Source organism: Petrimonas mucosa, from assembly GCF_900095795.1.
GTDB classification, from domain to species: Bacteria; Bacteroidota; Bacteroidia; order Bacteroidales; family Dysgonomonadaceae; genus Petrimonas; species Petrimonas mucosa.
In genome coordinates this window covers 1,309,385-1,367,055 of sequence record NZ_LT608328.1, presented here as the reverse complement: position 1 = coordinate 1,367,055, position 57,671 = coordinate 1,309,385, and the positions used below count along the sequence as shown (strand labels likewise).

Below are 57,671 nucleotides of genomic sequence, written 5' to 3'. Positions count from 1 at the left end.
CATCTTCTTCTCCGTCTACACGAAGGGGAGAATCCCGAAGTCCTGCGGCAGCGGCTCATTGAAGTGCTCCGCAATATTCCATACAACGAAGTGGTGGAGGTGGAACAGGAACTCATCAGCAGTAATGCGCTTACTGAAGAAGAGCTCCTCGATTTCTGCGATTTACATACAGCCGTGCTCGATGGCTCGATCGATCTGGGCGGTGCGCGACCGGTACCGGCGGGCCATCCGGTGGATACCTTCAAGAAAGAGAACCGGGCATTGAAAGACGAGCTGCTCAAGATCGCTGCATTGTTCAACGATGTTAACAATATCAACGACAGACAGCTGCCAGGATATATACTCCAGCTCCGCACGCTCTTCAACCATCTATCAGATGTGGACAAGCACTATAAACGGAAAGAGTATCTGCTTTTCCCCTTTCTGGAAAAACATCTTATCACGGGGCCTCCCAAGGTGATGTGGGGCAAGCATGACGAAACCAGGGAACTGTTGAAAAAAGCCTTTGCAGCGTTGGGTTCACCACTCACATCCGTTGAAGAGATGAGATCGACAATCGAGCACGTACTGGCACCCGCCGTTGAAATGGTGGAGGGGATGATCATGAAGGAGGAGGAGATCCTTTTGCCGATGGCCATGGATACGCTGACCGACGAGGAGTGGTATAAGATATACCAGGAGACTCCCGAATTCGGATACTGTCTCTTTGATCCTGAAGATGAGTGGCAGCCGGCAGGTGTAAGCGCAAAGAAGCCGGAATACATTACCGCCGACGCGATACGACTCACCTCCGGCGCGTTTGATCTTGCCGAACTGGAGGCCCTCTTCCTGCATCTTCCCATCGACATTACCTTTGTAGACAAGAACGACAGGGTGCGCTTCTTTTCACATAGCCCCAACAGGGTTTTCGAACGGAACCGCTCCGTTATCGGACGCGACGTACGGATGTGCCACCCTCCCGGAAGCGTGCACGTGGTGGAACAGATACTTGCCGATTTCAAAAGCGGGAAAGAGAACAGGGCCATTTTCTGGATGTCGAACTTCAAGGGTCGGTTCATCCATATCGAATATTCGGCTGTCAGGGGAAAAGAGGGTGAGTACCTCGGCGTGGTGGAGGTAACCCAGGATATCACACAGCTGCGCAGGCTGGAAGGTGATAAACGTCTGCTATCCTATGAACAGCACTGAATCAGGGATTGCTCCGTAGCCAGGTTGGAAAGTCCTCTGCAAAAGTGGGGCTGGGACTTGACCATCTCCTGTCCGACAACCGGATCGTTGTCACCTCGAATGGTCTTGCCACAGCCTCATGAGCCGCGCGTTGAACCGTTATCACCTCCAGGGGAGTCAAGGTTGCCGGTGCATATCCATTTCCGATAACCGTTCTCCCGGTCAGGAACTCGAACCAGGTAGATGCGGCAGTATAGCGCCCCAGGTCAAGTTTCAGGTGGTATCCGTCACGACAAAAACGGTCGCCGATAAAACTGGAGCGTCCGTTTTGTATCGCCGTACCCGAAGGGATGATATAGCGGATTCCAGCCTTGGCTGCAGCTTTAGTGGATGCCTTGATGATAGAACGGTACATCAGCTTCTGGTCGCGGTTATATCGTGGAAAATCGGCATGGTCCGAATCCCAGGCATAGGCCCAGGTCTGATGGAAGACAAGCTTCACCCCGGGATTTGTAGTGTGTTCCCTTACATAGGCTGTCAACTGGTCGAGGTAGGGGAAATAGGTGTCCAGAAAACCGGAATTGGGGCTGTTCTGCTGAAAGGTGACATAATCCCACCTCTCGTCGGTTATTCCCTTCATCAGGGTGGCCTGCTTGGTCACTCTCAGCTTGCCCGTGGCATTGATCTTACGGTACTCGTAATCGGGCTTGTCGTCCTGTGCGTTTTGCCAATGCCTCTGCAGTGAACAGCCACCGATGTAGAGGTTGCCGATAATGAAGGTGACCCCTTCCTGCCGTCCCAATTCATACAGATGGTTTTCAACCGCATCCGCGGAGAAACTGTTCCCGATTGCCAGCACCCTGATCGTATCCTGCGAACGGGCATCAATTACTGTGAGTATGCCCAGTATCAAAAAAATCAATAGACTCTTCTTCATATAATTATAATTTCGGCTCCCACCCTTTTTCATATTCTCTTTTCCACAATTTGGCGGCTATCCTGTCCTTCACTATCCGGCCACTGTCCGGATCGACGTTTATCCTCCTGCCTACCCTGTGGGCTATATTTGCCAACTGCACCAGCTGGGTACTCTTGCATGCTTCCGTAAGCGGCGAGTTCAACTTCTCCCCTTTGCGGATGGCATTGAAGAAGTTCTGGAAATGGTAGGCATCGAGGCTTTGTGTTGGATTGACGAGGTTTCCCGCTTCAAAGACCAGATTGCTGTCGACCTTCTTGACCAACTTGTTATCGATGTCGTAAACCTGATATTCGTTACCGCCGCCTATTGTCAGGCTCCCCCTGCTCCCGTAGAGGGTTACTCCGCTGCCGTGACCGTGAATCAGGGAGCTGATACAGCTTTGGCTCTCCCAGGTCATCACCCGGCCATCCCCGAATGAGAATGTTACCAGCTGGGTATCCGGTGTTTCCCAATCGTCCCGGTAATGGTACCGACTACCGGAAGAGTCTACCGATACGGGATAGTCCAGTTTCATCCCCCAGCGAAGGAGGTCGACGAAGTGCATGCCGTTGTTGAGTGCCTCTCCGGTACCCCAATGCCAGCGCCAATGCCAGTTGTAGTGGACGATATTGTCCCTGTAAGCCACTCGGGGAGCCGGCCCCTGCCAGAGGTCCCAATTTAACCAGTCGGGTGGTGCCGTAACGTTTCCTCTCCCTATCGAGGGGCGCTTGTTGTAGTACCAGCTCTTGCCATAATAGACTTCACCGATGATTCCCTCTTCGATCTCTTTCATGGCATGGACAACATTGGGCCAAGAACGGCGCTGGTTTCCTACCTGGACCACTCTCCCGTATCTCTTCTCCGCATCAATAAGCAACTGATTTTCCGCGGGATTATGACTTGTCGGCTTCTCGAGATAAACATGCTTTCCGGCCTTCATCGCCATCAGCGCCGCCGGAGCATGCCAATGATCGGGAGTGGCGATAAAGACGGCATCAAAATCGTTCGACTCTAACATTTTCCGGAGATCCTCGTGACCCCTCGGCCTGTTACCGGCCGTGTCAAGGACACTCTTGATCGCCTTCTCTACGGCACGACTGTCCACATCACATATATCGGTCACCACACACCCTCTCTCCTTCTCATTGGCAAATCCCTTTGCCAATGCATCACCTCTTGCATTAACTCCAATACCGGCAATCCGGATGCGCTCATTTGCCCCGGGAATATTCCGGTAGCTCGACGCGCTGAAACCCGGCAGGACACCACCGATCTTTCCTGTGGAGACAACTGCGGTTCCAATCGCCACTCTCTTGATAAATTCTCTTCTCGTGTTCATTCTTGCTACTTGCCATTAGATTCGGATATTTTTTTAGAGGCATGAACCGTGAGCCGGTTCACTTCATCTCCTGCAGCAATTGTTTTGCTTCTGCCATGCCTTTACGGTACACATCCTCCATCAGGATAATCTTACCCTCGTTGCGTTTGCTCGCATTGGAGGCTTCCATGAAGGTAAAGATCTCGAGTGTCTCCTCCTCGGAGACCGGTGGAACACCGGTTCTGAAGAAATTCAGGATCTCCGATAGCAGTACTTCATACCCTTGGTAGGTTCCGACCGGTTCAATGCTTTTGTCGGTGAAGGCAGTCCCCCCGTAGTTACTCTTCCCTTCACGGATTCCCCTGAAGGTTCCGATTCTTCCGTCACTCCACAATCCTACCACCACATCGGTCCCTTCGGCCGACATGCGGTTCACCGAAACACATCCGGTGCCCATGACAGTGAACAGGGTCTCCACGCCATGGATGCCATACCACCCGAAATCGGGATGTGTGATCTCGCGAGTTGCCGGTGAATAGCAATCTGCCCCCATCACCTTCCCGTACTCTCCATTACGCAGTTTTTGATTTTGAGGAACATAACGCAATGCCGACGAGGAAAAAATCGGCACATTGTAATCCCTCGCCAACTGGTAGATAGCCATGGATTGTGCCAGTGTTGCTGCCAGCGGTTTATCGATAAACATGGGCTTTCCAGCCTTGAAAACCTGACTGGCCTGTTCCAGATGGAGGTTTCCGTCGTTTGTCTCCAGCAGGACATAGTCAACTCTCTTCAGAAGTTCAGCAATTGAAGGCACAATTTCCACGCCTAACGCCTTCACCTCTTCAGTGTAATCGGGAATACGTTCAAAACTCGATCTGATCGTTCTTGAACCGTAGGGATAGGCGGCAACAATTCTAAAATCCTTGTACTCATCCTTCTTTTCCTCCCCGTTCAACAACTTGACAAACGCGGTGGAATGTGAGGTGTCGAGGCCGATGATACCGATCTTCATCTGGGCCCGGGTCTGGGAGAAGACCAGGGTCAAAACAGTTAACAAAATAAGTTTAAGTCGCATAATTATCTGTTTTATGGTAATGATTGAATGCTATTCCACTGCAGCAGGGTTGCCCATATCGAGGAGAGAGGAACTCTCCCTGTCGAGGTAGAGCACCACCCCTTTTTTCCGCCTCAAGATTGAAGCGGGACACTCTTCGCCGATCTCGCCATTCAGGGTACGATAGACAGCTTTGGCCTTGTTTTTTGCAGGCACCATGCAAAAGAGTCGGTCTGCCTTCAGCAAAGCCGGAATGGTCACGGTGATGGCGTGGGTGGGTACCTTGTCGAGTCCGGTAAAAAGGTTCTCGTTCACCTGCTGTTGCCTGCAAGCCAGCTCCAGCTCCACCACCTTCACCATCTCCGGATCATCAAAATCTGCCACCGGCGGATCGTTGAAGGCGATATGCCCGTTCTCCCCTATTCCCAGGCAGACAATATCGGTGGGGTACTGCTCCAGCAGTGCGGCATACCTCTTGCATTCGGCGGAAATATCCTCCGCCAGACCATTGATGTAATGGACACTTTTGAATTGGACTTTTCCAAAGATCCGTTCCCGGAGGAAATTACCGAATCCTTGCGGAGCATCCGCCTCCAAACCGATATACTCATCCATGTGAAAGGCATTGATCCGCTCCCACGGAATCAGCGGGTCGGCTCTCAACTCCTTCAGAAAATCGCTTTGCGACGGGGCGGCGGCAAAGATCACATTGATCTCATCCTTCTCCCCGAGAAGTTTCCGGATGGTTACCGAGACATCTAGAGCAGCCTTTCGTCCCATCTCCTCTCTTATTCTGAAGATCTTTACCTCCAGCATCTCCCGCGTGAATGCAATCACGCCCGCATCAGTTTCCGTATATGACATCTCCTTCTATGATTGTATGTGAAACATCAATATTATCGTCAAAAATTACCAGATCGGCATCCTTTCCTTTCTCTATGGACCCTTTCCGATGATCAACATGCATGATGCGGGCCGGTGTCAGGGTCATCATTCTTACCGCATCCACCAACGGCACTTCCGCCACTTCAACCATGGTCCGCACAAGGCGATCGGTTGTGGCAACACTCCCCGCAAATGCAGTACGGTCGGGCAACTTGGCCACACCATCTTCGATAATCACCCGCTGTCCCTTTTCCAGGCTTCCCAGGATCGACTCACCGTCGGGCATCCCGGCTCCCCGCATCGAATCGGTGCACAACGCCGTTCTCTCGGGACCCTTGAACCGGTAGACAAACTGCAATAGCGGCTTGGGCAGATGTACCCCGTCGGCAATGATCTCTACCGTCATATCTTCAATCAGATAGGCGGCCTCCAGCACCCCAGCGTAACGGAACGCATTCCTGCGGGTTACGGACGACATGGCCGAATAGAGGTGGGTAACATGGCTGAAACCGGCATGAAAGGCATCCAATACCTCCTCGTAAATGGCATCACTGTGCGCAATTGAGGGAAGTATGCCCGCCGAAGCCAGCAACTCTCCAAACTCCAGTGCACCCGGCAGTTCGGGCGCCAGGCTCCACCGCACGATATCAGCCGACTCGGCCAATATCCGGTTATACTCTTCCGGTTCCGGATCTCTCAGGTACTTGGGATCTTGCGCACCCCGCTGGTTGTAGGCAAAATAGGGCCCCTCCAGGTGTAGTCCCAAGAATCTGGCTCCTTTCCGATTCTGATTTACCGCCGCCTTATAAACCGCAAACGTGTTCACCAGTTCATCGAAGGTGCTGGTCAGCGTAGTAGGCAACAGGGCTGTGGTTCCATGCCGGGCATGCGTCTCGGCAGCTCCCAGGTAGGCCGCCACTGTTCCGTCCATAAAGTCGTGACCACCTCCGCCATGGGTATGGATATCGATGAATCCGGGAGCGACGTAGTTTCCCTTTGCATCGATCAGGCGGTCATCCCCGGCCAGCGAAAAGAGTCTCTCTTCCATAATCTCACTGATCACCCCTTGCTCACAAACCAGAATCAATCCTGATTCGATGCTCCCGGGGAAAATCAACCGCCCATTCCTGATGATGACTCTCTGCATACAATTCTGCTAAATCCCTTGGATCGGGTCCCGGTATCCCCTACCGGGAGAAACTGACCGGACATCGGCCGAATCACTTGAAGCCCGATCCTCGAAAATATTTTTTAAAGTTATCCAAATATTCCTTAAATAACAAATAATCCCCTCAAAAAAAGTGAGGCAAACCGCTGCAGTTAAAACACCATCCCTGCAGAACCGCCTTCTCCCGTCAGGTTGATATCCACCGGTTGGTTGGTTCTCCATGCTCCACGTCTGAAGTCGGGTATCTCAAGTGGCCTTGCACGGTTCGACACCGATTTTTCACTTAACGGTATAATCACACTCCACGCAGCAGCATCATACAGATCGGCAGCCCGTTTCGCAGGCAGTCGACGAGGCGCCATGTCATCAGGAAGTCCATTCCGCCATGTCCGCCTACTTTCTGGGCCATATTCCCAATCCGCACCACTATTTCGGGCGTCTATTGCTCGTTCACCCTCTTCATCTCTTCATCGTTTAGCCATTCGCTCCCTACGGAGACTCTGGCTGGTAGCGGATATTTTTGAGCTGCACCTTTAGTCCCGCTGATCAACGGCCACATGTTTGCCGCACTTAATGGCATATTCGGGATCTTCACACACTCTTTTCCAGGCATCCCCACTTCCGGTATAAACCCGGGGCCCGGGCAATCCTCTCTCCTTAAACAGCTGTGTTGTCTCATCGATCCGGAACCGTACAATATCACATATCGCCTTAATCTCAACACCCTCCAGAAATGTCATCTAGTAGAGGTTTGAATAACCGCGATTTCCTATACCTACAAATCCCATACGCAGGGTATCCAACTTTGGCGCGCGATAGCCACACATGTTAAAATATTGATTTGATTATTAGATATTGGCTACGGTGAATCGCCCAAGTAGTGGCATCATTTTTTCGTTCGGCCCCAATACTCAATCTTGTGGCCCATAAGAGCGAACCAGACCAGGTAAAGGAAACAGGGTATCAAGCTCCAGTAGCCTATTCTCAGGCCGTAAGCATCGGCGAGCGCTCCATATATAAGCGGTAAAACGGCGTTTCCACTCAATCCCATGATCAGCAGCGATGATCCTGTCTTGGTAAACCGGCCAAGACCGCGGATGGAGAGGGGCCATATTCCGGCATATATCAGGGCATTGGGAAAGCCGATCAGGGCAAGAAACCAGATGGAGGCGTTCGCCTCATGCCCGAAGAGCGTCAGGTTCCAATCGGCAAAGATGACCCCGAGCGACAGAAGGAGTCCCAACGAGGTGCAGCAGACCAGGGCTGTCCGCTGCGAAATCACCCTGGGTATAAGCATGATACCCAATACATAACCGATAATGGTAGCAGTCAGCGTATATGAGGGGAATACCTTGGCGTCGAGCAGTCCGATTCCCATTGAACCGGCATAGTTGATTATCGTATCGATGGCCACCACCTGTGTCCCCACATGCAGAAAGATGGCGATGGCCCCCAGAACAAGGTAGGGAAAATCGATCAACCGCTTCCGGCTTCTCTGCTCCTCTTCCACCTTCACAACCGCCGTTTCATGATCGGTATCGAGTTCGGGAAGTATGGAGTATCTGATCCCTACGCCAGCCAGGAGAAGCAGGAAGCCAAGGATGGTATAGGGCAGTATCACCCGCCGGATCAATTCGTCGAGCATCGCGCTGCGGACCGCATCGCTCATGTTGCCGAGTTCAATCGCATCAAACAGCTGATGGTCGGTCGCCTTGAAGATGATCGCGGCAAAGATCAACGGCGACACAATTCCTGCAAACTTGTTGCAAATGCCCATGATGCTCATCCGCTGTGCTGCACTCTCGATGGGACCGATAATCGTCACGTATGGGTTGGCTGCCGTCTGCAGGATTGCCAGCCCCGTACCGATAGAGAAGAGACCGATCAGAAAGATGGCAAACTGCCGGGTAAGGGCGGCAGGGACAAATATGAATGCACCCAGCGCCATCAAGAGGAAACCGTACATGATTCCCCGCTTGAAACCCACCCGTTTCAGCAACAGACCCGAAGGTATCGCCATCACGAAATAGGCAATGTAAAAGGCAAAGGCCACAAAGTAGGATTGAAAATGGGTCAGCTCGCAAGCGATCTTGAAATAAGGTATCAGTATGGCATTTACCCAGGAGACAAATCCAAATATAAAAAACATGAAGGCCAGGATAGCAACCGATATTACCTGCCTCTTCCTCTCCTGTAGATACCCAACGGTTTCGGTGTTATTCATCGATATAACTCTATTAAAATCAAACACTGGGCCATCTAATTGCCCCGGCAAACAAAAAATATTTTAAAGTTACTCAAATATTGCTTAAACAAGCAACATTTTTCTTCAAAAAAAGTCAGGAAAATCGCGGCGACAAAACTCTTCCGGTAGTTGGCCGGGAGATCTCCCATCATTTCCCAGTTGCCGGCCACGCCAGCCAGTAGAAAAGGGGAAATAAAAAAAGCAACTGCGTAGATCACTACAGTTGCCTGAAAATCAGTCGGGATGACTGGATTCGAACCAGCGACCACTCGCCCCCCAGACGAGTACTCTAAACCGGACTGAGCTACATCCCGAAAAAGTGATTGCAAAGGTAGTTGATTATTTTTAATCTGCAAAATTTATCTTAACGAAAGATTTTATATTCGGTTAACTTTGTCTGTTAGATTTTTATTAGTTAATTTGCATTTTTAAAATCAATAAAATAGAGTAAATGACCTTCACAGCACAACAGATTGCCGACTTTTTGAAAGGTGAGATTGTCGGAAACCCCGATGTTGAAGTCGATAATTTTGCAAAGATAGAAGAGGGAAAACCACGGACCATTGCTTTTCTTTCCAATCCCAAATATACACATTATATCTACGAGACCAAAGCCGACATTGTATTGGTGAACAGGGATTTCACTCCCGACAAGCCTGTCTCTGCCACCCTGATCAAGGTTCCCGATGCCTATGCCGCACTGGCTGCCCTGCTCGAACTGGCAAACAGTCTTGCTCCCGTCAAGAAGGGGATCGAGGAGATGTCGTTTGTTTCGCCATCGGCCAAGCTGGGTGAGAACGTATATGTAGGCGCATTTGCCTATATCGGAGAGCAAGTGGAGATAGGGCGGGATGCCAAGATCTATCCGCAAGCCTACATCGGAGATAATGTAAAAATCGGTAATAACGTTACCATATATGCCGGAGTAAAGATATATCACGGTTGCGTAATCGGCGACAACTGCATCCTCCATGCAGGAGCAGTAATTGGCGCCGACGGTTTCGGATTCAGCAAGCAGGAGGGGATCTATCACAAAATCCCCCAGATCGGGAACGTAGTACTGGAGGAGGAGGTCGAAGTAGGCGCCAATACCACTATCGACAGAGCTGTAATGGGATCGACCATTATCCGGAAAGGGGTGAAACTCGACAACCTGATTCAGATCGCCCACAATTGCGAGATTGGCAGGAATACGGTGATGGCTGCCCAGGTGGGCATTGCCGGATCGGCTAAACTGGGAGAGGGTTGCGTTCTTGGCGGTCAGGTTGGAATAGGCGGACACATCACCATAGGGAGCCATTCACAGATTGGGGCCCAATCCGGAATCATCAGCAACACCCCCGAAGGTTCGGAAGTGATGGGATCTCCTGCCTATCCGGTAAAAAACTTTTTCAAGTCGAGCATCATCATCCCCAAACTTCCAGATATGTACCGTCAATTAAACGCACTGGAGAAAGAGATCCGTGAACTGAAAAAGCAGCTTTCCTGATAACGGGCAATATACTTTTTTTAAAAAAAACGTAACGGGAAAAAGCGCAAATTCCCACTTTTCGAAGCAAAGTTGTATCTTTGCCGGATTATCGCGCAATTAAATATAAACACATTTTAAAATAACGAGGTGAAACAAAAAACGTTACAATCCAGTTTTACGTTGAGAGGCCAAGGGCTTCATACAGGTTACGACATTGAGATTACGTTCAAAGCTGCACCGGTTGATACCGGTTACCGGATTAAACGGGTTGACCTGGAAGGGGAACCCATCATCGAAGCGGTGGCCGAAAATGTTGTCCATACCCAGCGCGGTACGGTTCTGGGAGTGGGCAATGTTACTGTCAGCACTGTTGAACATGCTTTTGCCGCGCTTTATGCCTTGGGAATCGACAACTGCCTAGTAGAAGTGAATGCACCTGAATTTCCCATTCTTGACGGAAGTGCCATAGAATATATCCGTGCAATCGATAAGGCAGGCATCGTTGAACAGGAAAAGGAGAAGGACTTTTTTGTCGTACGGAAGAAAATTGAGGTCTCCGATCCGGAAACCGGTTCAAAGATCACGCTGCTTCCGGATAATGAGTTCAGCATCAACTCCAATATCGAATTCGAATCGCAATATATCCCCAACCAATATGCCAGCCTGGAATCGCTGGATGATTTTGCTACGGAAATAGCACCGGCACGCACGTTTGTCTTTGTACGGGAGATACAGAAACTGCGGCAAGCAGGATTAATCAAGGGGGGCAACCTGGATAACGCCATTGTTATCTATGAAAGGAAACTTCCTCAGAATGAACTGGACGAAATAGCAGACGAGCTCAATGTTCCTCGCATGGATGCCAACCAGCTGGGATACCTGAATCACCGGGAACTGGCATTTCCGAACGAACCTGCCCGTCACAAGCTGCTGGACATCATCGGAGACATGTCGCTGATAGGCAAGCCGATAAAAGGAAGACTTATCGCCACACGTCCGGGGCACAAGATCAACAATCAACTGGCAAGGCTTATTCGGAAGGAGATCAAGAGCAAAAACCAGGTACCGTTTTACGATCCCAACCTCGAACCGCTGATGGACATCAACCGGATCAAGCAGCTTTTGCCGCATCGCTATCCATTCCTGATGGTAGACAAGATCATCGAGCAAACCGACACCTATATTGTGGGGGTCAAAAACATCACCAACGATGAGCCCTATTTTGTGGGCCATTTCCCCGATGAACCGGTTATGCCGGGGGTGCTGCAGGTTGAAGCCATGGCCCAGACAGGAGGTTTGCTGGTCCTTTCCGGACTTGACAAACCTGAAAGATATTCAACATATTTCCTTAAAATTGACAATGTAAAATTCCGAAGTAAAGTAGTTCCTGGTGATACCATCCTCTTCAGGGTAGAACTCACCACAGAGGTCCGCAGGGGCATTGCTACCATGCGTGGAGTTGCTTTCGTAGGCGACAAAATCGTCTCGGAGGCAGATTTTACAGCTCAAATAATCAAAAACAAATAATACTCAACAAGTTATGAGTACCATATCGTCATTGGCATTTGTTCACCCCGAGGCCAAGATAGGGGAGAATGTCGTTATTGAACCCTTTGCATACGTAGACAGAAACGTTGAGATTGGTGATGGAACCGTTGTAATGCCCTATGCAACCATTCTTTTTGGTGCACGAATCGGTAAAAATTGCACCATCTTCCCACATGCAACCATTTCCGCCATTCCGCAGGACCTGAAGTTCAAGGGTGAAGAGACAGTGGCCATCATCGGCGACAGGACCACTGTCCGTGAATGCGTAACCGTAAACCGGGGTACCGCATCGCGCGGAAAGACTGTCGTTGGAAAAGATTGTCTCCTGATGGCTTACAGCCATGTTGCACACGATTGTATATTGAATGATTTCGTCATTCTGGGCAATACCACACAATTGGCAGGAGAAGTGGAGATTGACGATTATGCGATCCTCAGCGGTGGAACGCTCGTGCACCAGTTCTCGCGTATCGGTGCCCACACCATGATACAGGGAGGATCCAAAGTTCCGAAAGATATTCCGCCCTATACGATGGTAGGCCGCGAACCGCTCACCTATGTCGGCCTGAATTTCGTCGGATTACGCCGAAGGGGTTTTACAAGCGAGGTGATCAACTCCATCCAGGATGTCTACCGCTATCTCTATATGGCGGGCTACAACACCACGCAGGCATTGGAAAGAATTGAGAATGAACTCCCGGTAACAAAAGAACGGAACTATATCATTGATTTTGTAAAAAGTTCTTCCCGTGGCATTATCCGCGGAAACATGGAAGGATAAGCGTCGATGAGCAAGATCTTTTTCCCTCCCGAATGGTATCAGCAAAGTGGCGTGATGGTCACCTGGCCACATGCCGGTACGGACTGGTTCGACATCCTGGATGAAGTCACGGCTTGTTATCTCTCCTTTTCGAAGGAGATCCTGAAAAGGGAAAAACTGCTGGTCGTCTGCCCGGAGGAGGATGAGATTATCAGCCATTTCACCCCCGAGGAGCGTGAGCGTCTCATCACCGTCGAGCTGAAAAGCAACGACACCTGGGCGCGTGATCACGGTGCCATCTCGGTTTTCGTCGACGGCAGACCGACACTCTACGATTTCGGGTTCAATGGCTGGGGGTTGAAGTTTGCCGCCAACCACGACAATCAGATCACACATCAACTCTTCCAGCAGGAGGAGTTCAGACCCGAAGTGGAGTACCGGTCGAAAAAGAGGTTCATCCTGGAGGGAGGATCAATCGAATCGGACGGCAAGGGAACGCTCCTGACCACATCGCAATGTCTGATGGCTCCCAACCGCAATCAGCCGATGAGACAGGATGAGATCGAAGGGTACCTGAAATCGGCATTCGGGGCAGAACGGGTCTTGTGGATCAATCACGGCTATCTGGCAGGTGACGATACCGACAGCCATGTAGACACGCTTGCGCGATTTTGCGACGAGCGGACAATTGCCTACGTAAGCTGTGACGATGAGGACGACGAACATTTCGATGCACTCAAACGGATGGAGAATGAGTTGAAATCATTCAGGACAACCGAAGGAGCTCCCTACCGGTTAATACCGCTTCCCATGGCGGATGCCGTCTATCATAACGGTTACAGGTTACCGGCCACTTACGCCAACTTCCTGATCATCAACGGGGCGGTATTGATGCCCACCTATGCTTCGGAGAAGGATGAAACGGCAAGGGTGCAGCTGCAGAGGGCATTTCCAGGCAGGGAGATCATCGGCATCGACTGCAGGGCGCTGATCAAACAGCACGGGTCGCTTCATTGCGTGACGATGCAATTGCCTGAGGGTTTTCTTTAAATTCAGACAGCATATGAAAATCGGTATCATACAACAAGCCAATTCGGCAAACAGGGAGGAGAACATTGCCCGCTTACAGTCGAAGATAGGCTCTCTTGCATCCGAGGGGGCCGAACTGATCGTACTGCAGGAGTTGCACAACGGATTGTACTTCTGCCAGACCGAGGATACGGCCATCTTCGACCAGGCGGAACCGATCCCCGGCCCCTCCACCGAGTCGTTTGGCAAACTGGCCAGGGAGCTGGGGGTGGTGATCCTCTTGTCGCTCTTTGAAAAACGGGCCCCAGGACTCTATCACAATACCGCAGTGGTGATCGAAAAGGATGGCACGATTGCCGGCAAATACCGGAAGATGCATATTCCCGACGATCCTGCCTATTATGAGAAATTCTACTTCACGCCCGGCGACCTCGGATTTAATCCCATCGAGACCTCGGTGGGGAAACTGGGAGTACTGGTTTGCTGGGATCAGTGGTATCCGGAAGCTGCCCGGATGATGGCGCTGGGCGGAGCAGAGGTGCTGATCTATCCCACGGCCATCGGGTATGAGTCTTCCGACAGCGAGAGCGAGAAGCAGCGACAGCGGGAGGCCTGGATCACGGTACAGCGGGGACATGCAGTGGCCAACGGTATTCCGGTCATCGCGGTAAACCGAACCGGATATGAACCGGATCCGTCGGGTCAAACCAATGGGATCACCTTCTGGGGAAACAGTTTTGTCTGCGGACCGCAAGGGGAGTTTCTCTACCAGGCTGCTGAAGAGGAGACCACCCAGATTGTGGAGATCGACAAGCTGCGCACCGAGAATGTCCGTCGCTGGTGGCCATTTCTGCGGGATCGCCGTATCGATGCCTACGGCGAGTTGACATTACGGTTCAGGGATTGACAAATCGAGTAGGTAGGGGGATTACTCCCCCGCCCTCTCACACCACCGTGCATGCTTTCGCACACGGCGGTTTCTTTTAATTGTTTAACCTGTCGTAATTTAATGTGAGGTTGTAAAGACCTGCTGCATCAAACCATTTGTTGTTGAGAGCCTGGTGGGCTTGTGGGCATCCTGACTTGCGCCAGTGTCCTTTACCGGAGAGGGCTAATATCCAGCTTTGCCAGCTTTCAACGCCCTGTCTTTCAAGAAAACGTTGCAAGGTAATGACCCTCTTGCACTGCTTTAATCTATAGCACCGAAGTTTCCTGCGTATCCATGAATCAAGATTCTTTAATACTCTTTTACATCGGGCGTAGCGAAAGTAGTTAAGCCAACCGCGCATCACGGGTACGAGTTCTGCAATTACTTGTTCGAACTTCACTCCCCTGTTTCGCTTGGTTATACTGCGTACTTTCTCCTTGAAGCGTTCAATGCTCTTCTCTGCTATGGTCAGGTTCCCATCCTTTTGGATGGTGTAGCCTAAGAATTTGGTTTGATTTACCTCGCAAACCTGACTTTTGTCTTTGTTGACAAGTAGTTTCAGTTTGCTTTCAATAAAGCCTGTTATCGATTCCATTACTCTCTCGCCTGCCGTTTGGCTGCGTACGTAGATGTTGCAATCGTCCGCATATCGAACAAATTTGTGTCCCCTGCGTTCTAACTCCTTGTCCAGTTCGTCTAAAACTATGTTGGATAAGAGTGGGGACAGGGGGCTCCCCTGGGGGGTGCCTTCGGTACGTTGACTTACAACGCCATCAACCAGTATTCCACTTTGAAGGTATTTGCGTATCAGTCTCAATAGCGTTTTATCGCCAATGGTCTCTGACAGCCGATACATTAACCGGTCATGATTGACGACATCGAAGAACGTTTTCAAGTCCATGTCTACAACGATATTTCTTCCTTCCTCCACATATTCGCTCCCTTTCTTTAACGCTTGATGGGCGCTCCGGTTGGGACGAAATCCGTAGCTGTTTTCGGAAAATTTCTGCTCGTAAATTGGACTTAGTACCTGTGCTATCGCCTGCTGGATGATCCTGTCGGTTACCGTGGGGATACCCAGTTTGCGTTTACCTCCGCCCGGCTTGGGTATTTCGACCTGCTTGACCCCTTGGGGTTGGTAAGTGCCGTTGTATAGTTTGTCCAGTAGACTTTTTCCATCTCCTGCGTACCATACGGCAAATCCTCCTACCGCCATTTGATCGATTCCCGCTACTCCTTTGTTCTGCCTTACCTGTTTGTAGGCTTGTTTGATATTGCTGTGACACAATATCGCTCCCATTAAATCCGGGGCTAAGGCTCGTCCCTGTTCGCCTGCTTCTTTTACTTGCAACGCCTTTGCTGACTGAGCTCCACGTACGGCTTCACTCTTGTCATAAGGGCGATCAACCTCCTGACCCGTTTCAGAAAACAGATCGTACTGGTAAGTTTTTGCTTGCTGTTGCGCCATAAAACAAATTTTGAACTGACTGCTCCTTAAATTAAAAGATTCAGACCTTCTTCCGTGCTGTTCCTGCTCCGGAATACTATGTCCTCTGCTGACTTCTTGTAAGACATGAACTTGCATCACTGCCCGTCCTGCACTGTTGGTGCATCCTACAAGATCTCTCGGGATAAGATATTAAACTTTCTCTGCGTTCTGCCTGATTTACTCCACTTGAGTTACGGTTGAATTTTGGGCGTTCCCAATCCATTGCTCGGTTGCCCTCTCTTGTGAGCCTTATATCAGGTTTCTGTGCGTCAGAACTTCAGATTTGCTGATGGCTTCTTTCAGATTTGCAGTTACCCGCAACACCCTTGCCAGTCGCTAATGTTTCCTATCAACTCGGCACATACAGGAACTTGCATCCTGTCAGCTTAATACCATGCCCGACATACAAAAACGGCTCCGCGATGATATTCCGCGAGAGCCGTCTATCTGATAACCTAAACAATGTATATCAACTCAATTTTCTCTCCAGATTGCGTTTTACCGCTGCCAGAAAATCCTGCGTATTGAGATACTTTCCTTTCACATCGTCACCGTAAACCAACAGGGCCAAGTCTTTGGTCATCTCCCCGTTCTCTACGGTCTCCACACATACCTGTTCCAGTTTGTGGCAAAAATCGACAAGCGGCTGGTTGTTGTCCAGTTTGCCGCGATGTTCGAGACCGCGCGTCCAGGCATAGATGGATGCGATAGGATTGGTGCTGGTCTCCTTGCCTTGCTGGTGTTGCCTGTAGTGACGGGTTACTGTCCCGTGTGCAGCTTCAGCCTCCACCGTGCGACCGTCCGGCGTAACCAGGACCGACGACATCATGCCCAGTGAACCGAAACCCTGTGCTACCGTATCCGACTGCACGTCACCGTCGTAATTCTTGCATGCCCACACAAAACCGCCTTTCCACTTCATGGCCGATGCCACCATGTCGTCAATCAACCGGTGCTCGTAGGTGATTCCCGCCTCCTGAAACGACTCCTTGAACTCACTCTCGTACACCTCCTGGAAGATATCCTTGAAACGTCCGTCGTAAGCCTTCAGAATGGTATTCTTGGTGGACATGTAGAGCGGATACTTTTTGGCCAGTGCCATCTGGAACGACGAACGGGCAAAACCGTAAATCGATTCATCGGTATTGTACATCGCCATGGCCACCCCGTCTCCATCGAAGTTGTAAACCTCCCACTCCTGAACCTCGCCGCTCTCTGCGGTAAAGGTCAGCTTCAGCTTGCCCTTTCCCTTGATCACCTTGTCGGTAGCACGGTACTGGTCGCCGAAAGCATGACGGCCGATAATGATCGGTTCTGTCCAGCCCGGAACATATCGGGGCACGTTGGAGCAGATGATGGGTTCACGGAAAACAGTTCCTCCAACAATATTGCGGATGGTACCATTGGGTGATTTCCACATCTTTTTCAATCCAAACTCCTTTACCCGTGCCTCATCAGGGGTTATGGTCGCACACTTTACGCCCACATTATATCGCTTGATCGCCTCCGCTGCATCTATCGTGACCTGGTCGCCGGTGGCGTCCCGATTCTGGATACTCAGGTCGTAATACTTGATATCCAGATCGAGGTATGGCAGAATCAACTGCTCCTTGATAAACGACCAGATAATCCGTGTCATCTCATCCCCGTCGAGTTCCACGATGGGGTTCGCTACTTTTATCTTCGTCATGCTACTTTCTATCTTTCATCGGTACAAACTCCTGCAATGGACGCACGTTCTTGTATGCCGGACGGATGATCCGCTTGCTGGAGAAATTGAGCTCTTCAATACGGTGCGCTGTCCAGCCCACAATTCGGGCCATGGCGAAAATCGGAGTGAAGACCTCTTCGGGCAGCCCGATCGCGTCATAAACAAAGCCGGAATAGTAATCGACATTGATACAGGTACGCTGCTTGGCACCCGCTTTCTTGTAATTCAGGAACACCTCCACTCCACGCTCCTCGATCAGCTCCATGAAGCGGAACTCATCTTCACGACCTTTCTCCTTGGCCAGTTCGCGCGCCATCTCCTTGAGCAATCCGGCTCGCGGGTCGCTGATGGTGTATACTGCGTGCCCGATACCGTAAATAAGTCCCGTCCTGTCGTATGCCTCCTTGTTGAGCACCTTGGTCAGGTATGCATCGATCTCTTCAACATCATTCCAGTCCTTGATATTTTTCTTCATATCGGCAAGCATACCGTTCACCTTCACGTTTGCCCCTCCGTGAAGCGGGCCTTTCAGTGAACCGATTCCGGCTGCAATGGCCGAATAGGTATCGGTCTCGGTCGAGCTGGTCACCCTCACCGAGAAGGTGGAGTTGTTACCGCCGCCATGGTCGGCGTGCAGGATAAGCGCAAGGTCCAGAATCCTCACATCGAGTTCGGTATATTTGCCGGGACCTTTCATCATATAGAGGAAGTTTTCCGCAACCGAAAAATCTTCATGCGGATGCCGGATATGCAGTGAACGTCCCTGCTGATCGTGACGCAGTACCTGATAGGCCAACGCAATGATGGACGGGAATTTAGCTATCAGGTTGATAGATTGATGGATCAGGTTGTCCGGCGTGATATCATCGGGATCCTGGTCGTATGTATAAAGTTCCAGCACGCTACGTGCCAGGATGTTCATGATGTTCTTCCCTTTCAGTGACAGGATGTTCATCGTTGCGGTATGATTGAGCGGCATGGTCTGGGCCAGCAGGGACGAGAAGGCCTGCAGGTTCTCTTTCGTCGGCAATTTTCCCGATAAGAGGAGGAAGGCGGTCTCTTCAAATCCGAGACGGTTGTCGGCCTGGATGCCGTGTACCAGCTCCTCCACGTCGATGCCCCGGTAATAGAGCTTGCCGGGTATCGGCTTCAGGGTTCCATCCTCCTGGCGTTCATAACCTACCACATCGCCTACGCGGGTAAGTCCGGCAAGCACACCGGAGTGATCTTCGTTGCGAAGCCCGCGCTTCACGCCCATTTTGGTGAAAAGGTCCTTGTCGATGTTGCTTGTTACCGCTATCGAGTCTGATAACACTTTAATGACTTGCTTGTTATCCATTATATTGTATCTATGTTTTAATTATTTTACTGCGTTTTGATTGATTCCGACACGTATATTGTAACATCATTACCTCTCTTTTTGTTTGAACGACGCATGGTTTAAAGTGAATTTATTATCATCGATGCAAACTCCGAGGTGGACAGCGCCTTGCCGTTCTCCATGAAACGGGCAAGGTCGGTTGTCGCGTACCCTCTTTCAAAGAGAGTTTCAAGCGACTTTGTAATAAGATTCCCAGCTTCGTCCCAACCGATATATTCCAGCATCATCACCCCGGAAAGCAGCATCGAACAGGGGTTGGCCCTGTTCTTGCCGGCAATGTCGGGTGCCGTGCCGTGTGTTGCTTCAAAGATGGCGTGTCCCGTCAGGTAGTTGATGTTTGCACCGGGGGCGATCCCGATACCACCCACCATAGCCGCCAGCTGGTCGGAAATATAATCTCCGTTCAGGTTCAGCGTGGCCACAACGGAATACTCCTCGGGCTTCAGCAGGGTATTCTGCAGGAAGGCATCGGCTATCACGTCCTTGATGATGACCTTTCCGCTCTCCATCGCCTCGTTGTAGGCGGCAACCGCCTCCTTCAGACCTTGTTCCGCCTTAATCTTGTTGAAGATATTCTCGGTGAAGACCTGGTCGCCATACTCCCGTTCGGCCAACGCGTATCCCCACTTCTTGAATCCCCCCTCGGTAAACTTCATGATATTCCCCTTGTGCACCAGGGTAACCGACGGCAGCCTGTTCCGGATGGCATATTCAATGGCCGATCTGACCAGGCGCTCGGTTCCTTCTACCGATACCGGTTTCACACCGATGGAAGTGGTTTCGGGAAATCGGATCTTGGCGACCCCCATCTCCTCCTTCAGGAACTTCAGTACTTTTTCCACCTCGGGCGTTCCGGCGTTCCATTCGATCCCGGCGTAGATATCCTCCGTGTTCTCCCTGAAGATGGTAACATGCACTTTCTCGGGATGGAGCAACGGGGTGGTCACCCCCTTGAACCAGCGTACCGGTCGCAGGCAGACGTAAAGATCAAGCTCCTGCCGCAATGCCACGTTGAGGGAACGTATGCCTTCGCCGACGGGCGTGGTGAGGGGTCCCTTAATGCCCACACGGTACTCCCGGAAAGCCTCCATGGTCTCTGCCGGAAGCCAGGTCCCCAACGCATTGTAGGCCTTCTCTCCGGCAAGAACCTCTTTCCATTCGATCCTTCGTTTTCCGTTGTACGATTTCGCAACCGCCTTGTCGATAATCAGCCGGACAGAAGCGGTGATCTCCTTTCCGATCCCATCGCCCTCGATAAAGGGGATGATGGGATTATCGGGCACGATCAATCCGCTGCTTCCGTCTCCTGAAGAGGAGTGAGACGAAAAGGTTATCTTCTCTGGAGTATGCATAAAAATTGAGGTTACCGTCTTGGAGTTACTTCATTCCGTTCAATGCGCTACCAGCCTTGAACCAGCCGATCTGCTGTTCGTTGTAGGTATGGGCAGCTTCAAATTCATCTGTAGTACCGTCGATATGGTGAAGAACCACCTTCAGGTTCTTTCCGGGAGCAAAGCCGGTCAGCCCCTTGATACTGATCCTGTCCCTCTCCTGTACTTTGTTGTAATCCTCCTTGTTGACAAATGTCAGTGCGAGCATCCCCTGTTTTTTCAGGTTGGTTTCATGAATCCGGGCAAATGACTTCACCAGGATCACCTTGACATTCAGGTGGCGGGGCTCCATGGCTGCATGCTCACGACTGCTCCCCTCCCCGTAATTCTCTTCGGCCACCACAACAGAGCCGAGACCTTCGGCCTTGAACTTGCGGGCCAATGCGGGAACCTCCATATACTGCAATGTCAGGGGGTCGAGCGTTTTATTGGTTTCACCGTTGAAAGCATTCACCGCACCAATCAGCATGTTGTCGGAGATATTGTCCAGATGTCCGCGGAAACGGAGCCAGGGACCGGCCATCGAGATATGGTCGGTGGTACATTTACCCTTTACTTTGATCAGCAGCGGAAGCTCTTCGAAATCGCGTCCATCCCACGGTTTGAACGGCTCCAGCTTTTGTAGGCGGTTCGACTGGGGATCGATTTTCACCTCAACCTGGCTGCCATCTTCCGACGGTGGCAGGTAGCCGGCATCCTTTACCTCGAAGCCTCTTGGCGGCATCTCGAAGCCAACCGGTTCGGCCAGCTTTACCTTTTCCCCTTTGTCATTGGTCAGCGCATCTGTCAACGGATTGAATGTCAGATCTCCAGCAATGGTGAGTGCCGCAACCAGTTCAGGCGAGGTGACAAAAGCGTGGGTGTTGGGATTGCCGTCGTTACGTTTGGCAAAGTTCCGGTTGAATGAGGTGACGATAGAGTTTGTCCGCTCCGATTTCTCTTCCGTTCGTTTCCATTGTCCGATACAGGGACCGCACGCATTCGCCATGATCACGGCTCCCGCATCCTCGAACTCCCTCAGGATTCCGTCGCGTTCGGCGGTATACCTGACCTGTTCCGAGCCTGGATTGATGATGAATTGTGCATTGACGCTCAACCCGGCCTCTCTGGCCTTTTTCACCACATGTGCAGCCCGGGTAAGGTCTTCGTATGAGGAGTTGGTGCAGGAGCCGATCAATCCCACCTCCATTTTCCGGGGATACCCCTTCTCTTTCACCTCCTTGGCAAACGCGGAGATGGGGAAAGCGGCATCTGGAGTGAAGGGACCGTTGATGTGCGGTTCCAGTTCCGACAGATTGATCTCGATCACCTGATCGTAATATGTTTCGGGGTTTTCGGCCGTTTCGGGATCTGCCTGCAGGCAGGCGATGATCTTCCGGGCTGCATCGGCCACCTCTTTCCGTCCTGTTCCCTCGAGGTAGGTCGCCGATTTCTCATCAAACGGGAAGATGGAGGTTGTTGCCCCCACCTCGGCCCCCATATTGCAGATGGTTCCCTTGCCAGTTGCCGACAAAGTGGAGGTCCCTTCGCCGAAATATTCGATCACGGCATTGGTTCCACCCTTGACGGTCAGAATACCGGCTAACTTTAGGATCACATCCTTTGGTGAGGCCCATCCCGACAATCTTCCGGTCAGTTTCACGCCGATCAGTTTCGGCATCTTCAGTTCCCATGGCAGTCCCGCCATCACGTCCACGGCGTCGGCACCGCCTACTCCGATCGCGATCATTCCAAGACCACCCGCATTGGGCGTGTGTGAGTCGGTCCCCACCATCATCCCGCCGGGAAAAGCATAGTTTTCCAGTACAACCTGGTGAATGATTCCGGCACCCGGTTTCCAGAAACCGATGCCATATTTGTTGGAAACATCGCGCAGGAAATTGAACACCTCCTCGTTGGTCACCTTTGCCGTCTGCAGGTCGGTATTTGCATCCCGGTAAGCCTGAATCAGGTGATCGCAATGCACGGTCGACGGCACTGCCACCTTTTTCCGGCCCGAGTTCATCAACTGCAACAGGGCCATCTGGGCAGTGGCATCCTGCATGGCCACCCTGTCGGGAGCAAAGTTCACGTAATCTTCGGCTCGCCTGTAATTCTCCACCGCTACTCCAGGCGAAAGGTGAGCAAACAGAATCTTTTCAGTCAAAGTTAAGGGGCGACCAAGTTTCTTTTTGGCCTCTTCTACTTTTCCGGGAAGCTGACTGTAAACCTCGCGGATCATGTCGATATCAAAAATCATAGAAATTATCAGGTATATTATGTGATTTATAATGCGATGACTGCTTTTCAACAATTTAGGATGCGAAATGTTCGGTAAATCCGGCAAAAAAGTCGCGCCAAAACAAAGTTTACGAAACAGGATCGAATATTTCACAGAATTTTGTATTTTCGTGCCATTCATCACATCATTAATCATAAGAAATAGAAAAGATGCAATCAAATCAAGATGACAAACAGTCGGTTAACTTGCCCGAGAATGCCTATTCCGAATTAAGGGAGGGTGAAGAGTATAGACCGGTATTGCCTGCTGACCGGACAATCAGGGAGATTACCCCATGGTCTGTGGGAATGGGATTACTAATGGCCATAATCTTTTCGGCTGCGGCAGCCTATTCCGGGCTGAAGATCGGACAGGTTTTCGAGGCAGCTATTCCTATCTCGATTATAGCCGTTGGGGCATCGGCCGCTTTTCGCCGGAAGAATGCCCTGGGGCAAAACGTGATTATCCAGTCGATCGGCGCCTCGTCGGGCGTGATCGTTGCCGGAGCGGTCTTCACCATTCCGGGACTCTATATTCTCCAGGCAAAATATCCGGAGATCCAGGTCGATTTCTGGCAGATCTTCTTCTCGTCGCTTCTTGGCGGGTTCCTGGGCATACTCTTCCTGATCCCCTTCAGAAAATATTTCGTGAAGGAGATGCACGGCAAGCTGCCTTTCCCAGAAGCCACCGCCACCACCGAGATCCTGATGACGGGAGAGAAGGGTGGCAACCAAGCCAAACTTCTGGTTACCAGCGGCTTGATCGGAGGAGTGTTCGATTTCTGCTTTTCCGCCTTCCGCCTCTGGAGTGAAGAGATCTCTACCCGCATCATCCCGGCAGGTGCCATGCTGGCCGATAAATTCAAGATGGTGCTGAAATTCAACGTCAGTGCACTGATCTTCAGCTTCGGTTACCTGGTTGGGTTACGCTATGCCCTGATCATCACGGTAGGATCACTACTCTCATGGCTCGTACTCATTCCACTGGTCAACGAGATCGGGGCGCTGGCGGCAGTCAACGGCGGGATGAACCCGTTCGCGGCAATGTCTGCAGAAGAGATCTTTGCAACCTATGTGCGTCCGATCGGTATCGGAGCCATCGCCATGGCGGGGATCATCGGTATCATTAAATCTTCCGGCGTGATTGGCAACGCCTTCAAGCTGGCCGTGGGTGGCGGCAAAGGCAAGACAGTTGCCGCGGAGGTCCGTGAAGAGCGTACACAGCGCGACCTGAAGATGTCGTTCGTCATGCTCTTCCTGTTCTTGACCCTGGTAGCGGTATTCATCTTCCTGCTCACGGGTGTCAAGGTCACGCTGGTTCAGGCTATCGTGGCACTGCTCACCGTAACCCTCATCTCGTTCCTCTTTACCACCGTGGCAGCCAATGCCATCGCCATTGTAGGCACCAATCCCGTTTCGGGCATGACGCTGATGACCCTGATCCTCTCGTCGGTCATCCTGGTAGCCGTCGGATTGAAAGGGTGGCAGGGAATGGTCAGCGGCCTGATCATCGGCGGGATCGTCTGTACCGCACTCTCCATGGCCGGCGGTTTCGTGACCGACCTGAAGATAGGTTACTGGATCGGAACCACCCCAGCCAAGCAGGAGACATTCAAGTTCCTGGGCACGCTGGTTTCCGCCGCCACTGTTGGCGCTGTCATCTTCATCCTGAACGAGGCGTACGGCTTCGTCGCCACCGAGACCCACACCAATCCGATGGTTGCACCACAGGCTAATGCGATGGCGGCCATCATCGAACCCCTGATGTCGGGGTCGGGTGTTAGCTGGATGCTGCTGGGGATCGGTGCAGTCATCTCCATCCTCGTCAACTGGCTCAACATCTCACCGCTCGCCTTCGCACTCGGCATGTTTATCCCGCTGCCACTGAACACGCCACTGGTGGTGGGAGGTCTGCTCAACCACTGGATCAACAAGCGGTCGAAAGATCCGGAACTCAACAATGCCCGCCACCAACGTGCCATACTGATCGCCTCGGGCTTTATTGCCGGTGCCGCACTGTTTGGCGTGATCGGCGCACTGGTGATCTTTATCACGGGCAACGGGAACGCGCTCAACCTGGGTGTCTGGGAAGATCCGGAAGGTACCGGTGCACAGGTTACCGCACTTGTCGCCTTCATCGCCCTGATCGGCTACTTCATCTGGGAATCGATGCGGGCAAAAAAGTAATCTGAACTCAAGAAAAAACAATAATAAGATGAAGAGATTCATTTATTGTGTAGCCACAGCCTTGCTGGCTGTGGCCTGCACACAAAACAGACAGGAGAATGCAAGCGACGGAGCCGACCTCACCCGATATGTGAACCCCTTTATCGGTACCGCCTTCACCGGCCACACCTTTCCAGGGGCTACCTACCCCCTGGGCATGATCCAGGCAGGACCGCAAACCGGGAATTTCACCTGGGAATATTGTGCAGGCTACTTTTATGAGGATTCACTGATCCAGGGTTTCACACAGAACCGGTTGAACGGAACTGGGTGCGTGGATCTTGGAGATCTGCTGATACAGCCATTTTCGGGCGAGAAACGTGAAAATTACGACAGCCGTTTCGACAAGGCGAAGGAGAAGGCCTCGCCCGGATACTATACGGTAGAGCTCTCCGACAACGAGGTTGGGGTGGAGATCACCGCCTCTCCCCACGTGGCCTTCCACAGGTATCGATATCCAAAAGGAGAAACGGCCAATATCCTGGCAGATTTCCAGAGCGGGCTGGTGTGGCAGGATGCCCGGATCCACACCCATGTGCTGGACCAGGAGATCAATTTCGAAAGCGACCGGGTAATCTCCGGATTTACCCGCAGAACAGAGTGGGTGCAGCGGGTCTACTATTTCGTGATCGAGTTCGACAAGCCGATCCTCACCAGGGAAGAACTGCCCAAACGGGCCCCACAGGAGAAGGGGGCACGCTATCTGCTGACATTTGATATGCAGGATGGGGAGACGCTCAACATGAAGATCGGCATGTCGTCGGCCAGCGTGGAGGGAGCCAGGGCCAATCTGGCAGCCGAAGTTCCCGACTGGGAGTTCGAGTCGGTCAGAAACAGGGCAAAAGATGCCTGGAACAGCTACCTGGCCAAGGTGACGATCGATGGTTCGGAAGCCGACAAGGAGAACTTCTACACCTCGATGTATCACCTCTTCATTCAGCCCAACAACATTGCCGATGTAGACGGGAAGTATACCGGGCCGAACCGTGAAGTGTCGCAATCGCCTACCGGAAAATTTTACTCCACCTGGTCGCAATGGGATATCTTCCGGGCCGCCTTCCCGCTCTATACCATCCTGACGCCGGAGCTGATACCCGACTTTATCAACTCCATGCTCGACTACAGCGAACAGCAGGGACACCTGCCCATCTGGTCGCTGTGGGGACAGGAGACCTACACCATGATCGGCAACCATTCGGTACCGATGATTGTGGATGCCTACCTGAAAGGATTCACCGGCTTTGATCCGGAACGGGCATACAACGAGATCAGAAGATCGCTTACCGAAAGCAGCCATTACAAGTCGAACTGGGATATCTACGACAAGTATGGCTACTATCCATACGACCTGATCAGGCTGGAGTCGGTCTCCCGCACGCTTGAATGCGGATTCGACGACTACTGTATGGCTCTCTTTGCCGAGAAGCTGGGCAAGAGGGAAGATGCCGCCTTCTTCAGGAAGCGGGCCGACTACTATAAGAATCACTACGACAAGAGTACCAACACCATGCGTCCCAAAGACTCCAAAGGAGAGTGGCTCACTCCCTTCGATCCCTACGCCCTGGCACATGCCGACTCCAATATCGGGGGACATTACACCGAAGGCAACGCCCTGCAATATACCTGGCACGTGATGCACGACATTCCTGGCCTGATCGAGTGGATGGGTGGAAAGGAGAAGGCAGGCGAAGTGCTGGACTACCTGTTCAACACCAAACAGGAGACAACCGGAAAACTGGCGGATGTGACGGGACTGATCGGACAGTATGCACACGGAAATGAGCCGAGCCACCATGTGGCTTACATCTATGCCTACCTCGACCGTCCATGGGAGACAGAGCGCCTCGTCCGGCAGATCTGCAACGATTTCTACAAGAACAGGCCCGACGGCCTGATCGGAAACGACGATTGCGGCCAGATGTCGGCCTGGTACATCTTCTCGGCAATGGGCTTCTACCCGATGAATCCCGCAAGTGGAGAGTTTGTGCTGGGAGCCCCGCAGGTAAAATCGGCATCGATCAATGTGGGTAACGGCAAACGGTTCACCGTGGAGGCAAAAGAGCTTTCGGAAGAGAATCTGCATGTGGAAAGGGTGGAACTCAACGGGAAGCCCTACAACGAAAAAACGATCAGTTACCGGGATATCATGGAGGGCGCCTCGCTGGTATTCTACATGACAAACGAAGCGAAGCGGTAATCAGGAGCAGACCTCCAGGTCACAATCCTCATCGGGGGTTTCAAACTCGATGGTGATGTGTTGCACATCCAGCTGGTGCAACCGCTTTCTGATCTCCGCCTTCAGCTGGTGCAACTGATTCATGGACAGCGGTTCGGAGAGTACGACGTGAAGCGTCATCACGTTGTACTCTCCGTCTACCGACCAGATGTGCAGGTCGTGGATTCCGCTCACCTTTTCCAGTGATTTCACCGCTTTCTCCACCTCATCCGGGCTGACTACTCCGGGACTGCCCTGCAGGATGATCTGCATGCTTTGACGGATGTTCCGGTAGACATTGAAAAGGATGTAGAGCGAAATGAGAATGGAGAGCAGCGGGTCGATAAAAGGAGCGTCGACGAAATACATGATGCCGGCGCCGACCAATACAGCTAGCCAGCCCAGCACATCCTCGAGCATATGCAACGAAACCACCTTTTCATTCAACGAGTGTCCCCTTCTCAATCTCAACACCGCAGCCCCGTTGACAAGTACTCCCAGCACGGCGAGCAACAGCATCCCCCTTGCATCGGGCTGCTGCGGGCTGAAAAGCCGCGGCACGGCATTTATCAGGATCAATAGACTCCCAACCGTGAGAATAACCGAATTGACAAGTGCTCCCATCAGGGAAAATCGCCGGTATCCGTAGGTATATTTCCGGGTTCGCGGACGTTTGGCAATCTTCTGAAAGTACCAGGAGAGGCCCAGCGAGAAGCTGTCGCCCAGATCGTGTACGGCATCGGAGAGAATCGCCACGCTGTTGGTCAGCACTCCCCCCACTATCTCGATAACCGTAAAAAGGAGATTGAGAAAGAAGGCCGCACGGATATTCCCCACATCCGGGCTTTGACGGGAATGACTGTGGTTGTGCATATTGTAATTAAGTAAACCGATTGTATAACATAGGAATATTTTTTTTTGTTCATAAATCGCAACACTCAATAATTAATCATACATTTGCAGCAATTTTCGCCACCCGGTTGGGGTCATTGTCCCTGACAGTTTGCGTTCAAATTGTAAAAGAATAAATCCAAACAACAATGCAAGTCCGGAATTATATCATTCCACTGGTTGCAATATCGCTGATGACGGCTTGCAACCCATCCAGAAAAGAGAGCACTATGTTGAAACAATCCGATTTTCCAGCCCCCCCAATAGCAGAGGTGATACCAGAGACATTTGTCAATTTCGGGCAGAGACGTGTCGACAACTACTTTTGGTTGAAAGAGAAAAGCAACCCGAAGGTGATCGAATACCTGAATGCCGAAAATGGGTATACCGACACGGTAATGGCTTCGACAAAAGAACTGCAGCAGACCATATACGACGAAATTGTGGGCCGCCTGAAGGAGGATGACGAGAGCTATCCCTCTCTTTCCGATGGTTACTACTACTATAGCCGAACCGAAAAAGGGAAGCAGTACCGGACCTATTGCCGCCGGAAAGGTTCGATAGATGCTCCGGAGGAGATCATCTTCGACGTCAACCGGATGGCGGAAGGGAAGCAGGCCTTCATCTTCAGGGGTTATGTAATCAGTCCCGACAACAACATGGCGGCCTACTTCTATAACGAAACCGGATCGTACGCCGAGTTCATCCTGAAGGTGAAAGACCTCACCACTGGCAAAGATGTCGGGTTCTCGGCCAACGGAGCCACATCGGTAGCCTGGGCGAACGACAACAAGACGCTCTTCTACGGGGTTATCGACAACACGCTGCGCTCCTACCGCATCATGCGCCAGCAGCTGGATGCCCCCAAGGCGGAACTGGTGTACGAGGAGAGCGACCCCCGCTTCTCCACCTACGTCACGGGCAGCAAGACCAAGCAATATATCTTTATCTCCTCGGCCAGCTCTACCACCGCCGACGAGCGATTCATCCCCGCCGACAAGCCGATGGCGCAGTTCAGGCTCTTCCTGCCCCGTGTTCAGGATGTGGAGTATTCGGTATATCCGCACCGCGACAAATTCTTTGTCCGATACAAGGACAAGGAGAACCTGAACGGGAAGATCTACGAAGTTCCCTTGGCCACCCACAACGACCGCAGCAGCTGGAAAGAGTTCCTGCCGCACGACGAAACCGTCAGGATCGAAGGGATCGACATCCTGAAGAATTATGTGGCCATCGAGCTGCGCCGGAACGGGCTGAGCGAGATCATCGCAAAACCGGTTTCGGGGGAGGGTGAGGTGAAGAGCATCGTCTTCCCCGAGCCAGTCTATTCGGCAGGGTTGAACGGTAATCCGGAGTACGACGCCACCACCTTCCGTTACTCCTATACATCGCTCAACCGCCCCTCCACGCTGTACGAATATGATATTGCAACCGGCAAAACAGTAAAGCTGAAGGAGCAGGAGATCCCCTCTGGCTTCAATCCCGACGACTATGTTGTAGAAAGGCTTTGGGCCACGGCACCCGATGGCGTGAAGGTTCCCATGGCCATCGTCTACAGGAAAGGATTAAAACGGGATGGAAGCAATCCGGCACTGATCTACTCCTACGGCAGCTACGGGAGCAGCTCCGATGTCTATTTCAGCGCAAGCCTGTACAGTCTCATAGATCGCGGCTTCGTTTATGCCCTTGCACAGGTTCGTGGGGGAAGCGACATGGGTGAGCAGTGGTATGAGGATGGCAAACTGCTCCGCAAGAAGAACACCTTTACCGATTTCATTGCCTGCAGCGAACTGCTGATCAACGAAAAGTACACGTCCGCTTCCAAGCTGGCGGCAATGGGTGGCAGTGCGGGCGGTCTGCTGATGGGAGCCGTCGCCAATATGCGTCCCGACCTCTATCAGACCATCGTGGCACAGGTGCCGTTTGTGGATGTGATCAACACCATGCTCGACGATACGCTCCCCCTCACCACGGGAGAATATGAAGAGTGGGGAAACCCCAACGAGGAGGAGTATTACAACTATATGCTCTCCTATTCGCCCTACGACAACATCAAGGCGCAGAACTATCCCAACATGCTGGTTACCGGCGGGATCAACGATTCACAGGTACTGTTCCACGAACCCACCAAGTATGTTGCCAAACTTCGGTCACTGAAAACCGACGACAACATCCTGTTGCTGCACATGAACATGGAGTCGGGCCACGGTGGTGCTACCGGACGTTACGACGGGATCCGGGATACCGCTTTCGAATTTGCATTTATTCTGAACCGGGTCGGCATTGAAAAGTAGGTGCCTACGTAAAATTAATCGAATAGCAGCTTATGATCAGGATAAAACGTCTATATGACCCTGCCGGGGAGGAGGATGGTTACCGCATACTGGTCGACCGCCTCTGGCCGCGCGGCATCTCGAAGGAGAGCGCCAGGATCGACCTCTGGATGAAGGAGATCGCTCCGTCTGCCGATTTACGCAAGTGGTTCTGCCACGATACGGCAAAGTGGGAAGAGTTTACCCGGCATTATACCCTGGAACTTTCTGAAAAGAGGGAGAAACTCATGGAAATCAAGAGACTGGAGAGGGAGCATCAGTCGGTGACGCTGCTGTATGCCTCGAAGGATACCGTACACAATCAGGCACAGGTACTTTGGCAGGTATTGACTGAAATGGCGGAGTAACTCCACTACCCTACCCCGCGACGAGGTGCTCGAGAAGGATTTTCGTTCCGATTGCCATCAGGATAAATCCGCCCAGTATCTCCACGTTGAATCGGAATCTCCGACCAAACCGCACCCCGATAAACATTCCGGAAAAGGCAAATAAGAGGGTAACCAGGGCAATGGTTACCGTCGCCCGCATTATGGTTCCCGGATAGGATACAAAGACCAGACCGATTGCCATCGCATCGATACTGGTGGCAAATGCCAATACCACCACCTTCCTCCAGTTGATGGTCATATCCTCCTGACAATCGCAGCCCAGACACTCTTCGCCGGAACCGGCGACAAAGCCTTCACTGATCATCTTGACTCCAATCACAAAGAGGATGAAGAAGGCCACCCAATGGTCGTAGTCCTGTATCCAGGTGGCAAAACTGATCCCAAGGGCATAACCCGCAAATGGCATCAACCCCTGAAACAATCCAAAAACTAGAGCTATTCGTGCAGAACGCCACGGATAGAAGTGCCGCCTGCACATCCCTTTACCGATACAGACGGCAAACGAATCCATGGCAAGCCCGATGGCGATAAGCATTATTGATAAGTAATCCACTGAATTTTTTCAAAAAACGCACAAAGGTAAGAGATTTTCAGGAAATTATCAGAATAAAAATGGGTATCTGGTTAAAATTTTATCGATCCCTCCTCAATTGTGAATTTTATGCTACATTTGTTTTTCATCCTGATTGACAAAAAATTGCCGTATGAAGAGACAACATTGGTTTTTACTTCTGGGTACCGTTCTGATCCTGACTCAGGTTATTCACTCCTGCAAGAATTGGTCCCAAACGTCACGTCCGGACGATACCGCATCCAATTACCTGACCTACTGTGCCGGATGTCATGACGATCGCCTGGAGAAATTTGCCGCCAAACAATGGATGGACGAGACAGGGAGTGCATCGATAGAGCGGAGCATCCGGGAGGGAATTCCGGCCATCGGCATGCCCGCCTTCGCCAACACTTTCAACGACAAGGAGATCAAGGAGCTGGCCGACTATGTAAAACAGGGAATACCTTCCGACAGGTCACTGCTCAAACCGGCAGTGACAGCCAACGGCATCATCCGCTCGGAAGCCTACAATCTTGTGATCGACACCGTGGTTACCGGACTGGAGGTTCCCTGGGGACTGGCATTCCTGCCCGACGGCAATCTCCTGATCTCGGAACGGAAAGGGAGACTGCACACCTTTTCACAAGGGAAACTCTCTGCCCCCATCGAGGGTTTACCACCAATCATGGCCTTTGGCCAGGGAGGCCTGCTGGATCTGGCGCTTCATCCGGAGTATGACAAGAACGGCTGGATCTACATCTCCTATTCGGCACTCGACACAACTTCCAGTGAACAGATCGGTTCAACCGGCGTGATGCGTGCCCGTTTGAAAGGGAACCGATTGACCGACCAGCAGATTCTCTTTACCGGATCACCGGCCACCGACAAGGGGCACCATTGGGGATGCAAGCTCGCATTCGACGGGAAGGGTTATCTCTTTTTCGGTGTGGGTGAACGGGGACAACATTTCGATTTTCCTCAACGGCTCGACAATACGAATGGCAAGATCCACCGGATTCATGACGATGGAAGAATACCGGCCGACAATCCTTTTGTGGAGACTCCCGGAGCGATCCCCTCCATTTACAGCTACGGACATCGCAATCCGCAGGGAACGGTTGTCCACCCCCTCACGGGAGAGGTGTGGGAGACCGAACATGGACCGATGGGCGGTGACGAGCTTAACCTGATTAAACCGGGGTTGAACTATGGTTGGCCAGTTATCTCCTACGGTATCAACTACGACGGCACCATACTCACCGAACTGACGGAGAAGGAGGGGATGGAACAGCCGGTTTTCCAGTGGACGCCATCGATAGCACCCTGCGGAATGACGGTTGTAACGGGCAACCGGTTCAAAAGATGGGAAAACAACCTGCTGGTGGGATCGCTCCGCTTCGATTACGTGGAGCGGATGGTACTGGAGGGAGACAAGGTGATTCACACCGAAAAGCTGGTGGAAGGTATTGGCCGGGTCAGAAACGTGGTGATGAGCCCCGACGGACTGGTCTATATCGGGCTGGAAGAGCCGGGGATGATTGTGCGTCTTGTACCGGTTGAATAGCTGTCAGGATGATGCATCAACGGTCAATTCTCCTAATTTCGTCACTGTTGCTCCCGCTACTCTTCGTCGCGGCCCAGGAACCATTGCCCAAGGGGGACGACTCCACCTTTCTCCTCAACGAAGTGGTTGTCAACGCCCATCAGACAAACCTGCGGTGGCACCATCTTCCCGGCAACATCTCGGTCCTGGCCGGAACAGAGGTTCAGAGAGGCGACGGCAACAGTTTCGCATCTATCCTGCATGCGCTTCCCGGCATTTACATGCACAGCGGAACCTACGCCACCAACCGTATCGTGATCAGGGGAATGGGCAGCAGAACCCCATACAACACAAACCGGATCAAGGCCTATTTGAACGATATCCCCATCACCTCATCCGACGGAATCTCCTCGCCCGAAGATATCGACCTCGACGGCATCGGACGAATCGAGATCATCAAGGGACCGGCATCGGCACTCTACGGCTCCGGTCTGGGCGGCAACATCAATCTGTCGACTCCGGCTCCACTCCGGAGCTCATTTACCGCCAGGCTGCAAGTTGGGAGTTTCAACACCGCAAAAGCATCGGCAGGCGGCAGCTACGTACGGGACGACCTGAAGATCTCGGGAAATGTCGGTCATATCCGTTCAGACGGCTTCCGGGAAAACAACCGCCTCAGGCGGACCTCGTTGCTCTCGTCGGGGAGACTGGAGAAGAGTGCCCACACCCTGGAGTACACACTCCTGCTGCTGGAAATGGATGCTGCTATTCCCAGTTCCATCGGCAAAACATTGTTTGAAACCGATCCGGGTGCGGCTGCGCCCAACTGGAAAGCAATTGAAGGATTCAAGCGATATGGCCGGGGAGTTGCGGGAATTTCGCTCGAGAACCGCCTTGGTGAGGGATGGGTCAACAGGTTGACAACCTTCGGCAGATGGACGGAGAGTTACGAAAAACGTCCCTTCAACAACCTGACCGACGGCACCTATGGCGGCGGTGTTCGGGACAGGTTGAGCTTTCATGCCGAAAGATACGACATCCTGGTCGGGCTGGAGTGGATTAGCGACACCTACCGGTGGAGAGTGGACAGGGAGGAGGCGATCATCAACCGGAACAGCGAGACCCGTTACCACTTGAACTTTTTCACAATGATCCATTTACGTCCCTCACCCAAATGGAACATCTCACTGGGGGGAGCAGTCAACCGTATCCGGTACAGGCTGAAGGACAGGTTCCCGGATAACGGTGACCAGGGAGGAGAGCGCACCTTTCCGCTCACAGTCTCCCCACGCATCGGTATCAATTATGCTCCCGACAGCAAAGTGGCCCTCTACGCATCTGTGGGCCACGGCTTTTCAATGCCTTCGCCCGAAGAGACACTGCTGCCCGAGGGCAGTATCAACAGGGGGCTTAAACCGGAGCAGGGGTGGCAGTACGAGGCGGGTATCCGGCTCAACCTGCTTCACGGCACTACTCAGATCGATGCAACCCTCTACCGGATAGATCTGCACAACCTGATCGTGACAAAACGGCTGACCGACGAGATCTTTACCGGGATCAACGCCGGCAGGAGCCGACACCGGGGGATCGAACTCCTGTGGCGACAGCAGGTTTTCTATCGGGGCCATTTCCCGGGCAGCCTCAATATAAACAGCAGTTGTACCTTTTCGCAAAACCGGTTTGTCGACTTTACCGATGATGGTAACATTTACGACGGCAATCAGCTCCCTGGCATTCCCTCCCATCTTTTCCAGACATATTTCGACTGGAAACCGCTGGAACCGCTACACCTGGGTGTACGGTTCCAGTATACGGGCAAGCAGTTCATCAATGATGCCAATAGCGTGACAGCCGATGGCTATCAGTTGACGGACGCCAAAGTGGGTTACCTGCTGCCGATAACGACATCTGGACGCGTTGAACTGCATGCCGGTGTAAACAACGCGACCGGCACCCATTATGCCTCGATGCTCACTGTCAATGCGGTTGCTGCTGGCAATGCTGAACCGCGATACTACTATCCGGGTGCTCCACGCCATTTCTACATCGGTACAATCTGGAACTTTTAGATGTTCAACTTTTCCGGGAGACCGATATCAAATAAATTGCTATCTTTGTAGCTTGATTTTTTACTATTTCACACATTTAACATGGCTCTCTCTTCAAAAGATAACGTTTTGCTCGGTTTGGCCGACCTGTTGAATAAGAACAGGCTGGAAATCCTGCATAGAAACAGACTTGACATGGAGGCGGCCGACGGTTCGGACGAGTCGCTGAAAGACAGGCTGAAGGTGGACGGGCGTAAAATTGACGGGATGATCCGCTCCTTGCGTGAGGTGGCCGCCCAAGAGGACCCCGAGGGAAAGATTCTCTACGATTTCACACGCGACGACGGATTGAGGGTCGTCAACCGTTCCGTTCCGTTTGGAACGATCCTGATCATTTACGAATCGCGTCCCGATGTAACCATCGAGGCTGCGGCAACGGCATTCAAGGCAGGGAACCGCGTTCTCTTGAAAGGTGGAAAAGAGTCGCTACAGACAAACAGCTATCTGACGGAGCTATGGCAGCAGTCGCTCTCGTCGAACGGCTACGACCCCAACTTCGTGGAATACCTCAATTTATCGCGCGACGAGACACGACGGCTGATCAGGGAAAACAGGCACCATGTCGACATCATCATTCCTCGGGGAGGAGATGCGCTCATTGAGTTTGTAACCGGCAATTCGTCCGTACCTGTGATTGTAAGCGGACGGGGCAACAACTTCATGTATCTGGATGAGAATTGCGATGTAGAGATGGCTGCACGGTTGATCCTCAACGGCAAACAGCGCATCAGTGTCTGCAATGCTCTCGACAAGGTGCTGGTGAACAGAGGGATGCCCGGACTGACAGAGAAACTTTCCTGCTTTGTTTCACAACTGCTGGACAAGGGGATTGAGGTTTGGGGCAACAGCGAAACAGTTTCGCACTGCGCACAGATCCGGGAGATTGAGGATGAAGCCGTGCTTTACGAGGAATTTCTGGCACCCAAGATCTATTTTTCACTGGTTGGCGACCTGGATGAGGCCATAAGCATGATAAACCGTTATTCCGGAGGTCATTCGGCCGTTATCGTAACCGAAGAGAAGGCGAAAGCGGATATTTTCATGCAGCGGGTGGACTGTGCAGCTGTCTATCACAATGCCTCCATGCGGTTTACCGACGGGGGGCAGTTCGGTGTGGGGGCAGAGATTGCCATCAGCACGCAAAAACTCCATTTCCGCGGTCCCCTCGGTTCGCAGGAACTGGTCACCAACAAGTGGTTCATCTATGGGAAGGGACAAGTACGCAAATAATTTATGAAAAAGAAACTGATAATAAAGATTGGCACCTCCACGCTTACAGCGGGAACCAACCGCATATCCTTTGCGGTTATCGAAAGCCTGGCGCGGCAGATTGTAGAGCTGAAAAAAGAGTTCGACATCGTTATCGTCTCCTCCGGGGCCATTGCAACTGCACGACAATTTGTCGAAATCAACGGTTATCACAGGAATGTCGACTCCAAACAGGCCATGGCCGCCATTGGTCAGACCAAATTAATGGAGCTCTACGACGGCATCTTCCGCACTTTCGGATTAAATATCGCACAAATACTGCTCACCTATCGCGATTTCGAGAACGAAACGGCAAACGAGAATACGCGGAACACCATCAATAAACTCTGGGAGGTGGACTATATCCCCATCGTCAATGAAAATGATACCGTCTCCATTGAGGAGATCGTGCTGGGCGACAACGACAAGCTCTCCGCACTGGTTGCGGTGATCACCGCTGCCGATCTGCTTATCCTCGTTTCAGACATCGACGGCGTTTATACCTGTAATCCGCATCTGCATAAAGAGGCCGAACTGATCACGGAGGTGACCGACCTCGACTCAGTGGCTCACTGTATTGAAGAGAAGGAGTCGACACTGGGCACCGGTGGAATGTCGTCAAAAGTACACGCTGCAGAGATCTGCAAGAAGCACGGTGTGGAGATGTGGATTGTAAACGGACAACGGGAAAATTACATCATCCAGGCGCTGAACGGCACGATACCCTTCACTAAATTCACGGCAGTAGCAGTGAAAACAACTATCAATGACAAACCATGAAATACGGATTTATCGGTTTTGGGAATCTGGCCAAAGCAGTCTACCAGGGGCTTGAGCGGGTTAATGGCATCGAGTTTGCCTACTTCGCCCGGAGCAAAAAGGGGGTGAAGATGCACTACTTCGACCGAATCGAGGAGTTGGTCTCTTTTGCCGATGTAATCTGGATTGCCGTCAAGCCACAGGATATCGGGGGAATACTCGAGCAGCTGCAACCATTGAAACTGGAAGAAAAAGTGATTGTTTCGCCAGTTGCCGGAAAGAGCATCGCATTCATTGAAAAGTACCTGGGCAACAGGGTTCCGATCGTACGCATCATGCCAAACCTGGCCATAGCTTACCGGAAATCGGTTACGGCGTTTGCAACGAATCAACCTCACAACCCCCATACGGAAGCTATCTTCGAGATCCTCTCGCAGTTGGGGAAAGCCGTCAAGCTGAACGAGGAGGGTTTCGATCTCTTCACATCGGTCTTCGGAAGCGGTCCCGCCTTTATCCTGGCATTCATCCAGATCTTCAAGGAAAAGATGCGGGAATTTGAGCTGCCGGGAAACGTTCTGGACGAACTGCTGCTCGAGCTCACACAAGGAACAACGCAATATTTTGCTGAAAACCAGTTAAACTACAGCATCGAAGAGCTTATCCGGAACATTACCAGCAAGGGAGGCACGACCCAGGCCGGACTGGAATACTTTCGCCAGCACGAGATCGGGAGGCATTTCGAGGGGGTACTGGATGCCGCCAGACGCCGGTCGGAAGAGATGAGCAGAGGGTGAACAAAAACCGCTGCTTTGCGTTAATAACAAAATTTATTACCGGGATCTGGAGTGAAACATACCACAAAACGATTGAGTATATGGCCAACAAAAAAAATTTCATCATCGACACGAACGTTATTCTTCACGATTACAGCTTCTACGAAAATTTTGAAGAGAACGACATCTACCTCCCCTTTGTTGTTCTGGAGGAACTAGACAAATTCAAGAAGGGCAATGAGCAGATCAATTTCAATGCACGGGCTTTTGTGCGCGAACTCGATATGATCACCGACGACAACCTCTTCAAGCAGGGCGCCGACCTCGGTGTCGGACGCGGCAAGCTCTATATCGTAAACAGCGTAAAAGCACATGAAAAGATTGTCGAGGCGTTTCCCGAAAGGACTCCTGACAACCGGATTCTCTCCACCGTGCTGGATGTGACCGAGAAGCACCCGAAAATGAAGACCATACTAGTCACCAAGGATATCAACCTGCGAATGAAAGCGCGCTCGCTGGGCATTCCGGTTGAAGACTATATCAACGACAAGGTGGTCGACATCGATGTTTTCGGTAAGGGTGAACAGGTGGTTGAGGGGGTGAATCCCGACCTGATCGATAAGCTCTACGCACAACCGGCAGGCGTAAGTGTGGATGAGTTTACTTTCGACAGCCCGCTCGTGCCCAACGACTCTTTTGTCCTGAAAAGCGAACGTAACAGCGCTCTTGCAAGATACAATCCGTTTACGCAAAAGATCATCCGGGTAGAGAAGGAGCCCAGCTTCGGCATCTCTCCCAGAAACGCAGAACAGACATTTGCACTGGGCGTATTGAACGATCCCGACATCAAGCTGGTAGGAATCACCGGAAAGGCCGGAACGGGTAAAACCTTGCTGGCACTGGCCGCAGCCCTGAAACAAAACAAGCAGTACAGTCAGATCCTGCTCGCCAGACCCATCGTCTCCCTCTCCAATAAGGATCTGGGATATCTGCCCGGCGATCAGAAACAGAAGGTGGCTCCCTATATGCAGCCATTGTTCGACAACCTGAACGTGATTAAATCACAGCTCGGCCCCAACAGTGCCGAACAACGGGTTCTCGAAGAGATGCAGAAATCGGGAAAACTTGAGGTCGAGGCGCTTGCATTTATCCGCGGACGAAGCCTGAGCGAGACCTACTGCATTATCGACGAGGCACAGAACCTCACACCGCACGAAATAAAGACCATCATCACCCGCGCGGGCGAAGGCACCAAGATGGTGTTTACGGGCGACCTGCAGCAGATAGATTCACCCTACCTCGATTCGCAATCCAACGGTTTGGCCTACATGATCGACAAGATGAAGGGTCAGCAGATCTTTGCCCATGTGAACCTGGTAAAGGGAGAACGGAGCGAACTATCTGAACTGGCAAGCAATCTGTTGTAAGGATCATGTAACGGGAAATAGGTTTATCGGACCGGTTCAAGCGTATTGCAACTGACTGCAATGCGGTTTTTTACCTTAAAATTGATTATCTTTGCAGTCCAAACAAAGAGAACCGACAATGCAAAAACCGAGCATACCAAAAGGGACGCGTGATTTTTCGCCCCAGGAGATGGCGAGACGCAACTATATTTTTGACACCATCAAGGAGGTGTACCGACTTTACGGTTTCCGGCAGATCGAGACACCGGCCATGGAGAATCTCTCCACGCTGATGGGTAAATATGGCGAGGAGGGAGACAAGCTCCTGTTCAAGATCCTCAATTCAGGTGATTTTCTGTCCGACATGAGTTGCGACGACATCACCGAAGGAAATTCGGCAAAGACAGCCGCCAAGATTTCGGAAAAGGGTCTGCGCTACGACCTTACTGTCCCTTTTGCACGGTATGTCGTAATGCACCGCAACGAGATATCCTTCCCCTTCAAACGGTTTCAGATTCAGCCCGTGTGGCGGGCAGACCGTCCACAAAAAGGGCGTTACCGCGAGTTTTTCCAGTGCGATGCCGATATCGTCGGGTCCGACTCGTTGCTCAACGAGGTGGAGCTGATACAGATCATCGACGAAGTGTTCCGCAGGCTCAACATCCGCGTGTCGGTAAAACTCAACAACCGGAAGATTCTCTCCGGAATTGCCGAAATCATAGGTGAGGCCGACAAGATCACCGACATTACCGTTGCGATCGACAAACTAGAGAAAATCGGGCTGGACAATGTAAATGCCGAACTTCGGGAGAAAGGGATATCTGAATCAGCAATCGAGCGACTGCAGCCCATTATCCTGCTCGGTGGGAGCAACCGGGAGAAGCTGACAACGCTGAAAAGCGTACTCTCCACTTCCGAAACGGGACTGAAAGGGGTGGATGAACTGGAGTTCATCCTCGATAAAATCGGATTGCTCTCCATCGGGTGTGACCTTGAGCTTGACCTCACGTTGGCCCGCGGCCTCAATTACTACACCGGAGCCATCATCGAGGTAAAAGCGTTGGATGTGGAGATCGGAAGCATCACGGGGGGAGGACGTTACGACAATCTCACCGGCATCTTCGGACTACCGGGCGTGTCGGGCGTGGGAATCTCCTTCGGAGCCGACCGCATCTACGATGTTCTCAACCAGCTCGATCTCTTTCCCGGCAACTCCACCTACAGTACCGACCTGCTGTTTGCCAACTTCGGCGACAGGGAAGCGTCGTACCTGCTCCCCATCCTCACGCAACTAAGAGGGAAAGGTATCTCTGTCGAAATCTACCCCGAAGCGGCCAAAATGAAAAAACAGCTATCGTATGCCGACAGCAATCGGATCCCGTTTGTGGCCCTGGTGGGTGAAAATGAGATCAAAGAGGGGAAGATTACATTAAAGGAGATGAAATCGGGAGAACAAACATCGGTCACTGTAGCGGAACTTGTTCAAAAATTAGCCCATTAAAAGTACGGCATGATCTCCATCGAAAATCTGACGGTCGAGTTCGGCGGGTTTACCCTGCTGGACGGGATCTCTTTTGTGCTGAACAAGAACGAACGTATTGCCCTGACCGGAAAAAATGGTGCCGGCAAATCGACACTGTTGAAACTGATAGCTGGAGCACAACAACCTACAAACGGCACCATCTCCTCTCCGAAAGAGGTTACGATAGGCTATCTGCCGCAACAGATGAAGCTCAACGATGAGCACACGGTGAAAGAGGAGGCGGCACTTGCATTCGATCATCTGAAGCAGCTGGAAGGTGAGCTGGAGAGGCTGCACCGCCAGTTGGCAGAACGGACCGATTACGAGTCGGATGAATACCGGCAGATTATCCAGCGCTCAACCGATGTCCAGGAGTTGTTGCTGATGTCGGGCATCAACGATTTCGAGGCTGAAACCGAAAAGACACTGCTTGGGCTGGGATTCAACCGGTCGGATTTCGACCGCCCCACACACGAATTTAGCGGTGGTTGGCGAATGCGTATCGAGCTGGCCAAGATCCTGCTGCGCTCGCCCGACCTCCTCTTGCTGGACGAACCTACCAACCACCTCGATATTGAGTCGATCCAGTGGCTGGAGAACTTTCTGGTTTCACGCACCAATGCAGTGATACTGGTCTCGCACGACAAGGCTTTTCTGGATAACGTGACCAACCGGACCATCGAGATCGTGCTGGGCAATATACACGACTACAAGGTAAACTACTCCAAATACCTGGAGCTCCGGAAAGAGAGGCGTGAACAGCAGCTTCGCGCCTATGAGAACCAGCAGAAACAGATTCAGGAGACCGAGGCGTTCATCGAACGGTTCCGGTACAAAGCAACCAAATCCAATCAGGTGCAGTCGCGCATCAAGCAACTTGAGAAGATCGAGCGCATCGAGGTGGATGAGGTGGACAACTCCCGCCTCAACCTGAAGTTCCCCCCCGCACCACGCTCCGGCTCCTATCCGGTCGTCGTGGAGAATCTGGCCAAACACTACGGAGAGCACCGTGTATTTTCAAACGTAACGTTCACCATCAATCGGGGTGAAAAAGTTGCATTTGTGGGGAAAAACGGTGAAGGAAAATCGACATTGATAAAATGTATCATGGGCGAAATCGGGTTCGAGGGGAAACTGGAACTGGGACATAATGTGAAGATAGGCTATTTTGCGCAAAACCAGGCCCAACTGCTCGATGAGAACCTGACGGTATTTGAAACGATCGACCAGGTTGCGGTAGGCGACATCCGTACCAAGATCAGGGATATACTGGGGGCATTCATGTTTGGAGGTGAGGCATCCGACAAAAAGGTACGGGTCTTGTCAGGCGGTGAGCGCACCCGGCTGGCGATGATCAGACTGCTGCTGGAACCGGTAAACCTGCTGATTCTGGACGAACCTACCAACCACCTCGACATCGCATCGAAAGAGGTGCTGAAAAAGGCGATACGCGAATTCGACGGCACTGCAATTATCGTGTCGCACGACCGCGACTTCCTCAATGAGCTGGTAGGGAAGGTTTATGAATTTGGCGGAGGTGAAGTAAGGGAACATATGGGAGGAATCTACGACTTTCTCTCCAAAAAGAGACTCGAAAACCTCCAGCAACTGGAACTTTCAAAATCTCCCGTAACAAACAGTCAGAAGGAGCGAGAGGTGTCACCCTCTGAAGGCAAGCTCTCCTACCAGGAACAGAAAGAGCAGAACCGGCTGGTCAGGCGTAAGGAGAAGGAGATAGAGGAGATTGAAGAGAAAATCACCCGGCTGGATCAGCAGCTGGCAGAATTGGAGGCTCGCCTCTCCACTCCCGAAGGGGCTTCCGATTTAGATCTGCTGCAAAATTATCTGGAGACCAAAAATAAATTGGATGTTGTCATGAACAATTGGGAGCGTCTAACGTTGGAGTTAGATGGTTTGAAAGGTTGACGGCAACCTCACGGATCGGCAGAAAACAGTGAATTAATAAATCAATGAACATCAGCAAGTTTATTCTCAACAATATCCTGGGATGGAAGGTAAGGAACACCTTTCCAGATGTACCCAAATGCATTATCGTAGTGGCACCGCATACAAGCAACTGGGATTTTATCATCGGGAAGCTGGCCTACTCCTCCATAGGTAGAACCGCTAATTTCCTGATCAAAAAGGAGTGGTTTGTTTTCCCTTTCAACCTCTTCTTCAAAAGTATCGGCGGGATTCCGGTAGAACGGAGCAGGAACAACTCGATGACCGGAGCCTTGGCGGCGGAATTTGAGAAACAGGAGAGGCTACAACTTGCCATAACCCCCGAAGGAACCCGAAAACCGGTCAAAGAATGGAAGAAAGGGTTCTATTTCATTGCACTGAAAGCCAACGTACCTATTCTTTTGATCGGACTCGATTACGGCAAAAGGGAGGCGTCGATTATCGACCTCTTTTATCCGACTGGCGACTACGCGGCCGATATTGTCAAGATCAGGTCATACTACAAGGATATCCAGGCGAAGCATCCCGAAAAGTTTATTCCCTGAAGTCCAAAGAGAGTTGCAGGGGCTGGCTGGCTGGCATCACCTGATCATTTGAAGCATTCTTCAGTGTCAACCCCATCAGCCGTATGCTGCGCTCTCCGATATCGTCTACCTGTAAAAGCAGCTCCTTGCCCAGATCAAACAGCTGGTCATAGGTTTTTAGATAGTAGGGTACGGTCCTGCTTCGGGAAACAGTTGTAAAATCGGCATACTTGATCTTCAGTGTCAATGTCCTGGCCAGGAAGTTTCGCTTTTGGGCCCTTCGGTGCACCTCGCGGGCAATCTCATCGAGGGCATGCAGCAGGTCGACCAGTTCATGAAGATCTTCGGCGAAAGTCTCCTCGGCTCCCAACGATTTTCGCACATACTCCGATTCCACCTCACGCTCGTCGATGCCACGGACAAACTGATAGTATAAGGTTCCGGCCTTTCCGAAATGACGGACCAGCTCCGTTTCGGTATACCGCTTCAGTTCGTAGCCGGTTCTTATTCCAAGTTCGTGCATCCGCTGTGCGGTAACCCGACCCACTCCGAAAAACTTCTCGATGGCCAGCTTTTCTAGGAACCTTTCCGCCTTTTCGGGCGTAATCACATACAATCCGTCCGGCTTTTTATAGTCGGACGCAATCTTGGCCAGAAACTTGTTGTAGGATACTCCTGCCGAGGCGGTCAACAGGGTCTGCCGGTGAATCTTCTCTTTTATCTCCTTGGCAATTTGCGTGGCAACTTCCATCCCCATCTTGTTTACCGTAACATCCAGAAACGCCTCGTCGAGCGAGAGGGGCTCCACCTTATCGGTATACTCCCGGAAAATCTGCATGATCTGGTTGGAAACCGTCTTGTAGTTTTCAAAACGGGGTGCTACGAAGATCAATCGGGGACATCGCCGAAGCGCCGTTACCGAAGGCATGGCCGAATGTATACCATACTGGCGGGCTTCATAACTGGCCGCAGCCACAACGCCCCGTTTGCCTCCATAACCCACTGCAACCGGCTTACCGCGATATTCAGGATTATCGCGCTGTTCGATGGAGGCATAAAAGGCATCCATATCTATGTGGATGATTTTGCGGATCATGGCAACAGCTCCATTCACCGGATAGTATATACAATGGAGATGGCCGCTTTGCTGGGACCTGCATACTCTTTCTTGTCCTCACCTGTTTTGCTGCTATCCTTGCCCAGCGAGTAGAGATCGTAACTGAAGCGGACAAAGCCGAAGCCTGCCGTAGCTTCAATAGCCCAGCTGTCGCTGAAGAACCACTTGTAGCCGTAGCTGAACCCGAATCCCACTGCACCACCCCGATAGCGGTTGTCCCTTAACCCCTTCAGGGTATTGAACGGCATCTTCACTCCGCCAATATCGTATCGGCCGCCCACACCATGTACACCGAAGAAACTGCCGTCGAAGTTGTCGCTCATCCAGTATCTCACTTCGGGCCATACAACCCAGTGTTCCATCCGCCTCTCATCCCCCTTCGTGAAGGGGTTTATCCCTGCGCTCAGCTCCATGCTGATATTCTCTCCGAAGGCATACTCGAAACCGATATTGGTTGTTGCCGTAAACCAGGAAGGTAAATTGGACTTGATCGATATCTCCTGCGCATGGGCACGGAAAGGAAAAAATGCTACGAGAAGCAGAAGCAACGATTGTGTTTTCAAGCTGTACGTCATGTTATTTCAATTTTGTAACCACCTACTTCCTCAAACAAATTCCCTGAAAAAAAGTTTGTTGCTCACTCAAAAAAATGGGGAATTACCCTAAAAATCCCGAATCATGACTATGAGGCAGGAGCAAGAATATTAATTTATACTATCATTTCATAATATATATGAATTATAAAATATCAGATTTTCAAAATGGCTACAGAAGCCGATTTAACATTTACTATTTTTTAAGTTATTTTTCATTCTGTTTTGTATATTTCAAAAAAAATGCTATATTTGTAGCGGTTATTCATACTTATTAAATCTTTTACAATGTAAACGGGGAGTAAATTGCTATTAAAGCAAACATCGACATATCATAATATATTTTAATCGCTGGCCAATTTGTAACTATTTTTAAGAAACAGATTAGAAAAACACCTTTTTCGACAGATAACCAATCATACCAAACTATATCTGCTCTGGTTTTTTAGTTAATTATTAATCTTAAAAAATGAAAGAATGAAAAGAGTAATTTCAAATCTGGCTAGAGGAGCGGTGTTCGCATTATTGTGGGCCATATCCTTATCTCTATTTGCCCAGGGAATAACCGTAAAGGGCAAAGTGGTTGATGCAAACAATGCACCTTTGATCGGAGTAACAATTCAGGTTCCCGGAACTACCACCGGAACTGTTACCGATGCTGATGGAAATTTTACGTTAGGCAATGTTCCTCCCAATGGAACAATCGAGGTTTCTTATGTAGGTATGAAAACAGAGTTAATCCAGGTGAACGGCAGAACCACCATAGATGTAATCCTGACAGAAGACACGGAGATGCTGGAGGAAGTTGTGGTGGTAGGTTACGGTACCATGAAAAAGAGTGACCTGACCGGAGCCGTGGAGAATGTATCGGCTGCACGTCTGCTGGACAAACCGGCATTCAACGTGGCCCAGGCACTTTCCGGTAAAGTAGCCGGATTAAAGATCATTGAGCGTTCCGGTGCTCCCGGAGGAATTCCGATGATCCGTATCCGCGGAACAAACTCCATAAATTCAGGAAACGATCCGCTCTTTGTGGTGGACGACGTGGTGGGTGTCGCCAATGCATTGACAATCTTGAACCCCAATGAGATTCAATCCATTGACGTATTGAAGGATGCATCTGCGACAGCTATCTATGGAGCACGCGGGGCAAACGGTGTGATCATCATCACCACCAAACGCGGTGTTGAAGGGAAACCGGTAATATCATACGACGGCTACGTTACACAGAGCTTCATGCAACGAAGGTTGAATGTATTGAACAATGAACAGTTCTTCTATGTGATCAGGCAAGCCTACATGAATGTTACCAAATATGCAACCAATCCCAACTGGTCTACCTGCTACGATGCGGCCATCTTGCCACCGGGAGAAGGGTCCATGACCTATTCCGAGATGCCATGGCTATTTGAAAAGACCACTCCGGGAGGCTTTAGGATTCCATTGCTGGGAAGAGACGGCAACTACTACAAACCACGCTTCGAGAACGACTGGGAGGGTGAAACATTCAGGCCGGCCACCTCTACCAATCATCAGATTGCGATACGGGGCGGGAGCAAGGATGTGAAACTGGGTACCTTCCTCGGATACTCGAACAACAACGGTTTGCTGCTGAACTCGAACTTCGAGCGTTTTTCGGGGAAGATGACCGGAGATGTGAAATTGACCGACTGGTTCAATATCAACTCTTTCCTCTCACTGAACAGGAGCAAGGAGAGAACCAATGACGTCTCCTTCTTCAGCGGTGGCATGGCACGCGCAGCCATCGAGTCCTACCCGATGCTCCCCATCAAATATCCCGACGACCCGGAGATTTACGGCATTTATGCAGGCCAGTACGGAACCAATGCCGACTTTCCAATGGGAGAGGTCGACTGCCAATCCCCTGTAGCCGTCAGCAACGGAGTAGAGACCTTTAGGCGGCGTGTACAGGTTAACGGGGCCGTCAGTCTCAATTTTACGATCACCTCTCACCTGACCTTCAAGAGTAATTTTGCAATGGATCTCCTGGAAGAGAAGTATTACCGCTATGCCAACAGAAAAATATCCCGGTCGGCACAAGGTGCTGCCAACCTGGAAGCATTCAAGAATTATTACTGGCAGAACGAAAACTACTTCAACTACAACAACAGTTTCGGAGATCACACTGTCAGCGGTCTGTTGGGGACATCATGGTCGAGATTCACCGGAGAGGACCTGACAACCTGGAACGACCATTTCTTTGATGATTTTTATGGCTGGCACAACATCGGGATAGGTACGGCAACAAGACCTGCTCCCGGGAGCAGTGACCGGCAAAACTCACTCAACTCCTATTTCGCCCGAATCAATTACGATTTTTTGGGCAAGTATCTGTTTACCGCTACCGGACGCTACGACGGCTCTTCCAAATTCGGAAAGAATTCCAAATATGGTTTCTTCCCCTCCGCTTCAGTCGCATGGCGAATAAGCGAGGAGGATTTCATGAAAGAGTTCAACGGACTGAGCAACCTGAAACTGCGTGCCAGCATCGGACAGACGGGTAACCAGGAAATCGGTAGCTATGTGACGCAGACCTTTATCGGGTCCGGAACGGTAGTACTGGGTGATGCAGGAGAGCCGGGGTTGTGGCCCAACTCTGTAGGGAATCCCGACCTGAAATGGGAGAAGACAACGCAATACAATTTTGGTATTGATCTGGGGATCATCGACAACAGGATAACATTGATGCTCGACGTCTACAACAAACTGACCAGCGACATGTTGCTGGACGTACCGCTGCCTCAATCTACCACTACCGGCAGTGTACGGCTCAATTATGGAAAAATCCGCAATAAGGGGTTCGAAGCCGTACTGGGGACACACAACATCAAGAGCCGCGATTTCAACTGGTACAGCGACATCAACTTTACCCGCAACATAAACAAGATTGAACAGTTGGGTCCAACCGGCGCCGACATCCTGCGAAACTGGTGGGTAGGCGGAGCCAACACCATCCTGAGGGAAGGATTGCCAGTGGCTCAATTCTTCGGACTTAACCGACTTGGAACATATGGGACAGATGAAGCCAGCCTGGCCGCCCGTTACGGGATGCTCCCGGGCGACGTCAAGTATGAGGACCGTAACAACGACGGAAGAATCAGTTTTGTGGAAGATGGTATACCCATGGGCAGCGCATTCCCGAAATGGGATATGAACTTCAACAACAGCCTGGCATACAAGAACATCGACTTCAACCTGGATATCCGCATCTCCTATGGTGCCAAGAAGGAGAACCGGACCAACCACTCCTCGGAAGACCGTCAGGGGTTGGCCAACGGAAAGACTTCCATCCTTGATGCCTGGCGTCCAGACCACCAGAACACAATGGTTGCACAGGTTCGGCCCGGAAACGGCGGCGCATATTATCAAACCTATCCCGACACCCGCTGGATCGAAGATGCATCCTTTGTGAGAGGAGACGGGATGACGATCGGTTACACTTTCCCGCAGGAGATGACGACGAAAATCGGAGCCAGCAAGGTAAGAATATACCTGAATGCTTCCAATTTCTTCCTTTTGACCAAATATTCCGGCTACGATCCTGAAGGTAGTGATAACGATAACATGGACAGTATTACGCCCGGTATGGATTTCTTTATGTATCCGAGACCGTCGAATTACTCACTCGGTGTTAATCTAACGTTCTAACCTTTTAAAAACGCACTGAATATGAAAACAATATCAACCAATATTAAATGTATACTCATTACGTTGATGGCTGGGATATTCTTCTTCTCCTGCAACGATTTTCTGGAGGAGCATCCCACCGGGACATTGACAGATGAAGCTCAGATCACAAGTATTCCCGGAGGTGTTGCACTGGCAACAGGGGCCTACAGGTCGCTGGCCGACTGGACCGGCGGTGGTAACGTCTGGGGAAGCAGCCTGCCGGGAAGCCTGGAATATCCTACTGGAAAAGCTTATGCTCAATATATGGGATCGGACCTCTGGAAATATGAGACCGATATCATGGATGGAACGCATCCCTATTTCACCACCATCTGGAACAACTGGTATAGAGGGGTCAGGGATGCAAATCTTGCCATAAAGATGTTGCCGGGAGTTACACAGATGCCGGAAGCAGACAGATCCAGATACCTTGGAGAGGTCCGCACATTGCGCGCTTTCTACTATTTCTGCCTGGTAAGGCTGTACGGTGATGTAATCGCCAACACAACCGTACTGCAGAATGTGGGGGAAGCGCAGCAACCACGCACCTCGCTGGTAAACATCTATGACAAGATCATCGTTCCCGACCTGGAGTTTGCAGTAAACGAAAGCAACCTGCAGGATACGCGGTCGACCGACGGACGGGTTACCAAGCATGTGGCCAGGGCAATTCTGGCTGATGTATATCTCACCATGGCCGGCTACCCCTACCAGGAAGCCCGGACCGACACCACAAAAAAATGGTGTGAAACCGGTAGCTGGTCAATGACGGAGTATCCGGTAAACACGCAAAGTGCAAGGGAGTTGCTTCAAAAGGCAAAAACACAGCTCGATTTCCTTTACGGCCAGTATCCGATCGGCGAATTCAGCGACCTCAACAATCCGGAAATGGACAACAAGGGGGGAGCAATCTTCCAGATCCAGTACTCATCCGGCATCAGGGATAACGGACTGATCGTGCATACATTACCGCTATCGCTCCAGATCTCGGTATTTGACGTGGAAACCGGAACATTCATCCCGAGCACCGAATATCTGAACTCATACAATCCGGCCGATATCCGTTTGCAGGAAAGGGTCTATTTCTACAGCAGCGATACAAAAGCCTCGAAGTATGATCCGAACGAAAGCCCCGCTCCCAAGTTTGCAACCCGCTACCTGCAGAAGTACTACGACAAGGATGCCATCAAGCGGACAGCCCGTTCCGGTCTGAATTTCAATCTATACAGATATGCCGACATCCTGCTGATGCTGACGGAAGTAAACTGGGCCCTGCGACAACTAGGGGTGGCAATACCCGACAATGATGTGGTAAAAGGGATCAACGAGGTCAGGACCAGGGCAGGCTTATCCAACTTTTCCGCAGATGGGCTGACACTCCTCGACATCATGAGTGAACGTGCATACGAGCTGGTATTTGAAAACAAGATGTTGTGGGATCAGCGACGTACCCGCAAGGTACTGATCGATGGAGAAGGCCAATTCGCAGGTATTGAGAATTTCGTGGGCCACCAGCCTACCCATTTCAACTTCGAATTCAGCAACAAACATCTGCTCTCACCCATTTCGGGCACCGAGCTGGACAACAACAGGAAATGCTCCCAGAACTTCGAGTGGTTGCCACTGCAGAAAGGAGAATGATTTTATTAACTTGAAAAAAATAATCGTATGAAAAAATATATCTATACTCTAGTTGCCGTAGTCCTCTTCTTCAGTTGCGGACAAAACAACCAGTATGAAATACCCACCGATGAGAATGGAAATATCATCTGGACCGGCGTGTCGAGTACCACGACTACAGGAATCAGCTCGATTGACAACTCCTTTACGGTTACGGCCACGTTTGCCACGGCAAAAGTGGGCGATGTAATGAAGGTTGAACTGTTGCAACTGCAGACACCACCCGACGGAGGGACTACCAAGCAGTTGCTCCCCTTGGCAAACACCCAGAAGGAGGTTACCGTAGGGAACGATATGAAGGCTTCAGTAAGCTACACCCGCGATCAGGCAAATCTGAATGAGGTTGGCGACTACGTGGTGGTGGTTTTCAACGGAGCCACCGACTATGCAAAACAACGTGTAGACATGGTTAATGCCATGACCGTTTCGAAACCTACCGCATCGGGCAAGGAGATCGAGGTTGCCCGCACCGCTGAAGTGGCCTATTTCAATGTAAGGGTGACTCCCAAGGAGGGTACATTTACCGGGAATGTGGCAGTTAGGAGAAAAAACGGTACCGATGGAACCTGGATAGATGTAGCAGGCTCTCCCTACTCGGGCGATGATCAGCCATACCTTGTACCCATTGCCGGAACTGATTTCATTGCCGAGAATGATACGATGTTCTACACCTTTACTGCTACACAGGGCAGTTATCAGGAGGTCATTGAAAGTACAGTTATTGTGAGGGATCCCTATTTCTACCTGAAGAAGTCGGCCACACTAGCCCTTGGCACTTCTTCCGCGGGCCGCGATCTGCTCGTTAACGGAACCGTGCCGGCAAACGATCCCATGGCCATGATAGCTGTTGAAGGCTCACTGATACTTAAAGGGGGCTCAACCTATCTCTCCTCCGGGAAAACTATTCAGTTTGTCCCCTCAACAACTGCACTCTACGCACTCAACAACTCCAATACGGCCATTGCCGAATTTGAAAGCGGAACTCCGAGCGATACGCTCGATCCGATTTCGGGACAAGGAGTCTACATCTTCAAGGCGGTAACCGGTCCCAATCCCGCTGATGTTTATTACGGGATGATCATGGTTACCGGAGTAATCCCGAATCAATCCGTTTCGTTTGAATACCGGATTGGAAACCAGTATGCCCACCTGTCGGTAGTCAGGTAGGCAAAAAATGGATAAACCAACACCGCAAACCGGTTTGCGGTGTTGGTTTATCAAAAATGCAGCATGAGACTACACTGTTAATTAAATATAAAAAGCAAGAAAAGCGTGCCTCTGTCTCACTAAATACCTATCTTAGTAACGATTTTATTCAAAATCAGTTAGCCAGTTCAAGAGTCGCGGTAAATGAAAAACAATGATTGACCTGGAATGCAATCGATCCTGAGATATTTCAAAAAAGCAGATTACACCATATGGCTGATCTGCACTCTCCTCTCCATTACCATGTCTGCCGGACTCCGTGCACAGGAGATAGGGACGGAGCAGGTAAGGTTTATGAATACACCTCTTCTTTTCAGCAAAAACGGACAGAAGTACCAGCAACTCCTTGCCGAGTACCTGTCGGACAAGAGCGGAAAGATCACCTTCAGGTCGGGCGGCAAGGAGCTGCTCTCTTCCGCGGTAACGAGAGGGGAAAACAGATTCTTGCTCACGCTTCCTGCAGTAAGCAGTCCGGAAGAGATTACCCTGCAGACTACGATCGACAACGGCGAACCTCTCTACCACAAGGTGATGGTTGTTCCGCCAAAGAGGTGGACGGTCTATCTTGTCCAGCACTCACATACAGATATCGGCTACACGCGCCCTCAATCAGAGATACTGGCAGAACAGATGCGCTATATCGATTATGCGCTGGATTACTGCGACCAGACTGACAACATGCCCGATGATGCCCGCTTCAGGTGGAGTTGTGAATCGTCATGGGTAACCCGCGAGTATATCCGGACAAGACCGGCCTCGCAGCTCGACCGTCTATTTCAACGTATCCGGGAACGGAGGATAGAGGTGACCGGCATGTTTGCCAACATGTCTGAAATTGTCGGTGAACATACGCTGGTGGACCTCCTGCAACCCCTGAAAGAGATCAGGGATCTGGGTATTCAGGTCACCACTGCCATGCAGAACGATGTAAACGGAGTAGCATGGTCTATGCCCGATCTATTCAGGAATAGCGGGGTGAAGTACCTTATCATGGGGATAAACGAAACCAGATCGATCAGACCGTTTGAGATACCTACCTGTTTCTGGTGGGAGGCACCATCGGGAGCAAGGTTGCTGGCATTCAGGGGAGAACACTACATGACAGGAAATTTCTACAACATCGGAAATGAGGAGATGGATTTTATCCCCCTGATCAGGGGGATCTCCGAGCTGGAGGGAAAAGGGTATCCGTTCGACCGGATAGGGCTTCAGTTTTCGGGGTACTTCACCGATAATGCTCCCCCATCCACTGCCGCCTGTGCATTTGTAAAAGAGTGGAATGCAACCTATGAATCACCCAGACTGAGATTGGCCGTGGCAAGTGAGTTCATGGAGTATGTAGAGAAGAACCATGCCGGGGAACTCCCTGTTTACAGAAAGGCGTGGCTCGACTGGTGGACGGATGGTTTTGGCTCCGTCTCGCGCGAAACTGCAGAGATCCGCAAAACGGAGAACGCAATCGAGCAAGACGAAGGAGTTTTCTCCGTGATCTCCATGCTCGATGGCGACCTGCCAACCGAAATGGAAAAAAAGATCGGCCACGTCAAGGAGAACATCATCTTTTTCGCCGAACATACCGTTGGAGCAGCAGAAAGCATTGAATCCCCCTTTTCAGAAAACTCCGTGAAACAGTGGCTGCAAAAAGGAGCTTATGCCTGGGAGGCAGTCAAGAAGGAGACACTTCTGCGGGAGGAGGCTCTTGCCAGGCTGCAACCTTTTCTGTTCAAGGCAGATTTTCCCGTTATAAATGTTATAAATCCCCTGGGTTGGGACCGCTCGGGTACCGTAAGAGTTTTCATCGATTCGGGAATAGTTCCGTCCGATAAGAGGGTCCGTATCACTGATATCGCCACCGGGAAAGAGGTGCCGTTCCAATTGATCGCCAAACGGACCGAAGGTGCTTACTGGATGCTTGAGGTGTCGGATGTCCCCGCATTAGGGTGTAAGGCATTAAGGATCGACAGGGCAAACGAACCGGTATTACCCGATACGGTAGCCGATGATGCCGTACTGGAGAACCGCTATTACCGGCTGGAGATAGACAAAAGGAGCGGTGCAGTCAACAGCCTGATCGACAAAAAACTGAACTTGGAACTGGTGGACAGCAATAACCCCTATCAACTGGGCCAACCCGTCAGGGAGAGCTCCGAGAAGCGCGACACTCCCCCGTTCCACCGGACAGTTAGCCACAACGTACGCATTGAGAAGGGAGTCAAGGGAGCAATATGGGAGAGCATCAAGATCTTTTACGGGATGCCGGGATTCGGAGGAGCCGGGGAGGGAGCGGAAAAGGGAATTGAACTGGAAGTGAGGCTCTACCGCAACACCCGGAAGATCGAGTTTGCATACCGCGCCCACAAGGAGATCGTAACCGATCCTGAAGCATTGTATATTGCATTTCCCTTTTCATTGCCGGACTCCAGGATTGTGTTCGAAACAACCGGAGGTACATTGACCTGGGGAGAGCAGCTGCCAGGCTCCTCGTCCGACTGGAACGTCGCACAGAATTTCGTTTCGGTACGCGGCAGCAAAGGACAGATCGTTCTTGTCAGCAACGAGGTGCCTCTGTGGCACTTCAGCGACTTCAACATGGGCAAGTTCGAACGCTTTCCCCAACCGGGAGAACCATGGCTCTACTCGTGGGTGATGAACAACTACTGGTTCACCAATTTCAGGGCATACCAGGAGGGGAGTTTCAGCTGGAGCTATCAGCTCACCTCAACCGACGACACCACGAACGCTTTTGCAGTAAGGTTTGCGCGTGGGGAACGGAACAGTTTCGCCACCCGCACCCTCCCCGCCGGCATGCAGGCATCGGGTGAGGCCCTGCTCAGGACATTGAACATCAACGGGCCGGCAAATGCCCCGTTGATACATATCCGTCCCTCGTTTCGCAAAAGATCGGTTGTGCTCCACTTCCGGGAGGTTGACGGATTGCCTGCAGAAATTCAGCTCTCGCCCGCAAACGCAACCGTAACCATAAGGAAAGTGACCGAAATCAATTCCCTGGGTGAAGAAACCGGAGCAGCAGGATCGACCATCCGGCTGGTTCCCTACGAAGTAAAATTTATCGAGGTGGAGATTTAATCTATTCAAGACCGGACCATTAAAAGAACAAGCACGATGAAAACAGCTCTTCTTATCCTCTCTGTTGTATGGCTGGGCCTCTCCTCTTTTCAGCGATCCGACCAACCTGCCGGGCCACAAAAGGGAGACTCCATCCATGTTGTGGGACATGCCCATATGGATATGAACTGGTTATGGACATACTCCGAAACCATGAAAATGTGTAACGACAATCTCCGTCAAGCCGTAGCCTTTATGAAGGAATTTCCCGATTATACCATGGTTCAGAGCCAGGCTGCCGTCTACAGGTTTGTGGAAGCGGTAGACCCTCCATTATTTGAAGAGGTGAAAAAATATGTGAAAGAGGGACGCTTCGAACCGGTTGGGGGGATGTGGACAGAGGGTGATGCCAACCTCTCCTCCGGTGAGGCGATCACCCGTTCCTTCCTGCTGGGGCAACGCTACTTCCGGAAACATTTTGGAAAGACGGCGAACGTTGGCTGGCTGCCCGATAATTTCGGACATGTGTCGCAGATGCCCCAGATCCTGAAACTGGCAGGATGCGACTATTTCTATTTTCACCGATGCAAACCCCATATTGGAACCTTCTGGTGGGAGGGGAGCGACCGGTCGAGGGTGCTCTGCTATGGCAACGACACATATAACGGCGACATCACCCTGAATCTGAAGGATGAGCTTGCCAGATTCGCCCCAAAAGGAGGCAGGATCCTGCAGATCACCGGCGTGGGAGATCACGGCGGAGGTCCCACCCGTGAGAATATCGAGATGGTCCACCAGCTGGACAGGATGGATGACTATCCGGCAGTCAAGTTCACGACGGCAAGGGATTTCTTTGAGAAGAGCACCGTTGAAGCCAAAGAGAAACCTGTACACCACGGTGAGATGCAGTTTATCTTTGAAGGGTGTTACACCACCGTATCGGAGATAAAATCGGGGAATCGCGACAACGAGAATATGCTCTACAGCAACGAATTCTTCAATACGCTTCGTTGGCTGAAGGGAGATAGCTATCCGGCCGACGAGATCCGCGACCTCTGGATAACACAAACATTCAACCAGTTTCACGACATTCTCCCCGGTTCGGCCATCAATGAGGCCAACAAGGAGGCGATTGCCCGCTACACCGAAAACTTGCGGAAATCGACTGAGTTGAGAGACAACGCATTCAGGAAAATGGCCGATGAGATAAAGTTTCAGACCAATATGGGACAACCGGTGGTGGCATTCAACCTGCAGCCATTTTCCCGCAAAGCGATCGTTGAAGCAAGTGTATACTCCCATCAACAGCCGGTCTCGGTAAAATCTACCGGATGGGGAGACTACTACGGATCAAAAAACATCTCTCCCATCGACAAGGGACAGGGAGAGTACCCGACTGTCTTGGTTCGCGATGCCACTGGAAAAACCTATCCCGCACAAATTGTCTGGTCGAAAGTGACCCCTCCTGGATTCACCTCTAAGGTGCAATTCGTTGTCGACGAAATGCCGGCCATGGGATACAAGACCTTCTATGTGGACATGACCCGGCCAGGAACATTCAATGAACCGATCCCGTTCAAGGAGGAGAGGTTCGAAACCGATCTCTTCACCGTGAAGGTGAACATGAAAACCGGAGCCATCACCGGATTGTACGACAAGCGGTCTGGCAAGGAGTATGTACAGGAGGGGAAAGAGTTGAACCGCCTCATGCTCTACCTTGAAGACAAGAAAGGGGGAATGAAGTCCTGGACACTGAACAGGATCGTCGGCAAAGAGGAGGTCAACGAGATCAAAAGCGTGAAGATAGTGGAAAACGGGCCAGTAAGGGCATGTATCGAAACTGTCAAACATTGGGGAAAATCGAGCTTTACCGAAAGAACCTACATCTACCGTTCATATCCGAGAATCGAATACGAGATGGAGGTGCACTGGCTCGAAACCGGGACCGATTCAACCGACTCCCCCATGCTGAGGGCACACTTTCCATTGGCATTCGATGCACCCAGACTCTTCTGCCAGGTACCGTTCGATGTGGTCGAGAGACCGGCAAATGGCAGTTTTCGTGGTGGCGCAGTACCCAAGCACCTCACCTCGCAGTCGAATGTTTACGGTGTTGAGCCCGAAAAGGGCGACGGACAGGAGGTGCCTGCACAGAAATGGGTGGACGTGACCGACGGAGAGAGCGGCATCGCCCTCCTCAACAAGACCAAGTATGGACACTCCTACCACGACGGGGAGCTGCGATTGACGCTGATGAGGGCTGCAGGAAGTCCCGACATCTATCCCAACCTCGGCAAGTTTGTCATCCGGTATGCCCTCTTTCCTCACGTGGGAGATTGGAAGAGTGGGGTATGGATGGAAGGAGACGACTACAATGTTCCCGTGCTGGCAGCAGAACCGCCATCGCTGGCTTTGGGAAGAGACCATGCCACCCAGCCCGAAGAGCAGTCGTTCTTCTCGGTAAGCGAATCCAACGTGGCCATAACGGGCATCAAACAATCAGAAGAGGGTGACGAGTTGATAGTCAGACTGGTAGAAACTGAAGGGAGAGCAACATCCGTTACGGTCCAACTGCCCGTAGCGGCAACAGCAGTACGCAGGCTCAACCTGATAGAGATGCCCCTCCAGGGAGCAGCAGCACCTGTTTCGAAAGGCTCCGCCTTTACAGTAGGGCTGAAGCCCCACGAAATAGCCACTATCGGCATCAGGCCACGATAGCAGGTTTGCCCACACCAAGCTTTACTGCTCATGATTCTGCTGGAAAACGATAAAATATCCCTGAAGATCGCGCTGATAGGCGGTGCCTATACCGACTTTCACCTGAAAGGAGGATTGCTGAATCCCATCAACTGGAGCTTGGAGGATGAGACAAACCCTCCGTTCAGGGGACACTTCCTCTGTTTCGACAGATGGGGACCGCCATCAGAGGGCGAGCGGCGAGAAGGGTTTCATCACCATGGAGAGGTAAACAGTCAGCATTGGCAATTGAGTGACCTCTCCGGGAGTAGCTGCGTTATGCGCTGCAGCCTGCCGATGGGAAAACTTGAACTGACCCGACAGGTCACTCTTCCTTCCGGGGAGCCCCTCTTTGTCGTTTCG

41 protein-coding genes, 1 tRNA gene and 1 pseudogene (2 of these 43 running past the window's edge) are annotated in these 57,671 nt (G+C 51.4%); 25 read left to right on the top strand and 18 right to left on the bottom strand.

Annotation, left to right across the window (positions count from 1 at the left end):
• Positions 1-1,188: the 3' portion of a DUF438 domain-containing protein gene (locus tag ING2E5A_RS05405; RefSeq protein WP_071136531.1), read on the top strand. 48 nt of this gene lie to the left of the window's left edge; 1,188 of the gene's 1,236 nt are visible here — the last part of the coding sequence; its start codon lies off the left edge, out of view; the stop codon is at positions 1,186-1,188.
• 1 nt (position 1,189) lies between these two features.
• Here ING2E5A_RS05405 and ING2E5A_RS05400 read toward each other — a convergent pair whose 3' ends face one another.
• The 9 genes and pseudogenes from ING2E5A_RS05400 to ING2E5A_RS05360 all read right to left on the bottom strand — a co-directional run bounded on the left by ING2E5A_RS05400 (position 1,190) and on the right by ING2E5A_RS05360 (position 9,112).
• Positions 1,190-2,104, bottom strand: coding sequence for a DUF4886 domain-containing protein (locus ING2E5A_RS05400; RefSeq protein WP_083373414.1), 915 nt, complete (start codon positions 2,102-2,104; stop codon positions 1,190-1,192).
• Positions 2,105-2,108: 4 nt separating this feature from the next.
• Positions 2,109-3,464, bottom strand: a complete 1,356-nt coding sequence (locus ING2E5A_RS05395; RefSeq protein WP_071136529.1) for a Gfo/Idh/MocA family protein — start codon at positions 3,462-3,464, stop codon at positions 2,109-2,111.
• A 58-nt stretch (positions 3,465-3,522) separates the two neighbouring features.
• Positions 3,523-4,521: a Gfo/Idh/MocA family protein gene (locus tag ING2E5A_RS05390; protein ID WP_071136528.1), complete on the bottom strand. Its 999-nt coding sequence runs from the start codon at positions 4,519-4,521 to the stop codon at positions 3,523-3,525.
• 30 nt (positions 4,522-4,551) lie between these two features.
• Positions 4,552-5,364 carry a glucosamine-6-phosphate deaminase gene (locus ING2E5A_RS05385; protein WP_071136527.1) on the bottom strand — a complete coding sequence of 271 codons (813 nt, stop codon included), beginning with the start codon at positions 5,362-5,364 and terminating at the stop codon, positions 4,552-4,554.
• Entirely contained in the window at positions 5,345-6,532 is a 1,188-nt protein-coding gene (gene nagA / locus ING2E5A_RS05380; RefSeq protein WP_071136526.1) for an N-acetylglucosamine-6-phosphate deacetylase, read from the bottom strand. The genes ING2E5A_RS05385 and nagA overlap by 20 nt, the downstream gene beginning before the upstream one ends.
• 173 nt (positions 6,533-6,705) lie before the next feature.
• Positions 6,706-6,920: pseudogene (locus tag ING2E5A_RS15275) on the bottom strand (acetylgalactosaminidase); the annotation flags it as partial.
• Between the two features lie 166 nt (positions 6,921-7,086).
• Positions 7,087-7,293 carry a hypothetical protein gene (locus tag ING2E5A_RS15270; RefSeq protein ID WP_071136525.1) on the bottom strand — a complete coding sequence of 69 codons (207 nt, stop codon included), beginning with the start codon at positions 7,291-7,293 and terminating at the stop codon, positions 7,087-7,089.
• 146 nt (positions 7,294-7,439) lie between these two features.
• Positions 7,440-8,777 carry a sugar MFS transporter gene (locus ING2E5A_RS05370; protein ID WP_071136524.1) on the bottom strand — a complete coding sequence of 446 codons (1,338 nt, stop codon included), beginning with the start codon at positions 8,775-8,777 and terminating at the stop codon, positions 7,440-7,442.
• A 259-nt stretch (positions 8,778-9,036) separates the two neighbouring features.
• Positions 9,037-9,112 (bottom strand) — tRNA-Pro (locus tag ING2E5A_RS05360).
• 137 nt (positions 9,113-9,249) lie between these two features.
• Here ING2E5A_RS05360 and lpxD point away from each other — a divergent pair.
• From lpxD to ING2E5A_RS05335, 5 genes are all read left to right on the top strand, one after another.
• Entirely contained in the window at positions 9,250-10,287 is a 1,038-nt protein-coding gene (gene lpxD / locus ING2E5A_RS05355) for a UDP-3-O-(3-hydroxymyristoyl)glucosamine N-acyltransferase (RefSeq protein ID WP_071136522.1), read from the top strand.
• Positions 10,288-10,416: 129 nt separating this feature from the next.
• On the top strand, positions 10,417-11,796 hold the full coding sequence (locus ING2E5A_RS05350; protein WP_071136521.1) for a bifunctional UDP-3-O-[3-hydroxymyristoyl] N-acetylglucosamine deacetylase/3-hydroxyacyl-ACP dehydratase: 1,380 nt from the start codon (positions 10,417-10,419) through the stop codon (positions 11,794-11,796).
• Between the two features lie 13 nt (positions 11,797-11,809).
• The gene (gene lpxA, locus ING2E5A_RS05345; RefSeq protein ID WP_071136520.1) at positions 11,810-12,598 is read left to right on the top strand and encodes an acyl-ACP--UDP-N-acetylglucosamine O-acyltransferase; all 789 of its coding nucleotides are present in this window, start codon (positions 11,810-11,812) and stop codon (positions 12,596-12,598) included.
• A 6-nt stretch (positions 12,599-12,604) separates the two neighbouring features.
• On the top strand, positions 12,605-13,627 hold the full coding sequence (locus tag ING2E5A_RS05340) for an agmatine deiminase family protein (protein WP_071136519.1): 1,023 nt from the start codon (positions 12,605-12,607) through the stop codon (positions 13,625-13,627).
• Between the two features lie 13 nt (positions 13,628-13,640).
• Positions 13,641-14,513: a carbon-nitrogen hydrolase gene (locus ING2E5A_RS05335; protein ID WP_071136518.1), complete on the top strand. Its 873-nt coding sequence runs from the start codon at positions 13,641-13,643 to the stop codon at positions 14,511-14,513.
• 76 nt (positions 14,514-14,589) lie between these two features.
• Here ING2E5A_RS05335 and ltrA read toward each other — a convergent pair whose 3' ends face one another.
• The 5 genes from ltrA to ING2E5A_RS05310 form a co-directional block, all read right to left on the bottom strand.
• Positions 14,590-16,002 carry a group II intron reverse transcriptase/maturase gene (ltrA, locus tag ING2E5A_RS05330; protein ID WP_197678527.1) on the bottom strand — a complete coding sequence of 471 codons (1,413 nt, stop codon included), beginning with the start codon at positions 16,000-16,002 and terminating at the stop codon, positions 14,590-14,592.
• Positions 16,003-16,492: 490 nt separating this feature from the next.
• A complete protein-coding gene (locus tag ING2E5A_RS05325) occupies positions 16,493-17,713 on the bottom strand; it encodes an NADP-dependent isocitrate dehydrogenase (RefSeq protein WP_071136517.1) in 1,221 nt (406 codons plus the stop codon).
• Position 17,714: 1 nt separating this feature from the next.
• Positions 17,715-19,073 (bottom strand): citrate synthase, encoded by a 1,359-nt coding sequence (locus ING2E5A_RS05320; RefSeq protein WP_071136516.1) that lies wholly within the window; start codon positions 19,071-19,073, stop codon positions 17,715-17,717.
• Positions 19,074-19,174: 101 nt separating this feature from the next.
• Complete coding sequence (gene icd / locus ING2E5A_RS05315) at positions 19,175-20,467, bottom strand: NADP-dependent isocitrate dehydrogenase (protein ID WP_071136515.1); 1,293 nt, start codon at positions 20,465-20,467, stop codon at positions 19,175-19,177.
• A gap of 25 nt (positions 20,468-20,492) precedes the next feature.
• A complete protein-coding gene (locus ING2E5A_RS05310) occupies positions 20,493-22,745 on the bottom strand; it encodes an aconitate hydratase (RefSeq protein ID WP_071136514.1) in 2,253 nt (750 codons plus the stop codon).
• A 191-nt stretch (positions 22,746-22,936) separates the two neighbouring features.
• Between ING2E5A_RS05310 and ING2E5A_RS05305 the strand changes: the two genes are divergently transcribed.
• Together ING2E5A_RS05305 and ING2E5A_RS05300 are read left to right on the top strand one after the other, a co-directional pair.
• Positions 22,937-24,952 (top strand): OPT family oligopeptide transporter, encoded by a 2,016-nt coding sequence (locus ING2E5A_RS05305; RefSeq protein WP_071136513.1) that lies wholly within the window; start codon positions 22,937-22,939, stop codon positions 24,950-24,952.
• Between the two features lie 28 nt (positions 24,953-24,980).
• Positions 24,981-27,188 (top strand): GH92 family glycosyl hydrolase, encoded by a 2,208-nt coding sequence (locus ING2E5A_RS05300; RefSeq protein WP_071136512.1) that lies wholly within the window; start codon positions 24,981-24,983, stop codon positions 27,186-27,188.
• Here the strand turns inward: ING2E5A_RS05300 and ING2E5A_RS05295 are convergent, their stop codons facing one another.
• Positions 27,189-28,079 (bottom strand): cation diffusion facilitator family transporter, encoded by an 891-nt coding sequence (locus ING2E5A_RS05295; RefSeq protein ID WP_071136511.1) that lies wholly within the window; start codon positions 28,077-28,079, stop codon positions 27,189-27,191. It lies immediately after the preceding gene.
• Positions 28,080-28,327: 248 nt separating this feature from the next.
• Between ING2E5A_RS05295 and ING2E5A_RS05290 the strand changes: the two genes are divergently transcribed.
• Together ING2E5A_RS05290 and ING2E5A_RS05285 are read left to right on the top strand one after the other, a co-directional pair.
• Positions 28,328-30,391 (top strand): S9 family peptidase, encoded by a 2,064-nt coding sequence (locus tag ING2E5A_RS05290; protein ID WP_231960447.1) that lies wholly within the window; start codon positions 28,328-28,330, stop codon positions 30,389-30,391.
• Between the two features lie 35 nt (positions 30,392-30,426).
• Entirely contained in the window at positions 30,427-30,777 is a 351-nt protein-coding gene (locus tag ING2E5A_RS05285) for a DUF488 domain-containing protein (protein WP_197678537.1), read from the top strand.
• A 10-nt stretch (positions 30,778-30,787) separates the two neighbouring features.
• On the opposite strand, the gene ING2E5A_RS05280 is transcribed toward ING2E5A_RS05285, so the two are convergent.
• Entirely contained in the window at positions 30,788-31,372 is a 585-nt protein-coding gene (locus tag ING2E5A_RS05280) for a manganese efflux pump MntP (RefSeq protein WP_071136509.1), read from the bottom strand.
• 151 nt (positions 31,373-31,523) lie between these two features.
• Here ING2E5A_RS05280 and ING2E5A_RS05275 point away from each other — a divergent pair, with 151 nt between their 5' ends.
• From ING2E5A_RS05275 to ING2E5A_RS05235, 9 genes are all read left to right on the top strand, one after another.
• Positions 31,524-32,936 carry a PQQ-dependent sugar dehydrogenase gene (locus tag ING2E5A_RS05275; protein WP_071136508.1) on the top strand — a complete coding sequence of 471 codons (1,413 nt, stop codon included), beginning with the start codon at positions 31,524-31,526 and terminating at the stop codon, positions 32,934-32,936.
• An 8-nt stretch (positions 32,937-32,944) separates the two neighbouring features.
• A complete protein-coding gene (locus ING2E5A_RS05270) occupies positions 32,945-34,984 on the top strand; it encodes a TonB-dependent receptor (RefSeq protein ID WP_083373203.1) in 2,040 nt (679 codons plus the stop codon).
• A gap of 81 nt (positions 34,985-35,065) precedes the next feature.
• Complete coding sequence (locus tag ING2E5A_RS05265; RefSeq protein WP_071136506.1) at positions 35,066-36,253, top strand: glutamate-5-semialdehyde dehydrogenase; 1,188 nt, start codon at positions 35,066-35,068, stop codon at positions 36,251-36,253.
• A 3-nt stretch (positions 36,254-36,256) separates the two neighbouring features.
• Positions 36,257-37,051, top strand: coding sequence for a glutamate 5-kinase (proB, locus tag ING2E5A_RS05260; RefSeq protein WP_071136505.1), 795 nt, complete (start codon positions 36,257-36,259; stop codon positions 37,049-37,051).
• On the top strand, positions 37,048-37,824 hold the full coding sequence (locus tag ING2E5A_RS05255) for a pyrroline-5-carboxylate reductase family protein (protein ID WP_071136504.1): 777 nt from the start codon (positions 37,048-37,050) through the stop codon (positions 37,822-37,824). Before proB ends, ING2E5A_RS05255 begins: the two co-directional genes overlap by 4 nt.
• 80 nt (positions 37,825-37,904) lie before the next feature.
• Positions 37,905-39,230 carry a PhoH family protein gene (locus ING2E5A_RS05250; RefSeq protein ID WP_071136503.1) on the top strand — a complete coding sequence of 442 codons (1,326 nt, stop codon included), beginning with the start codon at positions 37,905-37,907 and terminating at the stop codon, positions 39,228-39,230.
• 118 nt (positions 39,231-39,348) lie between these two features.
• Positions 39,349-40,710 carry a histidine--tRNA ligase gene (hisS, locus tag ING2E5A_RS05245; protein ID WP_071136502.1) on the top strand — a complete coding sequence of 454 codons (1,362 nt, stop codon included), beginning with the start codon at positions 39,349-39,351 and terminating at the stop codon, positions 40,708-40,710.
• Between the two features lie 9 nt (positions 40,711-40,719).
• Positions 40,720-42,657 (top strand): ABC-F family ATP-binding cassette domain-containing protein, encoded by a 1,938-nt coding sequence (locus ING2E5A_RS05240; RefSeq protein ID WP_071136501.1) that lies wholly within the window; start codon positions 40,720-40,722, stop codon positions 42,655-42,657.
• A gap of 44 nt (positions 42,658-42,701) precedes the next feature.
• Positions 42,702-43,241: a 1-acyl-sn-glycerol-3-phosphate acyltransferase gene (locus ING2E5A_RS05235; protein ID WP_071136500.1), complete on the top strand. Its 540-nt coding sequence runs from the start codon at positions 42,702-42,704 to the stop codon at positions 43,239-43,241.
• Here the strand turns inward: ING2E5A_RS05235 and dinB are convergent.
• Both dinB and ING2E5A_RS05225 read right to left on the bottom strand, forming a co-directional pair.
• Complete coding sequence (dinB, locus tag ING2E5A_RS05230) at positions 43,231-44,316, bottom strand: DNA polymerase IV (protein ID WP_083373202.1); 1,086 nt, start codon at positions 44,314-44,316, stop codon at positions 43,231-43,233. The genes ING2E5A_RS05235 and dinB overlap by 11 nt on opposite strands.
• Before the next feature lie 14 nt (positions 44,317-44,330).
• Positions 44,331-44,912, bottom strand: coding sequence for a DUF3575 domain-containing protein (locus tag ING2E5A_RS05225; RefSeq protein ID WP_083373201.1), 582 nt, complete (start codon positions 44,910-44,912; stop codon positions 44,331-44,333).
• A gap of 495 nt (positions 44,913-45,407) precedes the next feature.
• Here ING2E5A_RS05225 and ING2E5A_RS05220 point away from each other — a divergent pair, with 495 nt between their 5' ends.
• The 6 genes from ING2E5A_RS05220 to ING2E5A_RS05195 form a co-directional block, all read left to right on the top strand.
• Complete coding sequence (locus ING2E5A_RS05220) at positions 45,408-48,599, top strand: SusC/RagA family TonB-linked outer membrane protein (protein WP_071136499.1); 3,192 nt, start codon at positions 45,408-45,410, stop codon at positions 48,597-48,599.
• Between the two features lie 21 nt (positions 48,600-48,620).
• On the top strand, positions 48,621-50,261 hold the full coding sequence (locus ING2E5A_RS05215; RefSeq protein ID WP_083373200.1) for a RagB/SusD family nutrient uptake outer membrane protein: 1,641 nt from the start codon (positions 48,621-48,623) through the stop codon (positions 50,259-50,261).
• A gap of 27 nt (positions 50,262-50,288) precedes the next feature.
• On the top strand, positions 50,289-51,467 hold the full coding sequence (locus ING2E5A_RS05210) for a hypothetical protein (protein WP_071136497.1): 1,179 nt from the start codon (positions 50,289-50,291) through the stop codon (positions 51,465-51,467).
• Positions 51,468-51,674: 207 nt separating this feature from the next.
• Positions 51,675-54,593: a glycoside hydrolase family 38 N-terminal domain-containing protein gene (locus ING2E5A_RS05205; RefSeq protein WP_071136496.1), complete on the top strand. Its 2,919-nt coding sequence runs from the start codon at positions 51,675-51,677 to the stop codon at positions 54,591-54,593.
• 36 nt (positions 54,594-54,629) lie between these two features.
• Entirely contained in the window at positions 54,630-57,290 is a 2,661-nt protein-coding gene (locus tag ING2E5A_RS05200) for an alpha-mannosidase (RefSeq protein ID WP_071136495.1), read from the top strand.
• 30 nt (positions 57,291-57,320) lie between these two features.
• A protein-coding gene (locus ING2E5A_RS05195) for an aldose epimerase family protein (RefSeq protein WP_071136494.1) crosses the window boundary here: on the top strand, positions 57,321-57,671 show its 5' portion. 672 nt of this gene lie beyond the right edge of the window; 351 of the gene's 1,023 nt are visible here — the first part of the coding sequence; the start codon lies at positions 57,321-57,323; its stop codon lies off the right edge, out of view.

Bases quoted from the DNA above. Each gene is read 5' to 3' on its own strand.
- ING2E5A_RS05400 (WP_083373414.1), bottom strand. From the start codon at position 2,104: ATGAAGAAGAGTCTATTGATTTTTTTGATACTGGGCATACTCACAGTA.
- ING2E5A_RS05395 (WP_071136529.1), bottom strand. From the start codon at position 3,464: ATGAACACGAGAAGAGAATTTATCAAGAGAGTGGCGATTGGAACCGCA.
- ING2E5A_RS05390 (WP_071136528.1), bottom strand. From the start codon at position 4,521: ATGCGACTTAAACTTATTTTGTTAACTGTTTTGACCCTGGTCTTCTCC.
- ING2E5A_RS05385 (WP_071136527.1), bottom strand. From the start codon at position 5,364: ATGTCATATACGGAAACTGATGCGGGCGTGATTGCATTCACGCGGGAG.
- nagA (WP_071136526.1), bottom strand. From the start codon at position 6,532: ATGCAGAGAGTCATCATCAGGAATGGGCGGTTGATTTTCCCCGGGAGC.
- ING2E5A_RS15270 (WP_071136525.1), bottom strand. From the start codon at position 7,293: ATGACATTTCTGGAGGGTGTTGAGATTAAGGCGATATGTGATATTGTA.
- ING2E5A_RS05370 (WP_071136524.1), bottom strand. From the start codon at position 8,777: ATGAATAACACCGAAACCGTTGGGTATCTACAGGAGAGGAAGAGGCAG.
- lpxD (WP_071136522.1), top strand. From the start codon at position 9,250: ATGACCTTCACAGCACAACAGATTGCCGACTTTTTGAAAGGTGAGATT.
- lpxA (WP_071136520.1), top strand. From the start codon at position 11,810: ATGAGTACCATATCGTCATTGGCATTTGTTCACCCCGAGGCCAAGATA.
- ING2E5A_RS05340 (WP_071136519.1), top strand. From the start codon at position 12,605: ATGAGCAAGATCTTTTTCCCTCCCGAATGGTATCAGCAAAGTGGCGTG.
- ING2E5A_RS05335 (WP_071136518.1), top strand. From the start codon at position 13,641: ATGAAAATCGGTATCATACAACAAGCCAATTCGGCAAACAGGGAGGAG.
- ltrA (WP_197678527.1), bottom strand. From the start codon at position 16,002: ATGGCGCAACAGCAAGCAAAAACTTACCAGTACGATCTGTTTTCTGAA.
- ING2E5A_RS05325 (WP_071136517.1), bottom strand. From the start codon at position 17,713: ATGACGAAGATAAAAGTAGCGAACCCCATCGTGGAACTCGACGGGGAT.
- ING2E5A_RS05320 (WP_071136516.1), bottom strand. From the start codon at position 19,073: ATGGATAACAAGCAAGTCATTAAAGTGTTATCAGACTCGATAGCGGTA.
- icd (WP_071136515.1), bottom strand. From the start codon at position 20,467: ATGCATACTCCAGAGAAGATAACCTTTTCGTCTCACTCCTCTTCAGGA.
- ING2E5A_RS05310 (WP_071136514.1), bottom strand. From the start codon at position 22,745: ATGATTTTTGATATCGACATGATCCGCGAGGTTTACAGTCAGCTTCCC.
- ING2E5A_RS05305 (WP_071136513.1), top strand. From the start codon at position 22,937: ATGCAATCAAATCAAGATGACAAACAGTCGGTTAACTTGCCCGAGAAT.
- ING2E5A_RS05300 (WP_071136512.1), top strand. From the start codon at position 24,981: ATGAAGAGATTCATTTATTGTGTAGCCACAGCCTTGCTGGCTGTGGCC.
- ING2E5A_RS05295 (WP_071136511.1), bottom strand. From the start codon at position 28,079: ATGCACAACCACAGTCATTCCCGTCAAAGCCCGGATGTGGGGAATATC.
- ING2E5A_RS05290 (WP_231960447.1), top strand. From the start codon at position 28,328: ATGTTGAAACAATCCGATTTTCCAGCCCCCCCAATAGCAGAGGTGATA.
- ING2E5A_RS05275 (WP_071136508.1), top strand. From the start codon at position 31,524: ATGAAGAGACAACATTGGTTTTTACTTCTGGGTACCGTTCTGATCCTG.
- ING2E5A_RS05270 (WP_083373203.1), top strand. From the start codon at position 32,945: ATGATGCATCAACGGTCAATTCTCCTAATTTCGTCACTGTTGCTCCCG.
- ING2E5A_RS05265 (WP_071136506.1), top strand. From the start codon at position 35,066: ATGGCTCTCTCTTCAAAAGATAACGTTTTGCTCGGTTTGGCCGACCTG.
- proB (WP_071136505.1), top strand. From the start codon at position 36,257: ATGAAAAAGAAACTGATAATAAAGATTGGCACCTCCACGCTTACAGCG.
- ING2E5A_RS05255 (WP_071136504.1), top strand. From the start codon at position 37,048: ATGAAATACGGATTTATCGGTTTTGGGAATCTGGCCAAAGCAGTCTAC.
- ING2E5A_RS05250 (WP_071136503.1), top strand. From the start codon at position 37,905: ATGGCCAACAAAAAAAATTTCATCATCGACACGAACGTTATTCTTCAC.
- hisS (WP_071136502.1), top strand. From the start codon at position 39,349: ATGCAAAAACCGAGCATACCAAAAGGGACGCGTGATTTTTCGCCCCAG.
- ING2E5A_RS05240 (WP_071136501.1), top strand. From the start codon at position 40,720: ATGATCTCCATCGAAAATCTGACGGTCGAGTTCGGCGGGTTTACCCTG.
- ING2E5A_RS05235 (WP_071136500.1), top strand. From the start codon at position 42,702: ATGAACATCAGCAAGTTTATTCTCAACAATATCCTGGGATGGAAGGTA.
- dinB (WP_083373202.1), bottom strand. From the start codon at position 44,316: ATGATCCGCAAAATCATCCACATAGATATGGATGCCTTTTATGCCTCC.
- ING2E5A_RS05225 (WP_083373201.1), bottom strand. From the start codon at position 44,912: ATGACGTACAGCTTGAAAACACAATCGTTGCTTCTGCTTCTCGTAGCA.
- ING2E5A_RS05220 (WP_071136499.1), top strand. From the start codon at position 45,408: ATGAAAAGAGTAATTTCAAATCTGGCTAGAGGAGCGGTGTTCGCATTA.
- ING2E5A_RS05215 (WP_083373200.1), top strand. From the start codon at position 48,621: ATGAAAACAATATCAACCAATATTAAATGTATACTCATTACGTTGATG.
- ING2E5A_RS05210 (WP_071136497.1), top strand. From the start codon at position 50,289: ATGAAAAAATATATCTATACTCTAGTTGCCGTAGTCCTCTTCTTCAGT.
- ING2E5A_RS05205 (WP_071136496.1), top strand. From the start codon at position 51,675: ATGCAATCGATCCTGAGATATTTCAAAAAAGCAGATTACACCATATGG.
- ING2E5A_RS05200 (WP_071136495.1), top strand. From the start codon at position 54,630: ATGAAAACAGCTCTTCTTATCCTCTCTGTTGTATGGCTGGGCCTCTCC.